The organism is Aeromonas sp. (assembly GCF_050633025.1).
In the GTDB taxonomy this organism is placed as follows: Bacteria; Pseudomonadota; Gammaproteobacteria; order Enterobacterales; family Aeromonadaceae; genus Aeromonas.
The window spans coordinates 1-48,089 of the sequence record NZ_JBODRQ010000011.1; the positions used below are offsets into that span (position 1 = coordinate 1).

A 48,089-nucleotide genomic window follows, 5' to 3' on the forward strand; every position below is an offset into this window, starting at 1 on the left:
TGCAACCGCTGGTGGAGCAGTTGCTGGGGCTGTGGCGCGAGCGGCCCGATGGCGAGCTGCTGCAACAGGTGTGGCTGGGCTGGCTGCATACCCGCTTCGCCCGTCACCTGATCGAGCAGGAGAAGGGCGTGCCGATCACGCTGGCGAGCTGGGGACAAGTCGGCCCCCTCGATCTGGTCTGGGTCGCCTACGAGCTGCTCGGTCAGGGCTATGAGGTGCAACTGCTGGGGGCGGTGGAGCCGCGCCATGCCAGCCTGCTTGAAGGACGCGCCGTTACCCCCTGGCTGGTATTGCTGGGGGCCGGGCTTGGCAAGCAGGAGCTGACCGCCGGTTGGCCCGCCGGTACCCGCTTCTTTGGTGAGCTGGGGCGCCTTTACGATGGCGAGTGGCTTAAAGTTCATGGCTGGCAGGCGAGCCTTGCCGAGCTGATGGTGGACGCACCTGCTGCGGCTGGCGCCAGCGGACGCGGGAGGAAAACGTCATGAGACTGGTTTGGTTGCGCAATGATCTGCGCCTTGCCGACAACCCTGCGCTACGGCATGCCTGCGCCGTTGATGAGCCGGTAGCAGCGCTCTTTATCATCTCTCCTGCCCAGTGGCGGCAGCATAAAATGGCACTCGTCCGTCAGCGCTTTATGTTGGCGCAGGTGGATGAGTTGGGGCGCGAGCTGGCGGCCCTTGGCATCCCGCTCCATCTGCTGCGAGTGGAGACTTTTGCCGAGGTGCCTGTCGCGCTGGCAGACCTCTGCCGCGAGCTGGGGGTGACCCAGCTCTACGCCAATCAGGCTATCGAGATCGATGAGCAGCGTCGCGACCACGCCGTCAGCGCCGCGCTGGCAGAGCAGGCGGTGAACTGTCACTGGTTCAACGGCTGTTGCGTATTGCCGCCGGGGCGGGTGCTGACCGGCTCGGGTGAGATGTTCAAGGTCTTCACACCTTTCAGCCGCGCCTGGCTCAAAGCACTCGACGAGGATGGATTTGTCATTCATCGCGCCCCTGCGTCCCGTGGCGAGCCGCTGCCGTGGCAGCCGCTGGCCGAGCGGGACTTCGTCGATGCCGCCCTTGGCGAACTGACGGCAGACCCCCGCTGGCCGGTGGGGGAGGCGGAAGCCCGGCGTCGTTTGAACGATTTTCTGGAGCAGGCGGTGCTCGACTATGGCGAGACCCGGGATTTTCCTGCCATCGCGGGCACGTCCGTGCTCTCCCCCTATCTGGCGGCGGGCATCATCAGCCCCCGTCAGTGCGTGGCGGCGCTCCAGCAGCGGCTCGGTTATCGGCCCCAGTCCAAGGCCCAGCCCGGCTTTGTCTGGCTCAACGAACTTATCTGGCGCGAGTTCTATCGCCACCTGCTGGTGCTGATCCCGACCCTCTCCATGAATCGCCCCTTCAAGCCCGAGACGGCGGCCCTGCCGTGGAGCTGGGACCCGGATGCCTTCGCCGCCTGGTGTGAGGGGCGCACTGGCTACCCCATCGTCGATGCGGCGATGCGCTGTCTCAACACCACCGGCTGGATGCACAACCGGCTACGGATGATAGTGGCGAGCTTTCTCACCAAGGATCTCCATATCCACTGGCGGCTCGGGGAGGATTACTTCATGAGTAGGCTCATAGATGGGGATCTGGCGGCCAACAACGGCGGCTGGCAGTGGGCAGCGGGTACCGGCGCCGATGCAGCGCCCTATTTCCGGGTCTTCAACCCCACCACTCAGGGGCAACGATTTGATCCACAAGGGGAGTTTATCCGTACTTGGGTAACTGAACTGGCCGATATTCCCGCCGCTTATGTGCATCAGCCCCACGACTGGCTGCGACTCAAGGGGCGACAGGATTATCCGGCACCCATGGTGGATCACGCCGTTGCCCGGGTGAGAGCCATCGAGATGTTTCGCTCTCTGGAGAAATAGGATGAACGAGCCGCTGGCCCGCTTTATTGGCCTCTATCAGCAACTGGACAAACAGCAGTTGCACCGCTTGCCCGAGGTCTATGCCGAACAGGTGGTCTTTACCGATCCGGCCCACCGTATCGAGGGGCTGGCGGCCCTTGGCGACTATTTTGCCGCCCTCTATCAGCGCCTCGCCTACTGCCGTTTCGTCATCACCAGTCAGCAGCAGCAAGGGCAGCAGGCCTGGCTCGGCTGGACCATGACCTTCTCTCACCCCAGATTGCGTGGTGGTGAGCCGGTGACGGTGGAGGGGGCCACCCGCCTCGAATTCGACGAAGCGGGCAAGGTTTGCCAGCACAGGGACTATTTTGACCTGGGCGCCATGCTCTACGAGCAGTTGCCGCTGCTCGGGCCCGTGGTGCGCACTATCAAGATGAGGCTTGGCGCATGAGCGGCCGAGTGCTTATTACAGGCGCGACCTCCGGCATCGGTCGCCAGTTGGCGCTGGATTACCGGCGGGCAGGCTGGCAGGTGTGGGGCTGTGGCCGCGATGGTGAACGGCTGCAGGAGCTGGGGCTGCACGGCATCACGCCGCTGCAGTTCGATGCCCGGGATCTGGCCGCAATGAGCGGGGTAGCTGCTACGCTGCCATCCCTCGATCTGCTAATCCTCAACGCAGGCAACTGCGAGTACATGGATGTGGCTGAGGGGTTTGACAGCGAGCTGTTTGCCCGGGTGATTGAGACCAATCTGACCGCCACCGGCCATGCGCTGGCCGCCTTCTTGCCGTTGCTCGGGGCGGGATCTCGGCTGGCCATCGTCAGCTCGTCGGTGAGCTGGCTGCCGCTGCCACGAGCCGAGGCCTATGGCGCCTCCAAGGCGGCCCTCGACTATCTGGCGGATACCTTGCGCCTCGATTTGGCCAGCAAAGGGATCGGGGTGACCCTGATCCGCCCCGGCTTTGTCCAGACGCCGCTCACCGCCAAAAATGATTTTCCCATGCCCTGTCTGGTGACGGTGGAAGAGGCCTCCCGCGCCATCATGTACGGGCTGATCGCTGGTCGTCACCAGATCCACTTTCCCCGCCGTTTCATCTGGTTGCTGCGCCTGCTTGGTGCGCTGCCTGTGGGGCTCTGGCTGCACCTTGGCCGCGCACTCGTATCGAAAGGAAGCCATTCATGAAGAAAAAGATCGCCATCGTCGGTTCAGGGATCTCGGGGCTCACCGCCGGTTTTCTGCTCCACAAACTCCATGACATAACCTTGTTCGAGGCGGCGCCGACTCTGGGCGGTCACACCGCCACTGTCGATGTGGATCAGGCTGGCCGCAGCTATGCCATCGACACCGGCTTTATCGTCTTCAACGATCGCACCTACCCCAACTTCTTGAAGTTGCTGGCGCGGATCGGCATGGCGCGGCAACCGGCCGAGATGAGCTTCTCGGTGAAGAGCCCGGAGGGGCTGGAGTATAACGGCCACAACCTCGATACCCTGTTTGCCCAGCGCAGCAATCTGTTGAGTCCGCGCTTCTACGGTTTTGTCGCCGAGATTTTGCGGTTCAACCGGGAGGCGCGGGCCTGGCTGGCGGATGGGCAACATCAGGGGGCTGGCCCCGAGCTGACCCTGGGGGACTTTCTGCTGGCGGGGGAGTTTAGCGACTACTTCGCCCGCCACTACATCTTGCCGATGGGAGCGGCGATCTGGTCATCGACCCTGGCCGATATGCGCGCCTTCCCCCTTGGTTTCTTCCTGCGCTTTTTTGCCAACCACGGTCTGCTGGATGTGGCCAATCGCCCCCAGTGGTACGTGATCCCGGGTGGCTCACGGGAATATATCGGCCCCCTTACCGCGGGTTGGCAGTCGCAGATCCGCCTCGCCTGTCCGGTGCAGAGCGTGCGGCGGGACGCGGACGGCGTGGTGATCCAGAGCAGTGATGGCGAGGAGCGGTTTGACGAGGTGATCTTCGCCTGCCACAGCGATCAGGCGCTGGCGCTGCTGGCGGACCCCGGCGAGCGGGAGCAGGCTATTCTCGGCGACATGCCCTATCAGGCCAACGATGTCTGGCTCCATACCGATGCGCGCTGCCTGCCCACTCGCCGCAAGGCATGGGCCAGCTGGAACTATCAGCTCGATGGCAATGACGAGGCGCGGCCGCTGGTGAGCTACAACATGAACATCCTGCAGGGGGTGAACTCGCCGGAGCCCTTCTGCGTCAGCCTCAACCCCAAGGGCAAGGTCGATGAGAGCAAGGTGCTGCGTCGCTTTGTCTACCACCATCCGGTGTTCAATCAGGCCTCCATCGCCGCCCAGCAGCGGCGCGCGGAGATCTGCGGCCAGCAGCACACCCACTTCTGTGGCGCCTACTGGTACAACGGCTTCCACGAGGATGGGGTACGCAGCGCGCTGGATGTCGCCAGGCGCTTCGGAGCCGAGCTATGAACGGCGCCACCGTGGCCACCGAACATGAGCGTACAGACGAACTGGCTGGCGTCACCAGCGCCATCTGGCTGGGCTCGGTACGCCACCGCCGTTTTGCACCGCGGGCTCACGCCTTCTCCTACAGCCTCTTTATGCTGGGGCTGGATCTCGACGAGCTGCCGCAGCTCGATCAGGGGCGCTGGTTCGGGGTGGAGCGAGCGGGGTTGCTCTCGTTTCACCGCCATGACTATCTCAAGGGGAGTGAGGGAAGCCTCAAGCAGGCGGTGTGGCAGAAGGTGAGCGAGCTGGGTGGCGATGCCGACCCCGAGGGGCGGGTGCTGCTGCTCGGCAATGTGCGCTGTCTGGGATTCTACTTCAGCCCGGTCAACTTCTACTTCTGCTACCGGCAGGGCGAGGCGCGCTATCTGCTGGCAGAGGTGTCGAACACCCCTTGGAACGAGCGTCACTACTACCTGCTGGATCTGGCGGCGCTGGCGCCCCATGACAAGGATTTTCACGTCTCCCCCTTTATGGGGCTGGCGATGCGTTATCACTGGCGGATCAGGCCGCCCGCGCAGGAGACTCTGATCCATATCGAGAGTCATCCCGTATCCGGTGAAGCCAAGCTGTTTGACGCAACCCTGGCGCTCACTCGCGAACCCTTGTCGCGCAAGGGGCTGGTGGCCCTGCTGGCCCGCTGGCCATGGATGACCATGAAGGTGCTGCTCGGGATCTACTGGCAGGCACTGCGTCTATTTATCAAACGAACCCCGATTTTTACCCATCCGGAGAGCCGCTAATGGAACTTGCTCAATCAACCCTCTCTGCTTCTTTCATCGACAAGGGGGCAAGACAACTGCTGCTCAATCTGCTGGGTCGCCTCCAACATGGCCAGCTGCTGCTGCGGGATGGCGGTGAGCGCCACAGCTTTGGCGTCGCGGGAACCGATCTGCATGCCGAACTGGTGGTGCAGGATCCTGCCTTCTATCGCCGTCTGCTGCTGGGAGGCAGCATCGCCGCCGGGGAAACCTGGGTGGAGGGGCTCTGGACCAGCCCGGATCCGGTGGCGCTGGTGCGGCTGCTGGCTCGCAACCTGACCCTGCTTGACTCCCTCGAGCGGCGCCTCGGCTGGCTTAGCTTCCCCTTCAACAAGGTGCGCCACTGGCTCAACCGCAATACTCTGACCGGTTCGCGCTCCAACATCGCCGCCCACTACGATCTCGGCAATACCCTCTATCAGGGGTTTCTCGACAGCCATATGCAGTACTCGAGCGCTATCTATCCAAGCGCCGGGGCCACTCTCGAAGAGGGGCAACAGGCCAAGTTGCGCACCATTTGCGAGCGGCTCGAGTTAGGGCCTGACGATCATCTGCTGGAGATCGGCACCGGCTGGGGTGGCCTCGCCGTCTATGCCGCCCGCCACTATGGCTGCCGGGTGACCACCACGACCATCTCCCGGGCCCAGCATGACTACGCCAAGGAGTGGATTACGCGGGAGGGGCTGGGGGAGCGCATCACCTTGCTGCTGGAGGATTACCGCAAGCTGGAGGGCACCTATGACAAGCTGGTCTCCATCGAGATGATCGAGGCGGTGGGGCACGCCTTCCTGCCCGACTATTTCCGCCAGCTGTCGCGGCTGCTCAAGCCCGGTGGCCGCCTGCTCATCCAGGCCATCACCATCGCCGATCAGCGCCATGCCCAGTATCTGCGCGGGGTTGATTTCATCCAGTGCTACATCTTCCCGGGCGGTTGCCTGCCGAGCGTCTCCCAGATGGCGGGGTTGCTGGCGCGGGAGACCGACATGCAACTGGTGCGGTTGCACGATCACGGCCACCACTATGCCCGCACCCTGGCTCACTGGTGCGAGCGCTTTCTGGCGCTGGCGCCCGAGCTTCCCAAGCTCGGTTACAGTCAGGATTTCATCCGGCTGTGGCACTTCTACTTTGCCTATTGCGAGGGGGGATTCTGGGAGCGCAGCATCAGTCTGGTACAGCTGGAGGCCGCCAAGCCGGGGCCCGCTGGCTGGTCGGGTGATGTACCAGTAAGCGGTCACTGACCATGTGGCAGTGGGCTCACCTGCTGGGGTTCAACCTCTACTGGTTGCTGGCGGTGAAGTGGCAGCAGCCAGGCCCGCTGCTGGCAATCTTGCTGCTGCACTTTCTCTTCTCACCCAGCCGCCAGCGTGACTGGCGGCTGCTCCCCATTGCGGTTGCCGGCTGTCTGCTGGATGTGCTGCTCTGGCAGCTCGGCCTGTTCCGTTTCCCGTCTGGTTTTCCCCTCTGGCTGGTGCTGCTCTGGCTCGGTTTTGCCCTGACGCTGGCCCACGGTATGCGCTGGCTGCTGCGCTTGCCTCGCTGGCAGCAGGCACTGTTTGGCGTGTTTGGCGGTGCCTCCTCCTATGTGGCGGGGGCCGCCATGGGGGCAGTACACTTACCCTGGGGCATCTGGATCAGCACGGCGCTGCTGGCAGTGATCTGGATGTGGTGGTTACCCGTACTCCTGTGGGTAATGGTCAAGCTGGAGGGTGAGTCATGACAAACACCTTTTCGACCGACTCGTTGCTTTTTTCCAAATGGACCAAAGAGAGCCAGCATGAGCTGACTGATCGCTTCTATCTGGTGGTTGCCTGCCAGCGGGATGCGCAGGGGCAGCTGGTGCAGGTGGTGATGCAGGATATCAATACCCTGCAGGAACAGGAGATGGATTGGCATGAACTGGAAGACCCCAACCACTGGCATATGGGGTGGAATTAACCCGCTGCTGCTGGCGTTTACGCTCTTGGCTGCAACCGCGGTGCAGGCTTCTGCCGCCCCCTGGCAGCAGCTGCGCCCGGTCGGGCAGGGGGAGATGAACTGGCTCTGGTTCAAGCTCTACGATGCCACCCTCTACAGTGCGAGCGGGCGCTATCAGCCCGGTCACTATCCACAGGCTCTGACCCTCACCTATGCCAGAGCCATCGAGCGGGAAGATCTGCTGAGCGCCACTGCCGCCGAGTGGCAGCGGCTCGGTCTTGGCTCCGACGCCGAACGTCAGCGCTGGCTCGGCCAGCTCGCTGCACTCTGGCCTGATGTGCAGGCTGGCGACCAGCTCACCTTCTATGTCGACAAGGGCGGGGTAGGCCATTTCTGGTGGCAGGAGAAGTCCCTCGGGACTCTGGCCGATCCGCAATTCTCGGCCGCTTTTCTCGCCATCTGGCTGGCTGACAACAGCCGCGATCCCGCCCTAACCCGTAGCCTGCGTGGCCACCCCTGAACATGGAGTCTCTGATGTCTTTCTATCGTGCATACCGCTGGTTGCTGTTGCTCCCCTTTTTGCTGCTGAGTGGCTGTGGTGCCAGTCTCGATGACTATCGTGGGCTGGGGCCAAACTGGGATCTTGCCCGTTTCTTCAACGGCAAACTGGTGGCTCACGGCCTGGTAACCGACCGCAGCGGCGAAGTGACCAGTCGCTTTCGGGTCGAGATGGTGGGTCGTTGGAAGGATGGCAAGGGAGAGCTGTTCGAGCAGTTCTACTTTGATGATGGCCGCCAACAGACCCGTACCTGGTATCTGAGCAAGGGCGATGATGGTCACTGGCGAGGTACCGCTTCCGATGTGGTGGGGGAGGCGGTGGGTAAAAGCCAAGGGTTCGCCCTCAACTGGCGTTATCAGCTCGATCTGGCGCTACCGGATGGCGAGGTGGTGCGGGTGAGCTTCGATGACTGGATGTACCTGCTGGACGAAGAGCGTCTGATCAATCGTGCCGAGATCAGCAAGTTCGGTATCCATCTGGGTGAGGTGATCCTCTATATCGAACGTCAGCCCTGACCGTTAATTCAAGATAACGCCCAGTAAAAAGCGCGCCGATGGCGCGCTTTTGTTTATCGAACAATCAGAGTCATCAGATGATGCGGTTCTCTTCCAGCATCTTGCGACGGGCTTCTTCCTTGGCCATCTTCTTCTTGCGGTTGTCGCAGGGTTCCGGGCAATCGCACTCTTTCTCTATGCCGACGCTACCCAGACCGCCACAGGAGCCGGAGATGGTCTTCTTCTGGAAGATGTAACCGATAGCCATGGCGGCTATCACCAGCATGAATACCCCGAAGGTGATCAGAAAAATCTGCATCTCTACCTCTTACTTCTTGACCAGATAGGGCTTGAAGGCATCGGAGTAAGCCTCTTCAAAGCCGTTGTCCGTCTTGGTGATCACGAAGATCGCCAGGCCGCGCTCGTTGGCATAGGCCAGGCTCTTCTCGGTCCCCATCACCATAAACACGGTGGCCAGCCCGTCTGCGGTCATGCAGGAGGGGTGGATCACGGTGACCGATACCAGACGGTGCTGGATCGGCTTGCCGCTGCGCGGATCTATGGTGTGGGAGAAGCGTTGACCATCCAGTTCATAGTAGTTGCGGTAATCGCCGGACGTGGCCACCCCGTTGTCTCCGGGCACGATCACCTCTTGCACCGTGCCGGTGCCTGCGGTGGGCTTCTCGATGGCCACGCGCCAGGGGTGACCCTTGCCGTTGACACCATTGATCCGCAGCTCGCCACCAATCTCCACCAGATAGTTGCGCGCACCCAGTGATTCCAGATACTCGGCTACCTTGTCGACACCAAAACCCTTGGCGATGGCGGAGAGATCGACGTAGAGATCCGGAATATCTTTTTGCAGGGTGTCGGCATCCACCGAGGTGATGACGTGCAGGTTGCCCAGACCGGTCTTCTGGCGAGTCTGGGTGATAAGTTCGTCGGAGGGGACCTTGGTCGGCTTCTTGTCCGGGCCAAAGCCCCACAGATTGACCAAGGGGCCAACGGTGACGTCCAGCGCCCCCTGGCTCTCACGGCCAATGTGAATGGCCTCTGTGACGACCCGTGCGGTATCGCGGGAGACCACTACCGGTTTGTTGTCACGGCTCTGGTTGAAGCGCGACAGTTCGGAATCGGGGCGATAGGTCGACATCTGGTCGTTGACCCGCTCCAGCAAGACATCCACCTCAGCTTGAAGCTTGGCCGGATCGCTGATGGCGCTGTCCGCCACCTTGATGGAGTAATAAGTGCCCATGGTGCTACCGGTGATGTGGATCTCCGGTTTGGATTGGACCGTCTCCTGACCGCACCCAGTCAAGAAAAAGGCTAGCCCGAAGGCTAGCCAGGTCTTTACAACACTGTGCATGGATTAACCACCAAAGTCATCCAACAGGATGTTTTCGTCTTCAACGCCCAAGTCTTTGAGCATGTTGATGACGGCAGCGTTCATCACCGGAGGTCCACACATGTAGAACTCGCAATCTTCCGGTGCCTCGTGGTTCTTGAGATAGTTCTCGTAGAGCACGTTGTGGATGAAGCCGGTGTAGCCGTCCCAGTTGTCTTCCGGTTGCGGATCAGACAGGGCGACGTTCCAGGTGAAGTTCTCGTTCTCGGCGGCGAGCATGTCAAAGTCTTCGACATAGAACATTTCGCGCTTGGAACGGGCACCGTACCAGAAGCTCATCTTGCGCTTGGACTTCAGGCGACGCAGCTGGTCGAAGATATGGGAACGCATCGGCGCCATACCTGCACCACCACCGATGAATACCATTTCGGCATCGGTCTCTTTGGCGAAGAACTCACCGAACGGACCGGAGATAGTCACCTTGTCGCCAGCCTTCAGGCTGAAGATGTAGGAGGACATCTGTCCCGGAGGGGCAGTCCAGTTGCTCGGGGGCGGGGTTGCGATACGCACGTTCAGCATGATGATGCCGAACTCTTCCGGATAGTTGGCCATGGAGTAGGCACGGATGATCGGCTCATCGACCTTGGACTCCAGCTCAAAAATCTTGAAGCGATCCCAGTCACCGCGATACTCCTCGGGAATATCGAAGTTCTTGTAGTGCACGTGGTGAGCCGGGGCTTCAATCTGGATATAACCACCGGCGCGGAACGGTACGCTCTCGCCGTCGGGGATCTGCAGCTTGAGCTCCTTGATGAAGGTGGCTTTGTTATCGTTGGAGATAACAGTACATTCCCACTTCTTCACCCCGAAGATCTCTTCCGGCAGTTCGATATCCATGTCGGAGCGAACGGTAACCTGACAGGCCAGACGCTCGCCATGACGGGCTTCGCCCTTGCTGATGTGATCCAGTTCGGTCGGCAGAATGTCGCCGCCACCGGATTTCACCCGTACCTTGCACTGGCCGCAGGAGCCACCGCCGCCACAGGCGGAGGAGACGAAGATACCGCTGCCAGCCAGCACGCCGAGCAGCTTGCCACCGGCCGGGCTGGTCACAGCCTTGGCCGGGTCACCATTGATGCTGATTGTCACATCGCCCGCGGTCACCAGCTTGGACTTGGCGAACAGAATGACTGCCACCAGTGCCAGCAGGATCACGGTAAACATGACCACACCCAAAATAATTTCCATCTATCGTTCCTTTCTGATTGCAGGAAAGCCGATTACAGGGAGATACCAGAGAAGGACATGAAGCCCAGCGCCATCAGACCGGCGGTGATGAAGGTGATGCCCAGACCGCGCAGGCCTTGTGGAACATCGGAGTACTTCATCTTCTCGCGGATACCTGCCAGCGCAACGATCGCCAGCATCCAGCCTGCCCCTGAACCCACACCGTAGACCACAGACTCCATGAAGTTGTAGTCACGCTGCACCATGAAGGAGACGCCACCGAAGATGGCGCAGTTCACGGTGATGAGCGGCAGGAAGATACCCAGCGCGTTGTAGAGTGCCGGGAAGTACTTGTCCAGCGCCATCTCCAGGATCTGTACCAGTGCTGCAATCACACCGATGAATGTGATGAAGCTCAGGAAGCTCAGATCCAGACCGGATACCAGAGCACCATCTTTAAGCACGTAGTTGTAGATCAGGTTGTTGGCAGGAACCGCGATGGTCTGCACCACAATAACGGCAATACCCAGACCCATGGAGGTCTTTACCTTCTTGGACACCGCCAGGAAGGTACACATCCCCAGGAAGAAGGAGAGTGCCAGGTTTTCGATGAAGATCGATTTAATCAACAGACTCAGATAGTGTTCCATACCTTAATCCTTCGCCTCCACCTGCTTGGGATCCTTGGTGCGTACGCCCCAAATGATCAGACCAATGATGAAGAATGCACTCGGCGGCAGCAGCAGCAGGCCGTTGGGCACATACCAGCCACCATTGTTCACCAGTGGCAGCAGCTCGATGCCGAACCAGGTGCCGGAGCCCAGCAGTTCACGCACGGTCGCGACGCTCAGCAGAATGGCGCCATAGCCCAGACCGTTGCCGATACCATCCAGAAAGGAGGGCAGCGGGGCACTCTTCATGGCGTACGCTTCGGCGCGGCCCATTACGATACAGTTGGTGATGATCAGACCCACGAAGACCGACAGCTGCTTGGAGATGTCATAGGCGTACGCCTTGAGCACCTGGTCAACCACGATAACCAGTGAGGCGATGATCGCCATCTGCACGATGATCCGGACGCTGTTCGGGATCTGGTTGCGGATCAGGGAGATGAACAGGTTTGAGAAGGCGGTGACCGCCATGACCGCGAGGGTCATTACAAACGCAGTTTTCATCTGGCTGGTAACCGCCAGTGCAGAACAGACACCCAGCACCTGCAAGGCGATGGGGTTGTTGCCCAGCACAGGCGTCAACAGCAACTTCTTCATTTCGCTCTTGTCAGCCATTGTTGATTTCTCCTGCTCGAACCTTGGCCAGGAAAGGACCGAAGCCCTTGGGACCCATCCAGAAGTCGAAGGTATGCTGTACGCCGTTACCGGTCAGAGTGGCACCGGAGAGACCATCGATCTCGTGCTCGGAACCCTGCGGAGCATGGCCCTTGATGACGCGCAGCGCCGGCATGCCACTCTGGTCGAACAGTTTCTTGTCCTTGAACAGCGCCTGCCAGGCCGGGTTTTCGATTTCGCCACCCAGACCCGGGGTTTCACCGTGGTCATAGTAGGTAATGCCCTTGATGGTCTGGCCATCAGCGGCAACAGCAACGAAGGCATACATGGTCGACCACAGACCCTGACCGTAGATGGGCAGGATGATGCTGTCGATCTTGCCTTCGGCATCCTTGGCGAAGAATACCGGGATCTGCTTGGAGATCTGACGCAGGCTGGCCTTGTCGTCAGCGGCTGCAAGACGGATGCTCTTGGCCGGATCTTTGGCTGCCAGCTTGGTGTCGAAGTTGTCGGCATCGCCGTCAACAAAGTCACCTGTCGCCAGATCCACCAGACGGGCTTCGATCTTCTCGCCGTACAGTTTGGCCAGGTCGCGCTTGGCCACTTCGCTCACATCCACACCGGCTACGGCGAGAATGTTGCTCTGCTTGTCCAGCGCCTTGTTTTCCTGCTGGGTAGAACGCAGGCCCACAGCGGCAACGGATACCACGATGGAACAGGCCAGACAGAGGCCGGTGACCACGCTGACGGTGCCGAGGGTTGAATCTTTATTAAACGCCACGAGCAATCCTCCGCTTGATGTTTGCCTGAGCGACGAAGTGGTCAAACAGGGGAGCAAACAGGTTCGCAAACAGAATGGCCAGCATCATGCCTTCCGGGAACGCAGGGTTGACCACGCGAACCAGCACGACCATTACGCCGATCAGGGCGCCATACCACCACTTGCCTTTGTTGGTAAAGGCGGCGGAGACAGGGTCGGTCGCCATGAAGGCCATACCGAAGGCGAAGCCACCCAGAACCAGATGCCAGTGCCACGGCATGTTGAACATGGGGTTGGTATCGGAATCGATGACGTTGAACAGCAGGGAGGTGGCGATCATACCGATCATCACGCCGGCGATGATGCGCCAGGAGGCGATGCGCATGTAGACGATCATGGCGGCACCCAGCAGGATCATCAGGGTAGAGACTTCACCGATGGAACCCGGCAGGTTACCCAGGAAAGCATCCATCCAGCTGATAGCCTGGCCGGTTGCACCGTTGATCAGCGCCATCTGGCCGCCTTGGGCCCACTGGCTCAGGGCAGTCGCGCCGGAGAAGCCGTCAACGGCAACCCACACGGCGTCACCGGAGATCTGGCCCGGGTAGGCGAAGAACAGGAACGCACGGCCAGCCAGCGCCGGGTTCAGGAAGTTCTTGCCGGTACCACCGAACACCTCTTTGGCCATCACCACACCGAAGGTGATACCCAGCGCAGCTTGCCACAGGGGCAGCTCGGGCGGCACGATCAGGGCAAACAGGATGGAGGTCACGAAGAAGCCTTCGTTGATCTCGTGTTTGCGCACCATGGCGAACAGCACTTCCCAGAAACCACCGACAAAGAAGACGGTGATGTAGATCGGGAAGAAGTGGGTGGCGCCAATCAGCATCTTGCTGCCGATACCGGCAACAGCCGGATCCAGAGAGGCGCCCAGCATGGTCGCCAGGGCATATTGCCAGCTGCTGGCACCAGCAGCCGAGCCCATGTGGGCAATGGCGGCAATCGCCTGGTTACCAACGTTGTACATGCCCCAGAACATGGCCGGGAACACGGCCAGCCACACCATGATCATCATGCGCTTCAGATCGAGCGCATCACGAACGTGGGAGGCGTTGCGGGTAACGCTACCCGGGGTGTAGAACAGGGTGTACGCCGCTTCGAACAGGGCATAGTACTTGGCGTACTTTCCACCCGGTTCAAAGTGGTGTTCCATATTTTCAAGAAGTTGCTTGAAACTCATCGCTTAACCTTCCAGTTCAATCTTGGTCAGGCACTCACGCAAGATCGGGCCGTACTCTGTCTTGCCGGGGCAGACAAAGGTACAGAGCGCCAAATCTTCCTCATCCAGCTCCAGGCAGCCCAGTGCTTGCGCACTGTCGGTATCGCCGGAGACCATGTCCCGCAGCAGCAGGGTCGGCAGGATGTCGAGTGGCATCACCCGCTCATAATTGCCGATAGGCACCATGGAACGGTCACTACCGTGGGTAGTGGTGGTGAAGTTGATTAGCCGGCCCTTCATCAGATGAGAGAGGGTGGTACGGGTGATAGAGAACTTGTTGGCGCTGGGGTTGATCCAGCCCAGGAACTCTTTCTCGCGACCTTCACCCAGCACGCAAACCTGATTGTGGTAGCGGCCCAGGTAGTCGTGAACACCTTCGGCTTTGGCACCACTCAGGATCGAACCGGAGATGACGCGGTTTTCATCGGCACGCAGCTCATTGTTGGTGAGCTGGCTGATGCAGGCGCCCAGACGGGTACGCAGCAGACGCGGCTTGAGTACGTTCGGGCCAGCCAGCGCGATCACCTTGTCAGTGAAGATCTGACCGGTGGTAAACAGCTTGCCGAATGCGATCACATCCTGATAGTTGATGTGCCACTGCACCTTGGTGCTGCTGACCGGATCCAGGAAGTGGATATGGGTACCCGGCAGACCGGCAGGGTGCGGACCAACAAAGATCTCTTCTTTGACCTGGGCCAGCGGAGAGTGGGGCAGGCTGCCTTCGCCCTTGCAGACGTAGACGGTGCCATCGGTCAGGCGGGTCAATACGGCCAGACCATCGAGGAAGGCCTGTGGCTGTTCCTTGATGACCAGCTCTGCGTTGGCGGCCAGCGGGTTGGTGTCCATTGCCGTTACAAAAATGGCGCGCGGGGCAGAGCCTACGGTGGGGACTTTGCTGAAGGGACGAGTGCGCAGCGCGGTCCACTGACCTGATGCGACCAGGATCTCCTGCACTTTGCTACGCTCGAGCTTGGCCAGCTCGGCAGAGGCAAAATGCTCAAACGTCACCTGTTCATCGGAACCGTCGAGGTCGATGACCACGGACTGGAGAACACGTTTGGCACCACGGTTGATCTCTGAAACCACACCGGTGGCAGGAGCTGTGAATTTAACGCCCGGATTCTTCTTGTCTTCAAAAAGATCCTGACCTTTGATGACGCGATCACCTACTTTGACGAACATAGTAGGTCGCATCCCCACAAACTCCTCGCCCAGTGTCGCAACACGGGTGATGGCGGGGCCATCGTAGATTACTTGCTCTGGCGCACCCAGCACGGGGATGTCCAGTCCTCTTTTGATTGTAATCATACTCAATTGCACTACCGTTACGGGGGAGGTTAATTAGCGCCGAGAAATACATCACGACGGGTGGTTGAATGAGTCAATGCTGTTGCGGTGTCAAGTTGTCCAGCTTAACAATTATTCAACATGAAAGCTCACTCAAAAGCGCTTGAGTTTACCACTTAAGGTGCATTTTCTGCCATGCCAAATAGGCAAAATCCCCGTGTCATCACAAAATTAACCTGCAATGAATAAGCCTCCGACACCTTGTAAGTCGTGGTTTTAAAGGTTTTTTATTTTGATACCTCAATGGGGGTATTTGTTGTTGTTTTTAATGTCAGTAAAAAACCTTGATGCTGAAAAATACCCCCTTGTATGTGGTTTTTTCGGGGGTGATGGGGAATGTTTGTTGTATTTTTGTTGTAAGGATTCTGATGGGGATCATGTAGGGCTGCCCGGTGTCAGGAGAGGGACGGTTTGCCGACACAGCTCGGGGTGCGCGGGGCATGGCCTTTTTCCTGCCACTCGGCCTCTGTGTAGGTATGCAGTGCCAGTGCATGAACTGCTCCGGCCAGCTCGTCGGCCAGCACCGCATTGACCTGACGATGACGGGCCAGCAACCGCTGCCCTGCAAATCGCTCGCTGACGATCACCACCTTGAAGTGGCTCTCTGAGCCAGGCTCCACGCGATGCATATGGCTCTCGTTGATCACCTCCAGTACGGAGGGGGAGAGGGCGGCGGTCAGCTTGGCTTCAATCAGTTGTTGGATGGTCATGGGATCAGCTTCCAGAGTGAATGTCGGGCCATTCTATCGGCAGTCGCGGGATGGAATAAGCCCCCGTAAGAGGGAAATCACCCGTCAGTTGCCCCCTCGATGCGCATCGAACTGGTGAAATTCCTGCTCCTCGCTAGAATAGCGCCACTTTGCGTCGCCCCTGGCGCCTGTATCCATGAATCAAGCCGAGGTTGGACTCTTCCTATGCAAACCCTTCTCGACACTCCCCATTGCCAGCTCACGCTCTACCGCTATCCGCGCCAGAGTCAGGAGACCCTGCAAGCCTGGGATGCGGCTGACGAATATCTGATCAATACCCTGGCGGAGTCTCCCCTCGAGCAGACGGGCCCCGTCATCATCATGAATGATGGCTTTGGCGCGCTGGCCGCCTATCTGCATCCGCACTCCCCCTACTGCGTCACCGACTCCTACATCAGCGAGCGGGCGACCCTGGCCAATCTGGCAGAAAACGGACTGGATGCGGGTGGTATCCGCTTGCTGGATGCGCTGGCGCCGCTGCCCGATGCCCCTGCGCTGGTGGTGATCAAGGTCTCTAAATATCAGGCACTGCTGGAGCTGCAACTGCTGGCATTGCGTGCGGTAGTGACACCGGCAACCCGCGTTATCGCTGCCGGCAAGGCGAAGGATATTCATACCTCCACCCTCAAGTTGTTCGAGAAGTATTTAGGGCCTACCCGTACCTCGCTGGCCTGGAAAAAAGCGCGCCTTATCCACTGCGAGCCGCAGGCCGGGCAACTTGCGCTAGCCAATCCCTTCCCGACTGTGTGGCCGCTGGAGGGAACAGACATGCTCATCCACAACCATGCCAACGTCTTCTCGCGCACCAGTCTCGATATCGGTGCCCGCTTTATGCTGGACAATCTGCCCGTTCACAGTGCCCGCAAGGTGATCGATCTGGGCTGTGGCAACGGGGTGCTGGGGTTGTCGCTGCTTGCCAAAGACAGCGAGGTCGAGGTGACCTTTATCGATGAATCCTATATGGCGGTTGCCTCGGCACAGCTCAACGTCGAGCACAATCTGCCCGATGCACTGCCGCGCGCCCGCTTTATGGTCAATAACTGTCTCGATGGTGTGGCGGTCGGCTCGGCAGATCGGATCCTCTGCAATCCCCCCTTCCATCAGTTGCAGGCGATCACCGACCATATTGCCTGGCAGATGTTCAGCGATGCGCACCGGGTGTTGCCTCAAGGGGGTGAACTCTGGATAGTAGGCAACCGTCATCTGGACTATCACAACAAACTCAAGCGCTTGTTTGCCAACGCACAAGTCGTTGCGTCGAACAGCAAATTCGTTATTTTGAAAGCCATCAAACGCTAAAGCCAAAGGAAAACCATGATGAAAAAGTCACTCTTGCTGCTGGCCGCCCTGATGCTGGGCGGGTGTGCCACCCATTGGCCGGAGACGGCGCTGCTCAATCCGCAGGTGATCCCCGCCAACCAGCAATACTACTCTGGTAATCGCATCACCATGGAAGGGGTAGACAAGCGTGAGGCTGCCTACGTCTTCTCCATCAAACATAAAGAAAAAGCCCCCGTGCTGGTCAACAGCGAGCGTCCGCTCAACCTGCTGATGGCCGAGCGGCTGGCCGAAGGACTGCGCAGCCAGGGTCTGGAAGTGGGCAATAGTGGCACCACCAACCTGACGTTGGTGATCTCCAACGCCGCCGTCAATGTGGAAGAGAAGACCTTTACCTATGTCACCAAATCCCGCGTCAGCCTGCAGGTGATCGCCGATTTCCAGGGCAACCGTCTGACCAAGCAGTTCAACATGTCCTCCAGCAAGGAGAGCCCGAGCGAGCCAAGCATGGCCGACCTGGAGTCTACACTGAACCTGCAACTGGGTAGCGTGCTGCAGCAGATCATGGCGGATGATGCGCTGCGCGGTTACCTGAAAGGTCAACCGAATGGTGCAGGGGTCTGATGATGAAAAAACTCTGGTTGCTGGCCATGCTGATCGCCCCGCTGGCGTTCGCAGGCCCGAAAGTCAGGTTGGAGACCAACCACGGCAATATCGTGGTGGAGCTGGCGTCCAAGCAGGCGCCCCAGACGGTGAAGAACTTCCTGCGCTACGTGGCTGATGGCAGCTATGACGGCAGCATCTTCCACCGGGTGATCCAGAACTTCGTGGTGCAGGGGGGGGGCTATAACCAGCAGTTCCAGCAACTGCCAACCTATGAGCCTGTGGTCAACGAGTCGCGTGGCGGTCTGCCCAACAAGCGTGGCTCCATCGCCATGGCCCGCACCCAGGCGGTCGACAGCGCCACTCGCCAGTTCTACTTCAATCTGGTCGACAACAATAACCTCAACGCCGGTGGCTCTGCGGGTTATACCGTGTTCGGTCAGGTGGTTCAGGGGATGGAAGTGCTGGACAAGCTGGCTCAGGTACAGACCGGTTACAGCCCCATTTTGCGTGCCAACGATGTGCCGACCAGTCCCATCATTCTGAAGAAGGTGGTCTTGCTGGCAGAAACCCCGGCAGACAAGAAAGTCGACAAGAAAGCGGGCAAGTAACTCTCGCCGGACGCGGTTCGTCACCTCGCCCTCGTCAGGCCACAATACAAGGCTCATCCCGTTCGGGATGGGCCTTTTCTCTATCCGGGCTTCTTTTGCCTATCTCTTTGCTCGCCTTGGCTATCTGCCATCAACCTGCCAAAATGACGCACTTTTCCAAAGTCGTCAGGTAGTTGAACATGATCCGCAAACCAAGCTGGAGAGAGTCCCTCGCCGTCTATCTCGAATTTCGGGTGTTTATTCTCTTTGCCATGGGCTTTTCATCGGGTCTGCCGCTGCTGCTGGTGTTCGGTACCCTCTCATTCTGGTTGCGCGAGGCCGATGTCAGTCTGACCGATATCGGCTATATGAGCTGGGTGGCGCTCGCCTATGGCTTTAAATGGCTGTGGTCACCGCTGGTGGATCGCATGCCGCTGCCGTTGCTCTCCACGCTGCTGGGGCGTCGCCGTAGCTGGATGTTCTTCTCCCAGCTGCTGATTGCCGCAGCGCTGGTCGGCATGGCGTTCTGCGATCCCAAGACCGAGCTGGTCCAGCTGGCGATGTTTGCCCTGCTGGTGGCCTTTGCCTCGGCCACGCAGGATATCGTCATCGATGCCTATCGCATCGAATCCGCCCCCGAGCGGCTGCAGGCGGCGATGGCGGCCTCCTACATGACCGGCTACCGGCTGGCGATGATCATGGCTGGCGCGGGTGCGCTGGCGCTGGCAGCCTGGTTTGGTAGTAACAGTGGCTACGACTATCGTGGCTGGCAGGTCACCTATCTGGTGATGGCGGGTCTGATGTCACTCGGGGTCATCACCACCCTGTTTTGCCACGAGCCGGAAATCGATCTGGCCGAGCAGGGCAAACAACAGGCCGAGCGCAAGGCGCAGCTCCTGAAAAAAGGGTGGCCTGCGCTGCTGGCGAGTGCGGGGGCCTGGGGCTATGAGGCGGTCTGGTGTCCGTTTGCCGACTTCTTTCGTCGCTATGGCAGCTCGGCGCTGCTGATCCTGTTGCTGATCGCCTGCTATCGGGTTGCCGATGTGGTGATGGGGGTGATGTCCAACAGCTTCTATGTGGATATGCAGTTCAGCAAGACCGAGGTTGCCACCATTACCAAGGTGTTTGGCGTCATCATGACGCTAGTGGGGGCGGCGCTGGGGGGCGTGCTGGTGATGCGCTTCGGTACGCTGCGCATCCTGTTCCTGGGGGCGCTGCTCACCGCCAGCACCAACCTGCTGTTTGCGCTCCTTAATCAGGTTGGTCACAACCTGGAGCTGCTGACCCTGATCATCTCGCTGGATAACCTCAGTGCCGGTATCGCCACTGCGGCCTTCGTGACCTATCTCTCCAGCCTGACCAATGTGGCCTTTTCGGCCACTCAGTACGCCCTGTTCAGCTCGGTGATGTTGCTGCTACCCAAGTTGCTGGCCGGTTTTTCCGGGCAGGTGGTGGAGCAGATTGGCTACAGTGCCTTCTTTGTCGGCACCAGTTTATTGGGCTTGCCCGTGTTGTTGTTGATTGTGCTGGTCGCCAGAAAGGGGGGTGAGTTGCTCTCAACGGCTGACGAATAGCAAGCGTTTGCGCGGTGTCGGAGGTGATTAGATTCACACTTCCGGATAAAGTTCCCGAGAAGTTGTTTCACCCCCAATTTTATTTGATTAGAATTCCTTTCGCTCCTTGTGGGCAGGCTACGGAAAACCTCAACTAACGCACAAGAGACCAATAAAATGGCCAAATTTACCAAGACTCTGATCGCTGCCGGCCTGATGGCTGCTGCCGCCACCCCGGCCTTCGCTGCTGACTACAGCGGTGATATCCACAAGAATGACTACAAGTGGATGCAGTTCAACGTAATGCACACCATCGACCAGCTGCCCTATAGCAAGGCTGATGGTGGCTATAATGACACTTATTTCGAAATGGAATTTGGCGGTCGCTCAGGCATTTTTGATCTGTATGGTTACGTTGATTATTTCGATATTTTTGACTCCAAGGACAGCGACAAGCACAAGAAAGAAAACCTCTTCATGAAGTTTTCTCCGCGCGTATCTCTGGATGCATTGACCGGTCAGGATTTGTCTTTTGGCCCGGTGCAAGAAGTTTACCTTGCCACACTGTTTAACATCGGTGGTATGCAAGGCCTGAATGATGCATTTGTAGGTCTGGGTGCTGATGTTATGGTGCCGTGGTTTGGCAAAGTAGGGATGAACCTGTACAAGCGCCATGCTAATGAAACTTTCGATTTCAATCCTGAAGCAAAAGGTTGGAATGGTCAGCAGTTCTCCATGAACTGGTTCAAGCCTTTCTATACCTTCTCCAACGGCAGCTTCGTCTCTTACCAGGGTTATCTGGATTACACTTGGGGCATGAAAGCTCCTGCTCATTCCGATGGCTTGGGTACCTTCCACGGTATCTACTGGCACTCCGACCGTTATGCCGTTGGTTACGGTCTGAAGTACTTTAACGAAATCTACGGTATCGACAACTCTGACGCGCTCAAGTCTACCGGTTTCGGTCACTACTTCTCTGTTACCTACAAGTTCTAATAAAACTTGGGGTACAAAAAACCGGAGCAGCTGCTCCGGTTTTTTTATGGCCGCGATTTAGATAGCGTGGCGCGAGTCATCAAGTGCGCCACGACTGAATGGACAGATTAATCGCGGAAATTCTGGAACTGCATCGGCTGACCCAGTTCGGCGCCACGGACCAGCGCCATGGTCTCTTGCAGATCGTCACGCTTCTTGCCGGTGACACGGACTTCATCACCCTGGATGGCGACCTGTACCTTGATCTTGGAGTCCTTGATCAGCTTGACCAGCTTCTTGGCGATCTCTTTCTCGATCCCCTGCTTGAATTTGACGGTCAGGTGGAAGCGCTTGCCGGAGTGAACGGAGTCCCCCACTTCCATGGAGCTGTTTTCGATGTTGCGCTTGAGCAGGGCACCGCGCAGGATTTCGACCATCTGCTTGAGCTGGAAATCGGCATCGGCTTCCAGTTTTACCTCTTCCTTGTTCAACTCGAAGCTGGCTTCTACCCCACGAAAATCGAAACGGGTGGCCAGTTCACGATTGGCGTTGTCGACTGCGTTCAACACCTCGTTCATTTTGACTTCAGAAACAATATCGAATGACGGCATAGCCGAAGCTCCTCATGTTGCGTTATCGGGGGGCAAATCTACCAGAAAACGGGCAAATTTGCTGATTTTGATGGGGTTGCTCTGTTAGAATCCCCTGCGCACAGGATTGACGGACCCGTTAGTGTCCGTTGGCGACATCTTCACTTATCCCCGGTAACAGGTTGAGAGGATTGCAACCCTTACCCTGACAGAGTCACACCATGCCAAGCGGATTAAAAAATTCCCGACAGCTCGTTACCCCGAAATGGTCGCTGTTGGGTTGTGGCGCCCTCGGCGGCGTTTTTGCCTCCCTGCTGACCCAGAGTGGTCAATCCACCTGTGTCTTGTTGCGCGAACATCATAAGTCCACGCTCCATCCGGGGATCGATTTCACTTCGTTGGAGGGGCATGTCCAGCTGCTCAATATCGAGCGCGGATTTGTCAGCAAACCCGGCAAGATCCAGCGTCTGCTGGTGATGACCAAGGCCAGTCAGGTAATTGCCGCACTGACGCCGCTGTTGGGTAAGCTCGATGCCGGCGTGCCGATCGTGCTGCTGCACAACGGGATGGGGATTGCCGAGCTGGTGGTCGAGATGTTCCCGCACAATCCGGTGATTGCCGGTGTCACCAGCCATGGTGCCATGCAGTGCGGCCATTTTGTCTTCCGTCATACTGGCAAGGGGGAAACCTGGCTTGGCCCGATCAACGACGCCGCCAAGGCCCATGCCGCTCTGGCTGACGAACTGGCGCTGGCACTGGGTCAGGCTGGCTGGGATGAGCAGGTATTGACGCGCCAGTGGCAAAAGCTGGCCATCAACTGTGCCATCAATCCCCTGACGGCCCTCTACAAGCTGAAAAATGGCGAGCTGGCGGGCCCCCGTTTTGCCGATGCCCTGCAGCAGATCTGCGTGGAAGTGGCGGATGTGATGTGCGCCGAAGGAGTTGCGACCACGGCAGAGGAGTTGCAGCGTCGGGTGCTGACAGTGGTGGAGCTGACCGCTGACAATTACTCCTCCATGCATCAGGATATGGAGCTGGGACGCGAGACCGAGATTGAGGCGATCACCGGCTTCCTGCTGGCCAAGGCTGCCCGGCATGGCATTGCCGTACCGGTCAATCAGGGGCTCTATCAGGCGATCAAAGAGAAGAGTCAGGTCGCCTGATACGTTACATGGCAGAGCAAGCAGCAAGGAGGCGAACGTGAGTGTACTGGTGCTGGTGGCCCCCGGGTCGGAAGAGATAGAGACGGTCGCCATTGTCGATACCCTGGTGCGAGCCAGCATCGAGGTGGTGCTGGCTTCTTGCAGCCCCGCCGGATCCCGGCAGGTGAAAGCATCGCGCGGGGTACAGCTGGTGGCCGATTGCCATATCGACGAGCTGACCCGCCGGGACTTTGAAGCCATCGTGGTGCCCGGCGGCTTGCCCGGCAGTGAAGTGATCCGCGATACCCCGCTGGCCATCGATCTGCTCAAAGAGCAGGCCATCCTTGGTCGCTGGCGCGCAGCCATCTGCGCCGCTCCTGTGGTGGTGTTGCAACATCACGCTCTGCTGGGTGATGCCATCGTCACCTGTCATCCCGGCTTTCAGCCCCGACTACCGACATCGCAGCTGTCACATGAGCGGGTCGTCAGGGATGAGGCTCATCGCCTTATTACCAGTCAGGGGCCGGGCAGTGCCATCGAGTTTGCGCTCGAACTGGTCCGGGTGCTGCGTGGGGATGAGGTGGCGGCCACTGTCGCTGGCCTTATGGTGCTGCCTTGAGCGCACTCTGTTGCTGAATCCAGCTGGCCATACTTTGAAAAACGGGCCCCGGTCATCTTGATCGGGGCCCGTTTGTTATCTGCCGTTGTCGGTCACGCCATCTTGTCCGGCTCAGTAGTCGTACTGTGAGCACTGTTTTTTGTTGTACTCAGTTTTCCAGCGTGCCAATTCTTGCTCTGTGCCGAGCTTGTCCCCTTTCTTGATGGCCTGTTCCAGTATCTCAATCCGGTCGTACAGCCAGCGGCACTCTGCCGTCGGGTTGTTCTTGCCGATGCCGGTCAGCGGCAGCAACCCGAGTCCCAGCCAAAGATATTTCATCCCGAACGCTCCTTGTCATTGTGGTAGTAAAGGTCTCCTTGGAGTCTACCACTTTAGCCGCAACGAGAGAGATAGAGCTGCGGTTATCCTTGGGGTAAGATGATGCCGTGTCTGTTTATTTATACAGTGGTATGCGCAAGATCATCCATATCGACATGGACTGCTTTTTTGCCGCGGTGGAGATGCGCGACAATCCGGCGTTGCGGGAGGTGCCGCTCGCCATTGGGGGAGCCTCAGAGCGGCGCGGCGTCATCTCGACCTGCAACTACGTGGCGCGCCGGTTCGGGGTGCGATCCGCCATGCCGAGCGCCCTGGCGAAAAAACTCTGCCCGCCGCTGGTACTGATCCCTGGGCGGATGGCGGTGTACAAGGATATCTCCCGTCAGCTCAGGGCCATTTTCCTGCGTTATACCGATCAGGTTGAACCGCTGTCGCTGGATGAGGCCTATCTCGACGTGACCCACAGTCGCTGTTGTGGTGGCAGTGCCACCCTGATGGCACAAGAGATAAGGCAAGCCATCGTCACCGAACTGGGCTTGACCGCCTCGGCCGGAGTGGCCCCTAACAAGTTTCTCGCCAAGCTCGCCTCGGAGCAGCGCAAGCCCGATGGTCTGTTTGTCATTCGCCCCGACGAGGTGGCCGAATTTGTCTGCCAGTTACCCCTCGGCAAACTGCCCGGGGTGGGGCGCAAGACTGCCGAGCGGCTGGAGGCGCAGGGGCTTTACACCTGCGAGGATGCGTTGGCCTTGTCGGGACAAGAGTTGTGCAGTCGTTTTGGCAAGCTGGGGGAGATGCTGGCGACCCGGATCCGGGGAGTGGATGAAGAGCCGGTGCAGGCGCACCGGATTCGCAAAACTATCGGGGTGGAGACCACCCTGGCGAGCGATGTTTGTGAAGAAGCCGCCTGCCTGACGGTATTGCAGCAACTGCTGCCGGAGCTGGAGCGGCGATTTCAGCTGGCGTGTCCTGCCGAGCAGGTGATGGGACAGGGGATCAAGCTCAAGTTTGCCGACTTCCACCAGACCACAGTTTATCGCAGTCAGGGTGGCTATCAGCCAGCTTTGTTTGTCCCCCTGCTCAAGGAGGGGCTACTGCGGGCGAAAGGGCGTTCGGTTCGTCTGCTGGGATTGGTGGTGGGTTTGCCAAAAGAGGGCGAATTGAATCAACTCTCACTGGATTTGTTGTGATCTAGTTAAATTCATCCTAATAAGATCGGTAGCCTATCCATATCTGTATGACGCAGGAATATTGACATGAGTGCTCTTTCTGTACAGGGACGGATCACCCTGATCGCCGGTTGCTGTCTGCTGGTCACGGCCGCGGCGCTGGTTATCTCCTCAATTTATAATGCCAACAACATGCAGCAACAGGTGCGACAAGCCACCTTGTACGAGGCGCAGCAGTCGGCCGAAAACTGGATGAAGGCGATGGGGGCGGAACAAGCGGCCAAGGTGACCAGCTACCTTGATGAAGCTTATTTCCGGGCCAGCTTGCTGGCAGATAGCGTGCTGTTCCAACGCAAGAATGCGGCGGAGAACTTTGTCCACTCGCAGGCGCTGCGTAGCGCCGTCAACCAGCAACTGCACGATGCCGTTGCCTCATCGACCAACCTGCTGGGTGTCTATGCGGTGTTCGAGCCTGATCAGCTGGATGGGGAAGATAGCTATTATCAGGGATCCACGGCGCTGGGTTCCAACGACAGGGGGCGTTTTTCCAGTTACTGGGCCTATGACAACGGCAAGATAGAGCCGGAAGTGCAAAATGAGGATGTACTGGCCGATGAGAGCCTGACCGAGGCCGGTGGAATCGAAAATGAGTGGTATCGTTGCAGTATTCGCACCCGGGCCCTCTGCTTGCTGGAACCCTATCTGGACGATGTTGGCGACAAAAAGGTATTGATGACCTCGGTGACGATCCCGCTGCAGGATCAGGAGACCTTGCTGGGGATGGTTGGGGTCGATATCTCGCTGGCTACCTTGCAGAGTCTGGTCAGCACCATGGATAAGGCGCTCTATGACGGCCAGGGTCGAATCTTGCTGGTCAGTCACGAGGGGCGTGTAGCGGGTGCCGATGAGTTTGACGTGGTTATGGGGCGCAGGCTGGATCAGAAGTATCAGGGGTTGGCCAGTGAGTTGCAAGGCTGGCTCAGCCAGGGTCAGGTGCTGACTCGCTGGAGCCGCGATGGCGCCCTGTTGCAGAGCTTTGTCCCTGTATCCATGCGTGGTACCGACCGTAAATGGGGCATCTATATCGAATTGCCTCGGGGCGTAGTGTTGGCCTCGGCTCAGCAGCTACAGGATGACCTGATCAGCGAAGCCAATCGTAGCCTGGTCTCGCAACTGTTGGTTGGGGCGCTGATTTCGTTGGTGGCCTTGAGCTTTATCTGGTTGATGGCGCGCCAGATTGTGGCGCCTATTCGTGCCGTCGTTGCCCGCCTTAAAGATATCGCCAGTGGCGAGGGGGATTTGACCCAGCGTATCGAGATCCAGCGGCAAGACGAGATTGGCGAGCTGGCCATCTGGTTCAACAGCTTCCTCAACAAGCTGCAATCCACCATCAGTCAGGTGATTGATATAGTCTCCGGCACCCGTAACAGTGCCGAGCGCGCGGCGCAGGTGGCTGAGCGCACCAGCAGCGGCATGCAGACCCAGTATCAGGAGATAGACCTGGTGGCAACGGCATTTGAAGAGTTGAGCGCCACGGCGTTGCAGGTTTCCGGTAATGCTGGCTCGGCGGTAGAGGTTGCCAACTCCACTGATACTGCGGCGCAAGAGGGCAAGTATGTGGTGGCCGATACCCGGGAGGCGATGCGCAAGCTGATGAACATCATCAACGATGCCCAACCGGTGGTGGAGCGGCTCTCGGCCAACAGTGAAAACATCAATGATATTCTCATCGTGATCCAGGGGATTGCGGAGCAGACCAACTTGTTGGCGCTCAATGCGGCTATTGAAGCGGCGAGGGCCGGTGAGCAGGGCCGTGGCTTTGCCGTGGTGGCCGATGAAGTGCGCAATCTGGCCGGTCGTACCCAGAATGCTATCGTCGAGATCCAGACGTTGATTAGCCAACTGCAATCCGGTACCAGCGCCGTGGTCAAGGCGATCCGCGATGGTCACGGTCAGGCTGATGAGACGCTCGCCAAGGTAGATCTTTCGGTACAGGTGCTGGAGCAGATCATTCATTCGGTCTCCACCATCCATCAAATGAACGAGCAGATTGCCCGGTCGGCACAGGAGCAGAGCAGGGTGGCGGACGAGATCAACCGCAACGTCAGCAACATTCGAGATGTGAGCCATACCATTCGGGCCGAAGCGGCGATGTCCGCCGAAAATGGGCGCGAGCTTTCTGCACTGGCGGACAGACAACAGCAACTGGTGGGGCAGTTCAAGGTATAGAAGGGATGAAAAAAGGCGCCATCCAGCCGGAGGCGCCAAACACATTCAGATGACAGACTGGGTCAAATCGGGAGGATTTGAGCCCTCTTCCCGCAGAGGAAGAAACACAACACCACAATCACTGTCGAGAGCCTCACGAAAAACACATGCAAACCAACATGTAGTAGAAGAAGTGCGCCATATGACAACTGATTGCGGGGTGAATTATGTTTATTCACTGGTCGACCCGCAACCGACAAATTATAATGCGCCCCATTAGAAAAACTCATCGTCGGCTGGTGTCATGTCTCGTCGTTTACCTCCGCTCAATGCCCTCAAGGCGTTTGAAGCCGCGGCTCGTCACTTAAGCTTTACCCGCGCAGCAGAAGAGTTGTTTGTGACTCAGGCTGCCATCAGTCACCAGATCAAGGCGCTGGAGGAGTATCTTGGCATCAAGTTGTTCCGCCGCAAAAACCGCTCCTTGTTGCTGACCGAAGAGGGGCAGGGCTATTTCCTGGATATCAAGGACATCTTTGCCTCCATCTCTGAGGCGACCGACAAGCTGCTGGCCCGCAGTGCCAAGGGGGCGTTGACTGTCAGTTTGCAGCCGAGTTTCGCCATCCAGTGGCTGGTGCCGCGGTTGGTCAAGTTCAGCGAGCGCCACCCCGATATCGACGTGCGGATCAAGGCGGTCGATCTCGACGAAGGGTCGCTCACCGACGATGTGGATGTGGCCATCTACTACGGGCGCGGAAACTGGCCTGGTCTGCGCTCGGACAAGCTCCATACCGAATACCTGATCCCGGTCTGTTCCCCCTTGCTGTTGACCGGGCCCAAACCGCTGCGTACGCCGCAAGATTTGACTCTTCATACCTTGCTGCACGATACCTCCCGACGTGACTGGAAGGCTTGGTTCCGTCAGCTCGATATCGATGCCCCCAACGTCAATCAGGGGCCCATCTTCAGCCACTCCACCATGGTGATTCAGGCGGCGATCCACGGTCAGGGAGTGGCACTCGGCCACAGCGTGCTGGCTCAGCCCGAGATTGAGGCCGGCCGCCTTATTTGCCCGTTCGAACAGGTGCTGGTTAGTAAAAATGCCTTCTATCTGGTGTGCCAGGAGCTGCAGTCGGATCAGGGCAAGATCGTTGCCTTCCGCGACTGGATGCTGGAGCTGGTGGAGCAGGAAGAGGCGCGTCGCAGGGCAAGGCTCGCCGATGCATGAGGTGATCCGCGAGGGGGCAGTTGATGCCCCCGTTCGCATTTTGCTGGCCCACGGGGCAGGCGCGGGGATGGATCACGTTTTTCTTGCCGAGTTGTCACGCCTGCTGGCTGGCCCCGACATCGAAGTGGTGCGCTTCAACTTCCCCTATATGAGCAAGCGAGCTCTGGATGGCAAGCGTCGCCCGCCAGACCGGCAACCTGTCTTGCTAGCCCACTGGCGCGAGATGGTGCGGGAATTTGCCCATCACCGGCTGTTTCTGGCTGGCAAGTCGATGGGAGGGCGGATGGCGGCCGAGATCAGTGACGAGATCTATTGCGAGATGAATGCTGCAGGTTTGCTCATTCTCGGGTATCCTTTCCACCCCCCGGCTCGGCCCGACCGTTGGCGGGGCGAGGTTCTCAAGCAGATCAAGACGCCGACCCTGCTGCTGCAAGGGGAGCGCGACACTTTCGGTTCTCGCGTCGAACTGGCCGATTTTCCTTTCTCATCCGCCGTATCGGTTCACTGGCTGACCGATGGTGATCATGGTTTCAAGCCGAGAAAGAGCAGTGGTCTTTGCGAGCAGGATAATCTGCAACAGGCCGCCAGCCGGATACGGCAATTCGTTGGTGTTGTGCCGGTGCCGGTTTGACGCATCGGGGAATTACAGAAGGAGAGTCAGGATGAGTATCCATCGATACTGGCTGGTGCTGGCCGGTTTTTTCGGGCTGACGGCAACCATGCTGGGGGCTTACGGCGCCCATGGACTGGCCGCCACCGGCATTTCTCCCGAGCGTCTGGCGGCCTTTAATACCGCCGTGCAGTATCAGTTTTTTCACGCATTGGCCCTGTTGGTACTGAGTTGGTGCGGGGGGCGCAGCAGGGTGATCCACCTGGCTGGCACCGCTTTTGTGCTGGGGATCCTGGGATTCTCCGGCAGTATTTACGCCATGGTGCTGCTTGGCAGCAAAGGGCTGGGGTTGATTACCCCGGCCGGTGGCCTCTGTTTTATGTTGGGATGGGCGGCCCTCTGCTGGGCTGGCTGTCGTCTTGGAGGAAAAAATGAATAATCTGCTGCTTTATTGCCGCCCCGGTTTTGAGAAAGAGGCGGCTGCAGAGATCACCGAGCGTGCCGGTAACATGCAGTGCTACGGTTTCGCCCGGGTCAAGGACGACAGCGGTTATGTGATCTTCGAACTGTATGACGAGGAGCAGGCGGACCTGCTGGCTCGCAAGCTGCCGTTCCGCGAGCTCATCTTCATCCGCCAGATGCTGGTGGTCACCCATGAGCTGAAGGATCTGGATGTCGCGGACAGGATCTCCCCCATCCTTGAGGCGGTGAGTGACTACACCATTTGCGGTGATCTGCGGGTCGAAACCGCGGATACCAACGAAGCGAAAGAGCTGTCGGCCTTCTGCCGCAAGTTCACCGTGCCGCTGCGTCAGGCGCTGCGCAGCAACGAGATCCTGACCAAGAAGGAGACGCCGAACCGTCCGGTGTTCCACGCCTTCTTTATGGCCAATGATCATGTCTTGTTGGGCTACTCCTATTCGTTCAACAACTCCGGATTCCACATGGGGATCCCGCGCCTGCGCTTCCCGGCCGATGCGCCGAGCCGCTCCAGCCTCAAGCTGGAGGAGGCGTTTTACGTGTTCGTGCCGCGGGAAGAGTGGGATGTGCGTCTCTGCTCCGGCCTGAAGGCGGTGGATCTCGGTGCCTGCCCAGGTGGCTGGACCTATCAGCTGGTGCGTCGTGGCATGATGGTGACGGCGGTCGACAACGGCATGATGGCTCAATCCCTGATGGATACCGGTCAGGTCAAACATGTGCGCGATGACGGCTTTGTCTGGCGTCCAAGCAAGAAGAACACCTACTGGCTGGTGTGCGACATGGTCGATAAACCGGCGCGGGTCGTTCACATGATTGCGGACTGGTTCCGGGAGAATGATTGCCAGGAGGCGATGTTCAACCTCAAGTTGCCGATGAAGAAGCGTTACGCCGAATCAGTGCACAATATCGAGGTATTGCGGGAGATGCTCAAGGAGATCGACAACGCGTTCGTGATCCAGGCCAAGCAGCTCTATCACGATCGGGAAGAGATCACCGTGCATGTTTACAACAAGTACTGGGTCTCCAAACTCGAGCCCAAGGCGTGATGTAGCCGTCCTGCCCGTACGATAAGTATCAAGGCCGACAGGGAAACCTGTCGGCCTTTTGCTATTCGGGGGCAAAAAATCAGAAACGGTAATCGAGGCGTAGGGATGATTCATCGTCAGTCACCTTGATCTCGATCTGCAGCGGGATGGTTTTGTCGACCGGATTGAATTGCATTTTGATGCCATCCCCTCTCAGTCTGATTGCCGTATGCAGTCCACCGGCTTTGAACTTGACCTTGGGTCTGAAGCGTTCAACCGACAAACTGATGCTCTTTTCCGGGGTCAGATTGAGCTGAGGGTAGGAGGTGATCTTTTGGTTACCAAAGTTGTCGGTGGAGACTTCAATACCAAACGACAGGGGTTGGGGCGCTTTTAGCAGATCGTTGGTATCCAGGCTCGAGCGCCATACCTCGGTGGCAGTCCGTTTTTCCTGCTGCGGCAGTTTGGCGGTCAGGGTTGGTTGAGCCTGTTCGAAGGCACTGGCTGTGCCACAAACCAGCAGCAGACCCGACACCAGATAGCACCCATATCCCTTCATGAAAAACACTCCCTGTTCTTCTTCTCTATTGAACATAGTTGCGGTTTCGGGAGTGGCAAAGGAATCGTAAACATAAAAAAGGGAGCCGAAGCTCCCTCTTAAAATCAATGAATTAACTCACTCACAGTCTATCGATGATGGCTTGGGTGAATTCGCTGGTGGAAGCCGTGCCACCCAGATCGCGAGTGACCCGATCACCGGATTCTATGGTGGCTCGTACTGCCTCGCGGATCCGCTCGGCTTTGTCCTGCATACCGAGGTACTCCAGCATCTGAATGGAGGCGAGGATCACCGAGGTCGGGTTGGCGATATTCTTGCCTGCTATGTCAGGCGCAGAACCGTGGACCGCTTCGAAGATGGCCGCGCCATCGCCGATGTTGGCGCCGGGCGCCATGCCAAGGCCGCCGACCAGACCGGCGCAGAGATCCGAGAGGATATCACCGAACAGGTTGGTGGTGACCATGACATCGAAACGCTCTGGGTACATCACCAGGTTCATGCAGGCGGCATCGACGATCATCTCCTCGCTCTGGATGTCCGGGTAGTGGCTGGCGATTTCACGGGCCACTTCGAGGAACAGGCCGGAGGTCGACTTGAGGATGTTGGCCTTGTGGATGATGGTGACCTTCTTGCGCCCCTCCTGGCGGGCCAGCTCGAAGGCGAACTTGACGATGCGCTCGGCCCCTTCGCGGGTGATGATACTCATCGCCTCGGCGCTCTTGTTGTCATCACTGCGCTTCTGCCCAGCACCCGAGTACATCCCTTCGGTGTTTTCACGCACCGTGATGATGTCGATGTTGTCGTAACGGCTTCTGGTGCCCTTGAAGGAGATGACCGGGCGCACGTTGGCGTAGAGGTTGAACTTCTTGCGCAGGGAGACGTTGATGGAGGTAAAACCACCGCCGACCGGCGTGGTCAATGGCCCTTTCAGGCTCACCTTGTTCTTCTCAATCAGATCCAGGGTAGCCTGGGGCAGCAGCTCGCCATGCTTCTCGAGAGCAACCAGACCTGCATCAGCATATTCGTACTCAAAGTCGCAGCCCGCATGGGTCAGGATCTGGATGGCTGATTCAATGATGCTGGGGCCGATGCCGTCGCCGGGGATCACGGTAATTTTTCTTTTGGACATGAGAGGGTTCCACTTCCAGGGTATAGGGGAGGATGGGGCTGCTTTATAGCATTTACTCAGCAAACCAACCACATTCCTTTACATTCTACTCACTTTTATCAACAGCGAGGGTGAGTCTCGTCATGGTTCACGCCCTTGTCTGCATTTTTGTTCGGCCATTTAGTCCGGCTGGGGCGGGTAGCGGATGTCCCGCAGGTTGAATCCCAGCACAATATCCCGCTGCAAGCGCACCAGCCGCTGGGCCAGCAGGGCCTCATCCTGATGTTGGCGCAGCTTGAGCAGTGGCTTGGCGGCGTCCTCTTGCTGGCAGGCCTCGAGCATGGCTGCCAGATTGCCATATTGCTGCAACAGCTGGGTGGCGGTCTTGGGGCCAATCCCCGGAACCCCCTTGATATTGGAACCGCTGATACCGGTCAGGGCCCAGAAGTCGACCAGCTGATTAGGCGCTACCCCATATTGCTGCTGGACGAAGGCCGCATCCAGCCAGCGTTTGTTGAAGTAGTCGCGCACCCGGATCTGCGGGCAGATCAGTTGGCAGAAGCCCTTGTCGGTGGAGATGATGGTCGCCTGATGGCCATGGCTGGCGATGCCGCTGGCCAGGGTGGCGATAAGGTCATCCGCTTCATCGGTCTCGGAGAGCAGGGCGTCGACCCCGCACTCCCAGAAGGCATCCTGCAGGGTCGCCAACCCCTCACGCAGTTCAGGGGGCATGGGGGTTCGCCCCTCCTTGTAGGCCGGATAGACCTCCTTGCGCCAGCTATGCACCTCGCCATCGCTCTCTCCGTCAAAGATCGCAATGACATGGGTCGGCTCGCTATTGGCCAGCAGCTTGCGGCAGGTATTGATAAGGTTGGCGCGGGTTGCAACCAGCGCCTGGGCAGGGGTCAGTGCCTGCTGGGCCTGTACCGCGTGCAGACGGCGAATGAGGTTGAGGGCATCGATGATGAGCAGGTGTGGCCGGATAGTTGACATGGGGCACTCTTGGCGGTCGGGACGCCCCATTGTAACAAACCGCTCGCCTTATGGGGGATTGATGGCAGTAGGGAGGGCATTGAGCCAATAAAGAGGGGCGCCGATGCGCCCCTCTGTCGATGATGTATCTGTAGCCTAGCGGACGATTTCGTAGCAGGGCACATACTGGCTGCCCGGCAGCTTCATCCGCTGCTGCTTGACGAAGCTCTCCAGCAGCTTGTCCATCAGGTGCATCAGCTCCTTGTCGCCGTGCAGCTTGAAGGGGCCCTTCTTCTCGATGGCGCGAATGCCCCCTTCCTTGACGTTGCCGGCGACGATGCCGGAGAAGGCACGACGCAGGTTGGCGGCCAGCAACTGGGGCGGCTGGTTGCGGTGCAGATCCAGACTGGCCATGCTGGCGTGATCCGGTTCGAAGGGGAGCTGGAACTCCGGCTCAATCTTGAGGGACCAGTTGAAAGAGTAGGCATCGCCGACCGATTTGCGGTATTCGCGGATTTTCGGCATCGCCTCTTTCATCACCCGGGCCACTTCCGGTGCATCGCCGACAATGATCCGGTAGAGCTTGGTCGCCGGTTCACCGAGGGTCGCCTTGATGAAGTCGTCGATGGCACGGAAGTAGTCGGCACTCTCTTTCGGGCCGGTCAGGATGATGGGCATCGGCTGCCGCTCGTTGGCCGGATGCATCATGATGCCGAGCAGATAGAGCAGCTCTTCTGCCGTGCCTACTCCGCCCGGGAAGATGATGATGCCGTGGCCCAGACGCACGAAGGCTTCCAACCGCTTCTCGATATCTGGGAGGATCACCAGCTCGTTGACGATGGGGTTGGGCGGCTCGGCCGCGATAATGGAAGGCTCGGTGAGGCCAATGTAGCGCCCGTTTCGTACCCGCTGTTTGGCATGGCCGACGGCGGCCCCTTTCATCGGGCCTTCCATGGCGCCCGGGCCGCAACCGGTACAGATGTTCAGCTCACGCAAGCCCAGTTCACTGCCCACCGCGCGAGTGTACTGGTACTCGATCTCGTTGATGGAGTGGCCACCCCAGCAGACGATCAGGTTGGGATCGGCGCCAGGCAGGATCACCTTGGCGTTGCGCAGGATGGCGAACACCACGTTGGAGATATGGGTCGAATTGGTGAGGTTGACCAGCCGGTTCGATTCAAGCTGGTTGGAGACGTAGAGAATGTCCCGCAGTACCGAGAAGAGGTGCTCCTGAATGCCGCGGATGATCTCGCCATCAACAAAGGCGTGCTCGGGGGCATTGAACAGCTCCAGCTTGACCCCGCGCTCGCGCCGGATCACATGAATATCGAACGATTTGAAACGCTCCAGTATCTCCTTGGAACTGTCGGTATGGCTACCGGAGTTGAGCACCGCCAGCGAGCAGTTGCGAAACAGTTGATAGATATCGCTGGAGGCGGTTTGCTTGAGACGATCCACCTCGAGCTGTGACAGCAGGTCCATGCTGCCAACGGGATTGATGTGCGTAATCATAACTTCCCCTTTCACTCGCTTGTTATCGTTGTGTTTTTCCCTGGGGAGAAAAGGGGACGCCATGTTGCATCCCCTGAGATCGATAGTAGTGGTAACAGGGGGAGGAGGAAATAGGGTAGCGATTGTTAGCTGCTTTTTTCGCCAATTATCAGGCCAGCGTGACCTGATCCCGGCCACTGTTCTTGGAGTGATAGAGCGCCTTGTCTGCCCGTTCGAACACGTCCGAGGGGTTGTCACCATCCTGGAATAGGGTGGCACCGATGGAGATGGTGATCTCCACCTTGGCATCGCGAAAACGGAACGGGATGCTCTTGATGGTCTGGCGCAGGGTTTCCAGCGGCTTCTGGAACTTGTCCGGGTTGATATTGGGCAGCAACACCACGAACTCTTCCCCACCAAAACGGGCGATGAAATCGGTGTCACGCAAGGCACTCTGCAGCGCCTTGGCGACCACTTTCAGCGCCTTGTCACCGGCCATATGGCCGTAGTTGTCATTGATGTTCTTGAAGTGATCGATGTCGATGATCGCCATGCAGAGCGGAGTTCGATAACGAAGCCAACGTTTGTACTCCTGCTCCAGCCGTTCATCGAGGGCGGCCCGGTTGTGCACCTGGGTCAGACTGTCGAGGAACAGCTTGTGTTTTTGAATGGTCAGCCGCTTCTTGTACTCGGCGGTCTCCTCCTTCATCAAGCGCAGCTTGGACTCCATGGTGGAGAGGCGGGTGAGCAGGTGACGCTCCCGTGCCGCCGTGTTGTCACGCTCTTGCAGTAGCTGGTTGATGGCCCCCATATGACCAGAGATGGCGTGCTTGAGCGAATCGATGGAGTGATGGCTGGCCAGAGAGTGATCGATAGCCTGCAATTTGCTAACCAGCGCCTCACGAGTCTCTCTTGTTTCGTCTTGCAGTGCACGCCCCTCATCGAGTGACTCGGTAAAGCTGACATGCACCGCAGACAGGCTCTCGTTGAGGCCGCTTAGGAAGGTACGGGAGGCTTTGCGTTCCTCGCGGGTGCCTTCGATGATGAGCTCGATCACCTGCAGGCAGGTTTCCGCCAGCAGGGCAGGGTTGATCCCGATCAGCAGTTGGCGGCGAATGTCGCTCAGGCTCTCGCCGATGGCACCGGCAAAGTCGAGTTCGGTGATGAGACGCTGCAGCTCATCGGCGATACGGGCGTGATCCTTGAGATCAAACGGGTCGACATCAGTCAGGCCATTGCAGCTGGTAGTATCGTTTTCATGTTGGGCTGCACCCGACGGAGCCTGTATGGACGGGTTTGGTTGCAGCTGGATCTTGATTGCCTGCTGGTAGAACTCAAGCAGCTTGATCACCTTCTTCTGGTGAGCGGCAATACCGTAGCCAGTCGGACTTGTCAGAAATTCCTTGAGGGCGTTGTGGGTCTCTTCGGGGAAGTCCTTGATGGTTTGCAGCTGTTTGGAGCCAAGTTCGAGGGCGGTCTGAGTCAGGTTTATCGACTCTTCCAACGCATTGTTGTGCTGCTGCAGCAGTTTTTCAATGGCCAGCAGATCCTCATCCAGTGCGGTAAAGGCGGGATTGTTATCCAGTTTCTGCTTGAGCCTAGCGAAGCGATTGTCCAGCTCGCGGTCGAAGCCGCGGCAAGAGAGCATCAGCTTGTTGATAAACTGGATGCCGCGGGCACGCTCTGCATCGGAAAAAGACAGCACTCCATCCAGCTCCAGTTGTTTCTGCTGAAGGGATTCCCTGAGCCTGGCCAATTGTCCTGCTACGGTAGCGATGTCATTCATTATCAGGTCGCCCTGTTGTCATTATTGTTTTTGGTGTCGGATAGCAACAGTGGTCGAACCTGGTTTCGAGCCTCGTCTGTTATCTACATTGCCTGATGGTTATCGGCAGCTGGCTCTCGTGCCAGGCTGTGCCAATTAACCCATTGCTTTTCATGAGAAGAATTGACTTTTACCAGTCCCTTGTCAATTGCCATCAGGGCGCATTGCCACACATCCCCATTAAAAAATGCCGCCTGTTGGCAATCGATGGCCGCGAGCTCCAGCCAGGCGTTTTGCTGGCTTTTTTCACTGGCCTGAATGGCTCCTGATAGGGCGAGGTAGCAGAGGTCAAACAGACCATGGTGATCGAGCGCAGTCGCCGCCTTGGGCAGGAAGGGGTGACTGACAATCCCGAGGCTGATCCGGCGATCCAGTGGATAGGCGCAAGGGAAGGCGGATATGGCTGCCAGCAGATCTCCCGCCAGTTGATGCAGGTTGGTGACGTGGCGCTGTGGCACCACATAGAGCAGATGCCCTTCACGCAAGTCATAGATACGGCCATCTTGCGGGGTCAGGGTGTTTATGTAGGCGCCGAAGGCCTGCTCGATTTCACTGCTGGCCTGATAGCCGTGGCGCTCCAGCGTATTGACCAGAAAAGGCACCCGGAACAGCAGGTAGTGCAGCTTGTCATCAAATTCGCTGGTTGGCTGTTCACTGAGATACCAGCGCTCCGATTTCAGCTGGCGCTTTGCCATCTCCCGCGGCCAGCGGTTCATCAGCCGCTGCCAGTTGGCCAGCCCCGAGCGTGGCTCGATCAGCAGGGCCTCATTGGTCCGTTTTAGTTGCAGGCGGGCAGTACGCAGCTTGAGCCAGAGGGTGAAGAAGAGGTAGATAAAGAGCGCCAGCAGCAGGCTGGTAGTGATACTCGACCAGAGATAGCGCTCCTGCTGGTGCTGGCTGTTGTTAAGCCGCTGCTCCAGCTCCTTGATATGCTGCACCCGTTCGATCTGGACATAGTTATCGCGGATCGCCGCTTGCTCCATGGCCAGCTCCTGCTGGCGCACCTCCTCGCCAAGGCGATGGAAACGCTTGTAGCTGTCGAGAGCCTGGCGCAGGTATCCCTTCTGTTCATAGGCAAGGGAGAGCAGGCGGAAAACCTCGTACTGGCGGCGAGTATCGCCAAGCTGATTAGCCAGTGCCCGGGCATTCTCCAGCTGCAGGATGGCGATGGCGGCCTCCTGTTTCTTCAGATAGAGCTCGCCGAGCAGCAGCAGGGTGTCGAGCAGCGGCTCCTTGGCATCGTTCAGCTCATGGGACTGGCGGGCCGAATTGAGGTAGTTGCTGGCCAGCGAGAGGTTGCCGCTTTGCAGATAGGTTTTGCCAATCTCGTACTTGAGCAGGGAGGCTTGCGGCCGGTTGCTCCCCTCATCGAGCAGGTCCAGTGCATTGAAGAAGTAGACCAGCGCCATATTGAGGTCACCCTGCTCCCGGTTGAGTCGTGCCAGTACCATCAGGGCGTCGCACAGCAGAACGGGGTTGCCGATGGAGTGGAAGTAGTTGGCCGCCTCATTGGCATACTGCAGCGCTTTCTGAGGCTCCTGCTCCTGTTGGTAGAGCTTGACTATCTGGTTCGACAGCAGGCCGAGAAAGAGCGGATCATCGAAGTTTTTGGCCTGTTGCTGGGCATCGATATATTCCCCCAGCGCCAACTGTGGTTGCTGCAGTGCACGATAAAGGTCGCCGCTGATGGCGCTGACCCAGGCACTGGCGAGAGGATAGGAACTCTTGGCAGCCCAGATCCGTGCGTCTGCCAGATTGTTTTTGGCATCATCGAAGTGGTGGTTCTCGATGTCGTAGCTGGTGCGTTGCAGGCGGCCATAGACCTGCAACTGGCTCTGCTTGAGAGGGGGGGCGGCCAGCTGTTTGTCCAGTTGATCCATCAGGGCTCGGCTGGTGCTCTGGTTATCCGGCTTGAGGGCCTGACTGCGGATCTTGAGATAGAGGCCGTGGGCCTTGAGCGCCGGTTGCCGCATTTTGTCTGCCAGCGTCATCGCCTCATCGAGTGCTTGCTGGGTAGCCTGATATTGGCCCAGTTGCAACAGACACTCCCCCTTGAGCATATGGGCGCCTATGGTCTGGGTCACAGTACTGTAATTCAGGAGGGGTTCGCGATAACCGAACTCCTGGCGATTGCTGATCGTGTGTTGTGGATTACTGGCTGCGCGGGTCAGGAAGGCGGTAGTGATCTGAACACATCTGGCAGGATCGGTCAGTACAATCGATTGCGCCTGTTGCAGATCGACAGAGAGTTGCTCCTTGTCCAGATCCAGATCCGGAGCTGACAGGGAGGACATCATCATGGCCAGAAAAAACAGTTGATTCATTGGATTAAGGACAGCACAGGGGTGAGGGCATGTTATCCAACGCCCCCCTGTGCGTCCAGAGTTTACTCATGCTTCCCCTGCAGATAAGAAGAGGGCTTCCAACCAATGTCTGCTCTGATTTGTTATCTCTGCCTGTATTACTGACGGATCAGCCGCAGATTGGCGGGCACCGCTTCGAAATTGGAGCGGAACGGGTTGATGTCGAGGCCGCCACGACGGGTATAGCGGGCATAGACGGTCAACTGCTCAGGCTGGCAATAGTGCTTGAGGTCGATAAAGATCCGCTCGATGCACTGCTCGTGGAACTCGTTGTGCTGGCGGAACGAGATGAGATAGCGCAGCAGCTTCTCCCGATCGAGTTTCGGCCCCTTGTAGCGGATCACCACAGAGCCCCAGTCTGGCTGGCTGGTGACCAGACAGTTGGATTTGAGCAGATGGCTGTGCAGGGTCTCTTCTACCTGCTCGCTGCTGGTGGCGCCTTGCAGCAGATCAGCATCAAATTCGTAATTGTCTACCTCGATATCCTGCTCGTCGATGCACTCGCCGGGCAGGGTTGCGATCTGGTGCGGGGCCTTGTCGAGGGGGAACAGGGTCACCTTGACCGGCTCGCCGGCGCAGGCGCCGAGATCTTGCTCCAGCAAGGCCACCACCGCATCGATGGAGTCGTAACGGGTCTGATTGAAGGAGTTGAGGTAGAGCTTGAACGATTTGGACTCGATAAGATTCGGGCTGGTGGCTGGAATGGTCACTTCGCCCACGGCCACCATCGGTTTGCCCTTGGCGTTGAGCCAGGAGAGCTCATAGAGGGTCCAGACATCGCAACCTGTAAAGGGCAGATTGTCGTCCAGCTGGAGGTCATCCCGGTTCAGGCTGCGGGGGACAGGTTGCAGCAGGGAGGGGGTGTACTGGCTGATGTAATCGGATTGCTGGCCCAGGCTCAGGCCGGTCAGGGCGCTGGCCCCGGCGTATCTATCTTGTTTGCTCACAGGGTTGCTCACGTAATCTGCTCATGATGAGTGGAATGAAACGGGCCATTGCAGGGCCGGATGGTTGCAGCCGTTTGGCTTGGGCGTCGGCCTCTCTGTATCCCGGGGTCTGTTTCCCGGGTCGCAAGGTCGGCTGGCAACCTTGTCTGTTACCGGGTTTGGTGGTGCAATAGCGGACTTTGCCAGCAATTGTGGGGATTTTCGATGTCGGATCAAGTTTTGTCTGCCCTGGAGCACTTTTTTGCCCGCTGGCAACGGGATGGCGAGGCCAGACGAGGCCTGCCCCTGTGCGAGTGGGAGGCGGACTGGCGTTCCCCCTGCCAGCTTGGTGAGCCTGCCGATGGTCGGGTGGCCTGGCGCCCTCACCCGCGCTCCGAGCCCGGCGATTTTACAGCCATGGCCGATGCCCTTGAGCTGACAATTCATCCCAGCGCCATTGCCCTGTTCGGGCACTGGTTCAGCCGCCCCATCCCCTGCCTTTTCAAGGGGCTGCGCCTTGAACTGATCCTGCCGTGGAACGAGGAGGATCTCGACCTGCTCAGGGAGAACCTCATCGGCCACCTGCTGATGCTGCGCAAGCTAAAACGAACCCCCTCCATCTTTATTGCCACCACCCGCAACGAGATGACGCTCATCTCGCTGGATAACGAGAGTGGTCAGGTGTGGCTGGAGTGGCTCGATTCTGGTCGCCGTCTGCCGCTGGCGCCCTCCTTGTCAGCATTCCTCGAACGGCTGGAGACTTTGCCTGCCTAAACACCATAACACATTGAAAAAATGTAGGTTCGATTAGCCGCGAAGCGGCGTAATCGGACGCGGTAACATCATCTCTGGGGTGACAACCTGATAGCACCGTATCGGATACCGCCCCTCAATCCTTGAAATCCCAGGAGAGGTTGGAGACCAGGCGGCAGCTGTCGCACTTGAAGTCGAAGATCTCGTGTAGCGGCTCTGCCAGCGCCCACTCACCGCCACAGCTGGGGCAGGGGCGCGCCTTCTCCTCGGCGGCGCTCAGCCCGCCCACCCGATAGAGGTAGTAGTAGGTGGGGATGCCGCTCAGCACTTCAAGCCGCTTGGCGAGATCGCTGCCGCGCCGGTAGAGGCGGCTGCCCACTTCGCCGATTTCGTGCAGCGCCGCATGTTCGGCGATGGAGCCGTTCATCTGCAACTGATCGCACGCCTCCCAATCCTCCTGCCACTTGATGATCTGTTTCTGATCGCCGTTGGCGACCGCGGGCAGTTGGTAGAGCGGAATGGGGGCGAAGTGGTCGCCACAGCGCAGCGGCGAGCAGGTATGCAAAAAGCTGGTATAGAGCAACATCCAGTTCGGCCGCTTGCCCTGCTCGCCGCAAGGGTCGGTGCTGTCAGACAGTAAATCTGCCCCCTGCAGCTGGAGCTTCGGCGCCAGCAGCCCGGCCTGATTGAGCTGCTGTTCGGCCAGTCTGACCTGATCGCTCTGGTTGTCGGGGTGCAGGCTATCTTGCTCCGGGCAGACTACCTGACTGACGAAATAGCCGTTGTGCATGCTGGTGGGGAACTCCCGCCCGAGGATCTGGCCCTGATAACGCAGCATGTCGAGGTAGTTGACGATGGCCCGCTCGGCCTCGCCAAGGGAGGTATCGCGGTAACACTCAAAGCAGAGTTCGACAATATACATGGTTCAGCCTTGCCCCTGCTGGATGAGTAGGTCGGTCAGGCGATCCACCTTCTGTTCGATGCGTGCGAGCTGTTCGGCGAGTTGCTGCAGGGTGAGCTCCGGCGCTGGCTGAGGCACAGCCTCTGGCAGGATCTCGCTCTCGGCGGTCGCGACGGGCTGCTGCTTCCACTGGCTCAGCACTTTCAGCAGCTCGGCCATCGGCACGGGCTGGGTGAGGCGGGCCTTGATCATGGCGGTGGTGGGCGTCAGGCCCTTGGCGGCCAGCTCGTTGGCAATTCGGATGATCTCGTGGGCGGACATAAGCATGCTCTGGGTGAGAAGGGGGGATCGATATCGGGGCGGGATCTTAACCAAAGCCGGCAGGGGAGGAAAGGGGCGGGCGGTTAGCGGGGCTGGCGCAACATCACATCGAGCTGGTCGATCGCCTCGCACCAGTCGGAGTCGTTCCACAGGGCGTCGCGCAGAAAGCTGGCCTGGGCGGCGTTCCAGAAACCGGCCTCCGGCAGCAGGGTTTCATTGTCGAGGTGATGGTCGTGCACAAAGCGGTGCAGGCTCAGCTCGTCGTTGGCCATCCCGAGCTGGGCAAACAGGGCTGGCAGATCGTGGACAAGGGGTTTCATCTCGTCTCTCCCTTTGTTTAATCCCTGAGATTATAGACAGGCATAGCCTCCGGGCGCAGAGACGAGATTGGGGATCAGGCAGAGGGGATGCGATGGGGTGGCAGATCAACGCCCACGACGTGCAGCCCCTGCATCTTGAGGGTGCCCTGATAGTGGCTCTCGCCATCGCTGGAGAATTCAAACTGATAGTGGGTCAGCAGCCGCAGGGGATTATGTGCCAGCTCCCGCCGATGGCGAGCCAGTGACAGCAGTTGCAGATCATGGTGCTGGCAGTAGCGGCGCATGTATTGCCAGGCCACTTCTGCCTGTTGGCGTTGCAGCCAGAACAGGCCGGCTACGGCAATCAGCAACAAAATTCCGAGCATCTCTCCCATAGGCGGGCTTCCTTATCGTGATGTCGATAACCGGGAGTCCTGCTCGGCACTCCCGATCTCCTTTTCTATTTCCCGCCGTGCTGCCTCGTTGCGTGAGGGTGAGGCGAGGGATCAGGCTGAGGCAAACAGACGGCCGATGGCCTTGCCCAGCGCCTCGCTGCGGTCGGGGTCGCGCAGTCTGGCCAGCATATCATTGCGCAGGGCCGGTAAAGTGACCAACTCGGCAAAAACCTGATTGAAGAACTGGGTCGGTTGCAGTGCCAGCTGTTCCAGATAGTCGCCGAGCAGATTGGCATCTTTCAGATCGGGCCAGAGCCGACCGGCAATGGCGAGCAGCAGCGCCGGGCTCGGCTGAGTTTGCAGCAGGGTCAGCAGCTTGTTGGTGCGCAGCGTGCTGCCGGGGCAGGAGGCCATGGCGCGGCAGAGGTAGGCCAGGGTCTCAGGGTTGGGGGCGGCGCACTCCTGCTCCTTGCCGATCCGCTCAAGCAGGGCGCCTTGTACTGCCGGCGGCAGCGGGGCGTTTTCAAGGCTCTGGCAGAGGGCATAGAGCGGCTCTTGCGGCAGTTTGGGCAGCGCCTTGCAGATCAGCGCCAGATTGCGCTCATCATGCAGTCGCTCGGCCAGATCGGCAAAGCCCTGCAGCCCCAGCGTTTGCCAACCGGTGTCGCTCGGGGCAGCCAGATAGTGGCAGAGGGCATCGTAATAGGCAGAAGGGGCCTGTTCCAGCTGGCGCGCCAGCTTGGCGTGCAGACTGGCCATCTTGGCCTCAGCCGGGCGGAAGGTGTAGGGATTGTCGGCCAAGCGCTGTGCCTTCTCTTCATCCAGGTCGCCGGTCAGCTTGTAGCCCAGGGTCTCCACCACCTGATCCATGAACAGCTTGGGGCCGTTTGACATCAGCAGGCCGCGCTCATCGAGGGCAAACTTGAGGAACCAGAGGTAGTGGCGAGACTCGCTCGGCTGGAAGAAGTGCACACCGAGCCAGGCGTGCTGTTGCAGCGGCCAGGGGTAGGGCTCCTGCTGCTGTTCGATGCGGACAAAGGTGTCGCTTGCCAGTGGCTGCACCTGGCGGCCCATGTCAAACAGCTGGAACTGGGTGCCAGCCTGAGTCAGAAATTCGGTCAAGGTATTGATGGCAGTAGGCGTCGCAGACATGGTGAGATCCGGCTAATGGTGATGCGGGCCGATTATAAGGCCCTTGCCGAGGATAGCCAGTGGCAGCAGACGCGCGTTGCGGCTGATATCAACATGGCAGGCATGCGGGGGCAGGTGTATAGTATCGCCCTTTTTTAACGGCGGCAGGCCGTGCTGGCTGCCGTGTATGTCGACGAGCCGGCTGAATCGCCGGTGCTGCGCGACCGAATGTACCGGCATCCTGGCTGACCCTGTCGGGTCAGCGGATCAATCTGTGGTGATGAGGAAGAGAGCGAGATGAATCAATATTTGCTGGTAGCTGGCCTGTTGGGGGAACTCACCGCCGAGTTGCAGCGCCTTGAGCGCTGGCAAGCTGACCATCCCGGTGACGAAGCCCTGGCAAGCACCCTGCCTTTTTGTGTCGATACCCTGAGCTTTGATCAGTGGCTGCAGTTCGTGCTGATCCCGCGCATGGAGCAGCTGGTGATGTTGCAGGCTCCGCTGCCCACCAGCGTTTCCCTCTATCCCATGGCCAGCGAAGTCTACAAAGAAGAGCTGGCCGAGGTGGAGGCGCTGCTGCGCCTGATCGCCCGCTTCGATCTGCTGCTCTCCGGCAAAGTGAGCGAGCAATGATGCCAGAGCAAATGCGAGAAGAGAGTGACTTGAAGCTGACCCTGCTCTATCAGGATGAGTGGCTGGTGGCGGTCAACAAGCCCTCCGGTCTGCTGGTGCATCGCAGCTGGCTCGACAAGGGCGAGACCCGTTTTGCCATGCAGATGACCCGGGATCTCATCGGTGGTCGCCATGTCTATCCGGTGCATCGCCTCGACCGTCCCACCTCTGGCGTGCTGCTGTTTGCGCTCGATCCGGTGATTGCCCGCGCGTTGACCGAAGCCTTTACCCAACGTCAGGTGCACAAGGAGTATCTGGCATTGGTGCGCGGCTGGGCGCCCGAGCAGGGGGTGATCGACTATCCCCTCAAGGAACAACTGGACAAGATTGCCGATGCCATGAGCAACCCGGATCGCCCGGCGCAGGATGCCGTCACCACCTTCCGTCGCCTGCATCAGGTCGAGCTGCCCCACGCGGTATCCAAAAAGCACCCTACCAGTCGTTACAGTCTGGTCAGATTGTTCCCGAAGACCGGCCGCAAGCATCAGCTGCGCCGCCATATGGATCACCTGTTCCACCCCATTGTCGGGGATACCACCCACGGGGATGGTCGTCACAACCGTTTCTTTCGCGAGCACTTTGGCTGCGAACGGCTGCTGCTGGTGGCCCGCACCCTGAGCTTTACCCATCCGGTGCTCAAGGTGCCGATGCGGATCCATGCGCCACTCGGTCAGGATGTGCTGCGCCTGTTTGCCGAGCTGGGCTGGCCCGCCAGCGAGAGCGACTACTAAGCGCCTGCACCTCTACCCTGAACCGGTGGCATCTGACGCCAGCTTGCTGATAGAGTTGCTCAAAAGAGTGACTCAAGCAGGGAGAGGAGAATGGCGCAGATCGATATCGTGGTAGGAACTGTCTATGGCGCAGCCATGCTGGTGGCCGAGACCCTGGCAGATGAGCTGGAACGCAAGGGGCATCACTGTTCTTTGCACGAAGAAGCGCGGCTGGCGGACATCGACCCCGGCCGTTTTTTATTGCTGGTCAGTGCTACCACAGGGCAGGGGGACATTCCTCCCAATCTGCAGCCTTTTGCCAGCGAGTTGGCTGACAAGGCACCCTGGCTCAAGGGACTGCGTTATGCCCTGATTGCCATGGGTGACAGCAGCTATGACCATTTTTGTGGCGCGGGCCGTCGGCTGGACGGATTGCTGCAAGAGCTGGGGGCCACGGGAGTGATCCCCCCGCTGGAGCTGGATGCCTCCGTGCACGATGAACCAGAACAGGTGGCACTCAGCTGGCTGAGAAAGTGGGATATTCAGCCTTGAACATTCCCTGAAATAGAGTCATCACTCCCCTGCTCCTCAATCGGCAGGGGATGGTTATTTGCACAAATGTCATCTCACTCAGCAAGCTTATTCCCATGCTTATTGTCGATCGTGGCGGAGGGATATTTTCCCCTTTTGGCAGGCCATAGGCGTAATGGTTTCGAGCGCACCGCAGACCCCTCGTCCAAATAAAAGTTCCATCTTGAAAGCGATCTCAGTCATGTTTTTGTCATTCGATCGTAAAATAACGACTTTGGCTCAGCCGCAAATTAATTGCTGGTAACGCTTTCAGCTTTGCTATTATTGCCTTTTTTGCGTTTTCATTGATTTTTTATTGCCCCGCTTGTCGGTTTTTCATCTGCTGATGCTATGGCGAGCGTTTGCCGGGCGATTTGTCGCCATTTTGTGAGTCGCTTCATATTTGTCGTGAAGTAGGCTCCCTATAATCGACCTCGGTTATCACCAGCAGGATTGCGTGGTGGTAAGAAGTTGAATATTCAGGATCACACTCCTCACTGCGGGAAATAAGGAATATGACAATGAAAATGAAGTGGCTCCCGATTGCAGCAGCTGTTACTGCCGCCCTGGCTTCCCAAGCCGCCTTTGCCGTAGATTTCCACGGTTATATGCGTTCCGGTGTCGGTGTTTCCGATAACGGGGATATGCAGACTGACGTAAGCAAACAGAAAGTCGGTCGTCTGGGTAACGAGAACGATACCTACGGTGAAGTTCAGCTGGGCCAAGAGGTTTACAACAAGAACAACCAGACTTTCTATGTAGATTCAATGGTTGCTATGACTGCAAACCAGAAAACTGGCTGGGAGTCTACCAACGGTGATTCTGCACAATTTGTTGTTGCCCAGTTTAATGCCCAAGCCAAGGGCATGTTTGGTGGCAATGAGACCCTGTGGGCAGGTAAGCGCTACTACCAGCGTCATGACATTCATATCTCAGACTTCTACTACTGGAACGTATCCGGCCCAGGTGCTGGTGTAGAGAATATCGAGATGGGGCCTGGTAAAGCTTCCTTTGCTTGGGTTCGTAGTGATGAAGGCGGTGTAAATACCAATATTCTTGATGCCCGTTATGCCGGTATCCCTCTCTGGACTGATGCTTCACTGGAACTGGGTGTGGACTATGCCCTTGCTAATGACACTGGTGAGCAAAAAACTGCCATTAATACTTCAACTGGCGCTCAGGCAGGTGGAAGTTCCGACGGCGCAATGTTAACGGCTGAGTTGACTCAATCAATGCTTGGTGGTTTCAACAAGACGGTAGCTCAGTACTTCACCGATAGTTACAGCACTAATGCTGTGTACTATGGTGCCGGTGGTTGGACTAGCCAGAATGGTGATGGCGGTAATGGTTTCCGCTTGATCAACTGGGGTGTGCTGCCGGTTGGTGACAAGGTTGAGTTTGGTCATCAGATTGTCTACGGCCAGTCTGACAATGTTGTCATTGAAAAGAACAAGGTGAAGTATAAAGATTCAGATGCGGACACCTTCTCTATTGTTGTTCGTCCGATGTACAAGTGGAACGATGTGATGAAAACCATCGCAGAAGTTGGCTACTACAAAGACAATGAAACTCTGAATGGTGTGAAAACCAGTACTGATGGTGCCAAATATACACTGGCACAAGCTTGGTCTGCTGGCTCCAGCTTCTGGGCTCGCCCGGAAATCCGTGTGTTTGCCTCTTATGTACAGCAGGATGACACTTTCCGTCCGAGCACCACTGGTGGTCTGAAGCAGGACGATGCTTGGAACTTCGGTGTACAAGCTGAAGCTTGGTGGTAATCTCACCATCACCTGATATCAAGTCGCCCCCGCTTGTCGGGGGCTCTTTTTTTCAAGATGGCGTGTAGGGTATGCAGATGAAATATAGCAAGGTAGCGTTGACGATTTTGTGTTCCACTCTGATGACGGCGTGTGCGTCTCTTGAGGCTACTGTGGCTCCCACCCAGGAGTACAAGAGTATCCTCGATAGCCGTGCCAGCGCACTGCAGCAACTCGGCACCGCCACAGTATGTTGCTCTAGTATCAATGAGTTACAGTATCAGCCGTTGGCGGCTGAGCAGAAAAAAGTGATTGCTATTGATGGCAGCTCTCCGGCGTTCAACTTCCCGGAAGGCAAGAGCTATTACGCAGCGTTCAAGCTGCCGACCAATTCCGGCGATCTCAAGATCACAGTTGCTGGTCTGATCGACAAGACGTTGTTTAACCCCACTGTGTTGCTGTTGGACTCCCAGTTCAAACCGACTCGTACCATAGGTTCCGACATCATTACCTATAAGCCGGCCAGAATGCTGGATGGCGATCGGGTTGAAGGGGTCTTTACCATCGACCGCTCCTATGTTGGCAACCCGAACAACGAAACCTATATGGTGATTTACACTACTCAGGCAACTTTGAGCCAAACCACCCAAGCGATGAGCCCCTCCAAGATGATGGCCAAGTCATTGAGTGTGCAGGATTATGGCGCCAAGGATCCGCTGATCCCTCACTCTGCCTGGGGTGTGGTTAGCGTTGATGTGGAAGACATGAGCTCCACCAAGCTGGGTGATAACTTCTACAAACCGGTTTACCAGGAAGCGATCAATGCCAATACGCCGATCGTGGATACGACGCCCAACAAGCTGGTGGTGCCTGTCGC

Annotated in this window: 52 protein-coding genes and 1 pseudogene; 30 read left to right on the plus strand and 23 right to left on the minus strand. The window is 58.3% G+C overall.

Annotation, left to right across the window (positions count from 1 at the left end; all coding sequences use genetic code 11):
- The 11 genes and pseudogenes from ACRAUW_RS02865 to ACRAUW_RS02915 all read left to right on the plus strand — a co-directional run.
- Positions 1 to 485: pseudogene (locus tag ACRAUW_RS02865) on the plus strand (MerR family transcriptional regulator); the annotation flags it as partial.
- Positions 482 to 1,903 carry a deoxyribodipyrimidine photo-lyase gene (phrB, locus tag ACRAUW_RS02870; protein ID WP_431361078.1) on the plus strand — a complete coding sequence of 474 codons (1,422 nt, stop codon included), beginning with the start codon at positions 482 to 484 and terminating at the stop codon, positions 1,901 to 1,903. The pseudogene ACRAUW_RS02865 and the gene phrB, both read left to right, overlap by 4 nt.
- Before the next feature lies 1 nt (position 1,904).
- A complete protein-coding gene (locus tag ACRAUW_RS02875; RefSeq protein ID WP_005343652.1) occupies positions 1,905 to 2,333 on the plus strand; it encodes a nuclear transport factor 2 family protein in 429 nt (142 codons plus the stop codon).
- Positions 2,330 to 3,064: an SDR family NAD(P)-dependent oxidoreductase gene (locus tag ACRAUW_RS02880; RefSeq protein ID WP_431361079.1), complete on the plus strand. Its 735-nt coding sequence runs from the start codon at positions 2,330 to 2,332 to the stop codon at positions 3,062 to 3,064. The genes ACRAUW_RS02875 and ACRAUW_RS02880 overlap by 4 nt, the downstream gene beginning before the upstream one ends.
- Complete coding sequence (locus ACRAUW_RS02885; RefSeq protein ID WP_431361080.1) at positions 3,061 to 4,320, plus strand: NAD(P)/FAD-dependent oxidoreductase; 1,260 nt, start codon at positions 3,061 to 3,063, stop codon at positions 4,318 to 4,320. Before ACRAUW_RS02880 ends, ACRAUW_RS02885 begins: the two co-directional genes overlap by 4 nt.
- Complete coding sequence (locus ACRAUW_RS02890; protein WP_431361081.1) at positions 4,317 to 5,099, plus strand: DUF1365 domain-containing protein; 783 nt, start codon at positions 4,317 to 4,319, stop codon at positions 5,097 to 5,099. Before ACRAUW_RS02885 ends, ACRAUW_RS02890 begins: the two co-directional genes overlap by 4 nt.
- Positions 5,099 to 6,355 (plus strand): class I SAM-dependent methyltransferase, encoded by a 1,257-nt coding sequence (locus tag ACRAUW_RS02895; protein WP_431361082.1) that lies wholly within the window; start codon positions 5,099 to 5,101, stop codon positions 6,353 to 6,355. Before ACRAUW_RS02890 ends, ACRAUW_RS02895 begins: the two co-directional genes overlap by 1 nt.
- Positions 6,356 to 6,357: 2 nt before the next feature.
- Complete coding sequence (locus ACRAUW_RS02900) at positions 6,358 to 6,834, plus strand: DUF2878 domain-containing protein (RefSeq protein WP_431361083.1); 477 nt, start codon at positions 6,358 to 6,360, stop codon at positions 6,832 to 6,834.
- A complete protein-coding gene (locus ACRAUW_RS02905; protein ID WP_005338671.1) occupies positions 6,831 to 7,052 on the plus strand; it encodes a TIGR02450 family Trp-rich protein in 222 nt (73 codons plus the stop codon). The genes ACRAUW_RS02900 and ACRAUW_RS02905 overlap by 4 nt, the downstream gene beginning before the upstream one ends.
- Positions 7,009 to 7,551: a chalcone isomerase family protein gene (locus ACRAUW_RS02910; protein WP_431361084.1), complete on the plus strand. Its 543-nt coding sequence runs from the start codon at positions 7,009 to 7,011 to the stop codon at positions 7,549 to 7,551. Before ACRAUW_RS02905 ends, ACRAUW_RS02910 begins: the two co-directional genes overlap by 44 nt.
- Positions 7,552 to 7,565: 14 nt before the next feature.
- Positions 7,566 to 8,105 (plus strand): DUF3833 domain-containing protein, encoded by a 540-nt coding sequence (locus ACRAUW_RS02915; protein WP_431361085.1) that lies wholly within the window; start codon positions 7,566 to 7,568, stop codon positions 8,103 to 8,105.
- 73 nt (positions 8,106 to 8,178) lie between these two features.
- Here ACRAUW_RS02915 and nqrM read toward each other — a convergent pair whose 3' ends face one another.
- The 9 genes from nqrM to ACRAUW_RS02960 all read right to left on the minus strand — a co-directional run bounded on the left by nqrM (position 8,179) and on the right by ACRAUW_RS02960 (position 16,038).
- Positions 8,179 to 8,403, minus strand: coding sequence for a (Na+)-NQR maturation NqrM (nqrM, locus tag ACRAUW_RS02920; protein WP_005338668.1), 225 nt, complete (start codon positions 8,401 to 8,403; stop codon positions 8,179 to 8,181).
- A gap of 9 nt (positions 8,404 to 8,412) precedes the next feature.
- Positions 8,413 to 9,450, minus strand: coding sequence for an FAD:protein FMN transferase ApbE (locus tag ACRAUW_RS02925; protein WP_005338666.1), 1,038 nt, complete (start codon positions 9,448 to 9,450; stop codon positions 8,413 to 8,415).
- Between the two features lie 3 nt (positions 9,451 to 9,453).
- On the minus strand, positions 9,454 to 10,677 hold the full coding sequence (nqrF, locus tag ACRAUW_RS02930) for an NADH:ubiquinone reductase (Na(+)-transporting) subunit F (protein ID WP_431361086.1): 1,224 nt from the start codon (positions 10,675 to 10,677) through the stop codon (positions 9,454 to 9,456).
- 32 nt (positions 10,678 to 10,709) lie between these two features.
- Positions 10,710 to 11,306 carry an NADH:ubiquinone reductase (Na(+)-transporting) subunit E gene (gene nqrE / locus ACRAUW_RS02935; RefSeq protein WP_431361087.1) on the minus strand — a complete coding sequence of 199 codons (597 nt, stop codon included), beginning with the start codon at positions 11,304 to 11,306 and terminating at the stop codon, positions 10,710 to 10,712.
- A gap of 3 nt (positions 11,307 to 11,309) precedes the next feature.
- Positions 11,310 to 11,942, minus strand: coding sequence for an NADH:ubiquinone reductase (Na(+)-transporting) subunit D (locus ACRAUW_RS02940; RefSeq protein WP_005338644.1), 633 nt, complete (start codon positions 11,940 to 11,942; stop codon positions 11,310 to 11,312).
- A complete protein-coding gene (locus ACRAUW_RS02945; RefSeq protein WP_431361088.1) occupies positions 11,935 to 12,723 on the minus strand; it encodes a Na(+)-translocating NADH-quinone reductase subunit C in 789 nt (262 codons plus the stop codon). Before ACRAUW_RS02945 ends, ACRAUW_RS02940 begins: the two co-directional genes overlap by 8 nt.
- Complete coding sequence (locus ACRAUW_RS02950; RefSeq protein WP_431361089.1) at positions 12,713 to 13,942, minus strand: NADH:ubiquinone reductase (Na(+)-transporting) subunit B; 1,230 nt, start codon at positions 13,940 to 13,942, stop codon at positions 12,713 to 12,715. The genes ACRAUW_RS02945 and ACRAUW_RS02950 overlap by 11 nt, the downstream gene beginning before the upstream one ends.
- Positions 13,943 to 13,945: 3 nt before the next feature.
- Entirely contained in the window at positions 13,946 to 15,289 is a 1,344-nt protein-coding gene (locus ACRAUW_RS02955) for a Na(+)-translocating NADH-quinone reductase subunit A (RefSeq protein ID WP_431361090.1), read from the minus strand.
- A gap of 434 nt (positions 15,290 to 15,723) precedes the next feature.
- A complete protein-coding gene (locus ACRAUW_RS02960) occupies positions 15,724 to 16,038 on the minus strand; it encodes a BolA family protein (protein WP_431361091.1) in 315 nt (104 codons plus the stop codon).
- Positions 16,039 to 16,242: 204 nt separating this feature from the next.
- Here ACRAUW_RS02960 and ACRAUW_RS02965 point away from each other — a divergent pair, with 204 nt between their 5' ends.
- From ACRAUW_RS02965 to ACRAUW_RS02985, 5 genes are all read left to right on the plus strand, one after another.
- Positions 16,243 to 17,376: a methyltransferase gene (locus tag ACRAUW_RS02965; protein ID WP_431361092.1), complete on the plus strand. Its 1,134-nt coding sequence runs from the start codon at positions 16,243 to 16,245 to the stop codon at positions 17,374 to 17,376.
- A gap of 18 nt (positions 17,377 to 17,394) precedes the next feature.
- The gene (locus ACRAUW_RS02970; RefSeq protein ID WP_005349692.1) at positions 17,395 to 17,979 is read left to right on the plus strand and encodes a YajG family lipoprotein; all 585 of its coding nucleotides are present in this window, start codon (positions 17,395 to 17,397) and stop codon (positions 17,977 to 17,979) included.
- Positions 17,980 to 17,981: 2 nt separating this feature from the next.
- Positions 17,982 to 18,569: a peptidylprolyl isomerase gene (locus ACRAUW_RS02975; protein WP_431361116.1), complete on the plus strand. Its 588-nt coding sequence runs from the start codon at positions 17,982 to 17,984 to the stop codon at positions 18,567 to 18,569.
- Positions 18,570 to 18,742: 173 nt separating this feature from the next.
- On the plus strand, positions 18,743 to 20,122 hold the full coding sequence (locus tag ACRAUW_RS02980) for an AmpG family muropeptide MFS transporter (protein WP_431361093.1): 1,380 nt from the start codon (positions 18,743 to 18,745) through the stop codon (positions 20,120 to 20,122).
- Between the two features lie 156 nt (positions 20,123 to 20,278).
- Positions 20,279 to 21,097 (plus strand): outer membrane protein OmpK, encoded by an 819-nt coding sequence (locus ACRAUW_RS02985; RefSeq protein ID WP_431361094.1) that lies wholly within the window; start codon positions 20,279 to 20,281, stop codon positions 21,095 to 21,097.
- A gap of 107 nt (positions 21,098 to 21,204) precedes the next feature.
- On the opposite strand, the gene ACRAUW_RS02990 is transcribed toward ACRAUW_RS02985, so the two are convergent.
- Complete coding sequence (locus ACRAUW_RS02990; protein ID WP_005338634.1) at positions 21,205 to 21,687, minus strand: YajQ family cyclic di-GMP-binding protein; 483 nt, start codon at positions 21,685 to 21,687, stop codon at positions 21,205 to 21,207.
- A 200-nt stretch (positions 21,688 to 21,887) separates the two neighbouring features.
- Between ACRAUW_RS02990 and ACRAUW_RS02995 the strand changes: the two genes are divergently transcribed.
- A complete protein-coding gene (locus ACRAUW_RS02995) occupies positions 21,888 to 22,829 on the plus strand; it encodes a ketopantoate reductase family protein (RefSeq protein ID WP_431361095.1) in 942 nt (313 codons plus the stop codon).
- A gap of 37 nt (positions 22,830 to 22,866) precedes the next feature.
- Positions 22,867 to 23,427: a DJ-1 family glyoxalase III gene (locus tag ACRAUW_RS03000; protein ID WP_431361096.1), complete on the plus strand. Its 561-nt coding sequence runs from the start codon at positions 22,867 to 22,869 to the stop codon at positions 23,425 to 23,427.
- A 111-nt stretch (positions 23,428 to 23,538) separates the two neighbouring features.
- Here the strand turns inward: ACRAUW_RS03000 and ACRAUW_RS03005 are convergent, their stop codons facing one another.
- Positions 23,539 to 23,745, minus strand: a complete 207-nt coding sequence (locus tag ACRAUW_RS03005; protein WP_042657203.1) for a hypothetical protein — start codon at positions 23,743 to 23,745, stop codon at positions 23,539 to 23,541.
- A gap of 131 nt (positions 23,746 to 23,876) precedes the next feature.
- Between ACRAUW_RS03005 and dinB the strand changes: the two genes are divergently transcribed.
- The 6 genes from dinB (at position 23,877) to rlmM (ending at position 30,480) form a co-directional block, all read left to right on the plus strand.
- Positions 23,877 to 24,932, plus strand: coding sequence for a DNA polymerase IV (gene dinB, locus ACRAUW_RS03010; RefSeq protein ID WP_431361097.1), 1,056 nt, complete (start codon positions 23,877 to 23,879; stop codon positions 24,930 to 24,932).
- A 66-nt stretch (positions 24,933 to 24,998) separates the two neighbouring features.
- Complete coding sequence (locus tag ACRAUW_RS03015) at positions 24,999 to 27,140, plus strand: methyl-accepting chemotaxis protein (protein WP_431361098.1); 2,142 nt, start codon at positions 24,999 to 25,001, stop codon at positions 27,138 to 27,140.
- A gap of 283 nt (positions 27,141 to 27,423) precedes the next feature.
- Positions 27,424 to 28,344 (plus strand): transcriptional regulator GcvA, encoded by a 921-nt coding sequence (locus ACRAUW_RS03020; protein WP_431361099.1) that lies wholly within the window; start codon positions 27,424 to 27,426, stop codon positions 28,342 to 28,344.
- Positions 28,337 to 28,975, plus strand: a complete 639-nt coding sequence (locus tag ACRAUW_RS03025) for an alpha/beta fold hydrolase (protein ID WP_431361100.1) — start codon at positions 28,337 to 28,339, stop codon at positions 28,973 to 28,975. The genes ACRAUW_RS03020 and ACRAUW_RS03025 overlap by 8 nt, the downstream gene beginning before the upstream one ends.
- 31 nt (positions 28,976 to 29,006) lie before the next feature.
- Positions 29,007 to 29,393: a DUF423 domain-containing protein gene (locus ACRAUW_RS03030; RefSeq protein ID WP_431361101.1), complete on the plus strand. Its 387-nt coding sequence runs from the start codon at positions 29,007 to 29,009 to the stop codon at positions 29,391 to 29,393.
- The gene (gene rlmM / locus ACRAUW_RS03035; RefSeq protein WP_431361102.1) at positions 29,386 to 30,480 is read left to right on the plus strand and encodes a 23S rRNA (cytidine(2498)-2'-O)-methyltransferase RlmM; all 1,095 of its coding nucleotides are present in this window, start codon (positions 29,386 to 29,388) and stop codon (positions 30,478 to 30,480) included. The genes ACRAUW_RS03030 and rlmM overlap by 8 nt, the downstream gene beginning before the upstream one ends.
- Before the next feature lie 79 nt (positions 30,481 to 30,559).
- On the opposite strand, the gene ACRAUW_RS03040 is transcribed toward rlmM, so the two are convergent.
- The 7 genes from ACRAUW_RS03040 to queF all read right to left on the minus strand — a co-directional run bounded on the left by ACRAUW_RS03040 (position 30,560) and on the right by queF (position 39,724).
- Positions 30,560 to 31,018, minus strand: coding sequence for a hypothetical protein (locus ACRAUW_RS03040; protein ID WP_431361103.1), 459 nt, complete (start codon positions 31,016 to 31,018; stop codon positions 30,560 to 30,562).
- Between the two features lie 121 nt (positions 31,019 to 31,139).
- Positions 31,140 to 32,147 (minus strand): isocitrate dehydrogenase, encoded by a 1,008-nt coding sequence (locus ACRAUW_RS03045; RefSeq protein ID WP_005349723.1) that lies wholly within the window; start codon positions 32,145 to 32,147, stop codon positions 31,140 to 31,142.
- Positions 32,148 to 32,306: 159 nt separating this feature from the next.
- Positions 32,307 to 33,119, minus strand: a complete 813-nt coding sequence (xni, locus tag ACRAUW_RS03050; RefSeq protein ID WP_431361104.1) for a flap endonuclease Xni — start codon at positions 33,117 to 33,119, stop codon at positions 32,307 to 32,309.
- Positions 33,120 to 33,254: 135 nt separating this feature from the next.
- On the minus strand, positions 33,255 to 34,610 hold the full coding sequence (ppnN, locus tag ACRAUW_RS03055; RefSeq protein ID WP_019445906.1) for a nucleotide 5'-monophosphate nucleosidase PpnN: 1,356 nt from the start codon (positions 34,608 to 34,610) through the stop codon (positions 33,255 to 33,257).
- Positions 34,611 to 34,758: 148 nt separating this feature from the next.
- Entirely contained in the window at positions 34,759 to 36,375 is a 1,617-nt protein-coding gene (locus ACRAUW_RS03060) for a diguanylate cyclase (protein ID WP_431361105.1), read from the minus strand.
- An 83-nt stretch (positions 36,376 to 36,458) separates the two neighbouring features.
- Positions 36,459 to 38,738, minus strand: coding sequence for a tetratricopeptide repeat protein (locus ACRAUW_RS03065; RefSeq protein ID WP_431361106.1), 2,280 nt, complete (start codon positions 38,736 to 38,738; stop codon positions 36,459 to 36,461).
- A 137-nt stretch (positions 38,739 to 38,875) separates the two neighbouring features.
- The gene (queF, locus tag ACRAUW_RS03070; protein WP_431361107.1) at positions 38,876 to 39,724 is read right to left on the minus strand and encodes an NADPH-dependent 7-cyano-7-deazaguanine reductase QueF; all 849 of its coding nucleotides are present in this window, start codon (positions 39,722 to 39,724) and stop codon (positions 38,876 to 38,878) included.
- A 204-nt stretch (positions 39,725 to 39,928) separates the two neighbouring features.
- On the opposite strand from queF, the gene syd reads away from it, so the two are divergent.
- The gene (gene syd, locus ACRAUW_RS03075; RefSeq protein WP_431361108.1) at positions 39,929 to 40,477 is read left to right on the plus strand and encodes a SecY-interacting protein; all 549 of its coding nucleotides are present in this window, start codon (positions 39,929 to 39,931) and stop codon (positions 40,475 to 40,477) included.
- 115 nt (positions 40,478 to 40,592) lie between these two features.
- On the opposite strand, the gene ACRAUW_RS03080 is transcribed toward syd, so the two are convergent.
- From ACRAUW_RS03080 to ACRAUW_RS03100, 5 genes are all read right to left on the minus strand, one after another.
- Positions 40,593 to 41,378 (minus strand): Zn-ribbon-containing protein, encoded by a 786-nt coding sequence (locus ACRAUW_RS03080; RefSeq protein WP_431361109.1) that lies wholly within the window; start codon positions 41,376 to 41,378, stop codon positions 40,593 to 40,595.
- 3 nt (positions 41,379 to 41,381) lie between these two features.
- Positions 41,382 to 41,678, minus strand: coding sequence for a DNA-binding protein (locus ACRAUW_RS03085; protein ID WP_309507620.1), 297 nt, complete (start codon positions 41,676 to 41,678; stop codon positions 41,382 to 41,384).
- An 83-nt stretch (positions 41,679 to 41,761) separates the two neighbouring features.
- Positions 41,762 to 41,998, minus strand: a complete 237-nt coding sequence (locus tag ACRAUW_RS03090; protein WP_064337107.1) for a DUF2789 family protein — start codon at positions 41,996 to 41,998, stop codon at positions 41,762 to 41,764.
- A 74-nt stretch (positions 41,999 to 42,072) separates the two neighbouring features.
- Complete coding sequence (locus tag ACRAUW_RS03095; protein WP_005338600.1) at positions 42,073 to 42,372, minus strand: DUF3301 domain-containing protein; 300 nt, start codon at positions 42,370 to 42,372, stop codon at positions 42,073 to 42,075.
- 111 nt (positions 42,373 to 42,483) lie between these two features.
- On the minus strand, positions 42,484 to 43,524 hold the full coding sequence (locus ACRAUW_RS03100; protein WP_431361110.1) for a DUF3549 family protein: 1,041 nt from the start codon (positions 43,522 to 43,524) through the stop codon (positions 42,484 to 42,486).
- Between the two features lie 276 nt (positions 43,525 to 43,800).
- Between ACRAUW_RS03100 and ACRAUW_RS03105 the strand changes: the two genes are divergently transcribed.
- The 5 genes from ACRAUW_RS03105 to ACRAUW_RS03125 all read left to right on the plus strand — a co-directional run.
- The gene (locus tag ACRAUW_RS03105; RefSeq protein ID WP_431361111.1) at positions 43,801 to 44,136 is read left to right on the plus strand and encodes a YqcC family protein; all 336 of its coding nucleotides are present in this window, start codon (positions 43,801 to 43,803) and stop codon (positions 44,134 to 44,136) included.
- Complete coding sequence (truC, locus tag ACRAUW_RS03110; protein ID WP_431361112.1) at positions 44,133 to 44,906, plus strand: tRNA pseudouridine(65) synthase TruC; 774 nt, start codon at positions 44,133 to 44,135, stop codon at positions 44,904 to 44,906. Before ACRAUW_RS03105 ends, truC begins: the two co-directional genes overlap by 4 nt.
- Before the next feature lie 90 nt (positions 44,907 to 44,996).
- Positions 44,997 to 45,437, plus strand: a complete 441-nt coding sequence (locus ACRAUW_RS03115) for a flavodoxin (RefSeq protein WP_431361113.1) — start codon at positions 44,997 to 44,999, stop codon at positions 45,435 to 45,437.
- Positions 45,438 to 45,976: 539 nt separating this feature from the next.
- Positions 45,977 to 47,233 carry a maltoporin gene (locus ACRAUW_RS03120; RefSeq protein ID WP_431361114.1) on the plus strand — a complete coding sequence of 419 codons (1,257 nt, stop codon included), beginning with the start codon at positions 45,977 to 45,979 and terminating at the stop codon, positions 47,231 to 47,233.
- 152 nt (positions 47,234 to 47,385) lie between these two features.
- Positions 47,386 to 48,089, plus strand: a 704-nt coding sequence (locus tag ACRAUW_RS03125; RefSeq protein WP_431361115.1) for a MalM family protein, incomplete at its 3' end; no start/stop codon positions are given.

Excerpts from the sequence above, each read along its gene's own strand:
- phrB (WP_431361078.1), top strand. The coding sequence starts at position 482 with ATGAGACTGGTTTGGTTGCGCAATGATCTGCGCCTTGCCGACAACCCT.
- ACRAUW_RS02875 (WP_005343652.1), top strand. The coding sequence starts at position 1,905 with ATGAACGAGCCGCTGGCCCGCTTTATTGGCCTCTATCAGCAACTGGAC.
- ACRAUW_RS02880 (WP_431361079.1), top strand. The coding sequence starts at position 2,330 with ATGAGCGGCCGAGTGCTTATTACAGGCGCGACCTCCGGCATCGGTCGC.
- ACRAUW_RS02885 (WP_431361080.1), top strand. The coding sequence starts at position 3,061 with ATGAAGAAAAAGATCGCCATCGTCGGTTCAGGGATCTCGGGGCTCACC.
- ACRAUW_RS02890 (WP_431361081.1), top strand. The coding sequence starts at position 4,317 with ATGAACGGCGCCACCGTGGCCACCGAACATGAGCGTACAGACGAACTG.
- ACRAUW_RS02895 (WP_431361082.1), top strand. The coding sequence starts at position 5,099 with ATGGAACTTGCTCAATCAACCCTCTCTGCTTCTTTCATCGACAAGGGG.
- ACRAUW_RS02900 (WP_431361083.1), top strand. The coding sequence starts at position 6,358 with ATGTGGCAGTGGGCTCACCTGCTGGGGTTCAACCTCTACTGGTTGCTG.
- ACRAUW_RS02905 (WP_005338671.1), top strand. The coding sequence starts at position 6,831 with ATGACAAACACCTTTTCGACCGACTCGTTGCTTTTTTCCAAATGGACC.
- ACRAUW_RS02910 (WP_431361084.1), top strand. The coding sequence starts at position 7,009 with ATGAACTGGAAGACCCCAACCACTGGCATATGGGGTGGAATTAACCCG.
- ACRAUW_RS02915 (WP_431361085.1), top strand. The coding sequence starts at position 7,566 with ATGTCTTTCTATCGTGCATACCGCTGGTTGCTGTTGCTCCCCTTTTTG.
- nqrM (WP_005338668.1), bottom strand. The coding sequence starts at position 8,403 with ATGCAGATTTTTCTGATCACCTTCGGGGTATTCATGCTGGTGATAGCC.
- ACRAUW_RS02925 (WP_005338666.1), bottom strand. The coding sequence starts at position 9,450 with ATGCACAGTGTTGTAAAGACCTGGCTAGCCTTCGGGCTAGCCTTTTTC.
- nqrF (WP_431361086.1), bottom strand. The coding sequence starts at position 10,677 with ATGGAAATTATTTTGGGTGTGGTCATGTTTACCGTGATCCTGCTGGCA.
- nqrE (WP_431361087.1), bottom strand. The coding sequence starts at position 11,306 with ATGGAACACTATCTGAGTCTGTTGATTAAATCGATCTTCATCGAAAAC.
- ACRAUW_RS02940 (WP_005338644.1), bottom strand. The coding sequence starts at position 11,942 with ATGGCTGACAAGAGCGAAATGAAGAAGTTGCTGTTGACGCCTGTGCTG.
- ACRAUW_RS02950 (WP_431361089.1), bottom strand. The coding sequence starts at position 13,942 with ATGAGTTTCAAGCAACTTCTTGAAAATATGGAACACCACTTTGAACCG.
- ACRAUW_RS02955 (WP_431361090.1), bottom strand. The coding sequence starts at position 15,289 with ATGATTACAATCAAAAGAGGACTGGACATCCCCGTGCTGGGTGCGCCA.
- ACRAUW_RS02960 (WP_431361091.1), bottom strand. The coding sequence starts at position 16,038 with ATGACCATCCAACAACTGATTGAAGCCAAGCTGACCGCCGCCCTCTCC.
- ACRAUW_RS02965 (WP_431361092.1), top strand. The coding sequence starts at position 16,243 with ATGCAAACCCTTCTCGACACTCCCCATTGCCAGCTCACGCTCTACCGC.
- ACRAUW_RS02970 (WP_005349692.1), top strand. The coding sequence starts at position 17,395 with ATGAAAAAGTCACTCTTGCTGCTGGCCGCCCTGATGCTGGGCGGGTGT.
- ACRAUW_RS02975 (WP_431361116.1), top strand. The coding sequence starts at position 17,982 with ATGAAAAAACTCTGGTTGCTGGCCATGCTGATCGCCCCGCTGGCGTTC.
- ACRAUW_RS02985 (WP_431361094.1), top strand. The coding sequence starts at position 20,279 with ATGGCCAAATTTACCAAGACTCTGATCGCTGCCGGCCTGATGGCTGCT.
- ACRAUW_RS02990 (WP_005338634.1), bottom strand. The coding sequence starts at position 21,687 with ATGCCGTCATTCGATATTGTTTCTGAAGTCAAAATGAACGAGGTGTTG.
- ACRAUW_RS02995 (WP_431361095.1), top strand. The coding sequence starts at position 21,888 with ATGCCAAGCGGATTAAAAAATTCCCGACAGCTCGTTACCCCGAAATGG.
- ACRAUW_RS03005 (WP_042657203.1), bottom strand. The coding sequence starts at position 23,745 with ATGAAATATCTTTGGCTGGGACTCGGGTTGCTGCCGCTGACCGGCATC.
- dinB (WP_431361097.1), top strand. The coding sequence starts at position 23,877 with ATGCGCAAGATCATCCATATCGACATGGACTGCTTTTTTGCCGCGGTG.
- ACRAUW_RS03015 (WP_431361098.1), top strand. The coding sequence starts at position 24,999 with ATGAGTGCTCTTTCTGTACAGGGACGGATCACCCTGATCGCCGGTTGC.
- ACRAUW_RS03020 (WP_431361099.1), top strand. The coding sequence starts at position 27,424 with ATGTCTCGTCGTTTACCTCCGCTCAATGCCCTCAAGGCGTTTGAAGCC.
- ACRAUW_RS03025 (WP_431361100.1), top strand. The coding sequence starts at position 28,337 with ATGCATGAGGTGATCCGCGAGGGGGCAGTTGATGCCCCCGTTCGCATT.
- ACRAUW_RS03030 (WP_431361101.1), top strand. The coding sequence starts at position 29,007 with ATGAGTATCCATCGATACTGGCTGGTGCTGGCCGGTTTTTTCGGGCTG.
- rlmM (WP_431361102.1), top strand. The coding sequence starts at position 29,386 with ATGAATAATCTGCTGCTTTATTGCCGCCCCGGTTTTGAGAAAGAGGCG.
- ACRAUW_RS03040 (WP_431361103.1), bottom strand. The coding sequence starts at position 31,018 with ATGAAGGGATATGGGTGCTATCTGGTGTCGGGTCTGCTGCTGGTTTGT.
- ACRAUW_RS03045 (WP_005349723.1), bottom strand. The coding sequence starts at position 32,147 with ATGTCCAAAAGAAAAATTACCGTGATCCCCGGCGACGGCATCGGCCCC.
- xni (WP_431361104.1), bottom strand. The coding sequence starts at position 33,119 with ATGTCAACTATCCGGCCACACCTGCTCATCATCGATGCCCTCAACCTC.
- ppnN (WP_019445906.1), bottom strand. The coding sequence starts at position 34,610 with ATGATTACGCACATCAATCCCGTTGGCAGCATGGACCTGCTGTCACAG.
- ACRAUW_RS03060 (WP_431361105.1), bottom strand. The coding sequence starts at position 36,375 with ATGAATGACATCGCTACCGTAGCAGGACAATTGGCCAGGCTCAGGGAA.
- ACRAUW_RS03065 (WP_431361106.1), bottom strand. The coding sequence starts at position 38,738 with ATGAATCAACTGTTTTTTCTGGCCATGATGATGTCCTCCCTGTCAGCT.
- syd (WP_431361108.1), top strand. The coding sequence starts at position 39,929 with ATGTCGGATCAAGTTTTGTCTGCCCTGGAGCACTTTTTTGCCCGCTGG.
- ACRAUW_RS03080 (WP_431361109.1), bottom strand. The coding sequence starts at position 41,378 with ATGTATATTGTCGAACTCTGCTTTGAGTGTTACCGCGATACCTCCCTT.
- ACRAUW_RS03085 (WP_309507620.1), bottom strand. The coding sequence starts at position 41,678 with ATGTCCGCCCACGAGATCATCCGAATTGCCAACGAGCTGGCCGCCAAG.
- ACRAUW_RS03090 (WP_064337107.1), bottom strand. The coding sequence starts at position 41,998 with ATGAAACCCCTTGTCCACGATCTGCCAGCCCTGTTTGCCCAGCTCGGG.
- ACRAUW_RS03095 (WP_005338600.1), bottom strand. The coding sequence starts at position 42,372 with ATGGGAGAGATGCTCGGAATTTTGTTGCTGATTGCCGTAGCCGGCCTG.
- ACRAUW_RS03100 (WP_431361110.1), bottom strand. The coding sequence starts at position 43,524 with ATGTCTGCGACGCCTACTGCCATCAATACCTTGACCGAATTTCTGACT.
- ACRAUW_RS03105 (WP_431361111.1), top strand. The coding sequence starts at position 43,801 with ATGAATCAATATTTGCTGGTAGCTGGCCTGTTGGGGGAACTCACCGCC.
- truC (WP_431361112.1), top strand. The coding sequence starts at position 44,133 with ATGATGCCAGAGCAAATGCGAGAAGAGAGTGACTTGAAGCTGACCCTG.
- ACRAUW_RS03115 (WP_431361113.1), top strand. The coding sequence starts at position 44,997 with ATGGCGCAGATCGATATCGTGGTAGGAACTGTCTATGGCGCAGCCATG.
- ACRAUW_RS03120 (WP_431361114.1), top strand. The coding sequence starts at position 45,977 with ATGAAAATGAAGTGGCTCCCGATTGCAGCAGCTGTTACTGCCGCCCTG.